General features: G+C 42.2%; 50 protein-coding genes (2 of these 50 cut by a window edge). 22 read left to right on the forward strand and 28 right to left on the reverse strand.

Going from position 1 to position 57,671, the window contains the following annotated elements; all coding sequences use genetic code 11:
* Together uvrA and PHU20_RS15960 are read left to right on the forward strand one after the other, a co-directional pair.
* Window positions 1-1,816, forward strand: partial view of an excinuclease ABC subunit UvrA gene (gene uvrA, locus PHU20_RS15955; RefSeq protein WP_274826664.1) — the 3' portion only. 971 nt of this gene lie to the left of the window's left edge; only the last 1,816 of its 2,787 coding nucleotides appear in the window; its start codon lies off the left edge, out of view; the stop codon is at window positions 1,814-1,816.
* Window positions 1,817-2,047: 231 nt separating this feature from the next.
* Window positions 2,048-3,205, forward strand: a complete 1,158-nt coding sequence (locus PHU20_RS15960; protein ID WP_274826403.1) for a hypothetical protein — start codon at window positions 2,048-2,050, stop codon at window positions 3,203-3,205.
* A 141-nt stretch (window positions 3,206-3,346) separates the two neighbouring features.
* Here PHU20_RS15960 and PHU20_RS15965 read toward each other — a convergent pair whose 3' ends face one another.
* From PHU20_RS15965 to PHU20_RS15980, 4 genes are read right to left on the reverse strand one after another with little or no spacing between them, the layout of a single operon-like run.
* On the reverse strand, window positions 3,347-4,807 hold the full coding sequence (locus PHU20_RS15965; protein ID WP_274826404.1) for a lipopolysaccharide biosynthesis protein: 1,461 nt from the start codon (window positions 4,805-4,807) through the stop codon (window positions 3,347-3,349).
* A complete protein-coding gene (locus tag PHU20_RS15970) occupies window positions 4,807-6,078 on the reverse strand; it encodes a glycosyltransferase family 4 protein (RefSeq protein WP_274826405.1) in 1,272 nt (423 codons plus the stop codon). The genes PHU20_RS15965 and PHU20_RS15970 overlap by 1 nt, the downstream gene beginning before the upstream one ends.
* Complete coding sequence (locus PHU20_RS15975; RefSeq protein WP_274826406.1) at window positions 6,075-8,513, reverse strand: YfhO family protein; 2,439 nt, start codon at window positions 8,511-8,513, stop codon at window positions 6,075-6,077. The genes PHU20_RS15970 and PHU20_RS15975 overlap by 4 nt, the downstream gene beginning before the upstream one ends.
* A gap of 34 nt (window positions 8,514-8,547) precedes the next feature.
* Window positions 8,548-8,811 (reverse strand): DUF4834 family protein, encoded by a 264-nt coding sequence (locus PHU20_RS15980; protein ID WP_274826407.1) that lies wholly within the window; start codon window positions 8,809-8,811, stop codon window positions 8,548-8,550.
* Window positions 8,812-8,898: 87 nt separating this feature from the next.
* Here PHU20_RS15980 and PHU20_RS15985 point away from each other — a divergent pair, with 87 nt between their 5' ends.
* Both PHU20_RS15985 and PHU20_RS15990 read left to right on the forward strand, forming a co-directional pair.
* Window positions 8,899-9,957, forward strand: coding sequence for a transporter (locus PHU20_RS15985; RefSeq protein WP_274826408.1), 1,059 nt, complete (start codon window positions 8,899-8,901; stop codon window positions 9,955-9,957).
* A gap of 105 nt (window positions 9,958-10,062) precedes the next feature.
* Complete coding sequence (locus PHU20_RS15990) at window positions 10,063-11,181, forward strand: GTP cyclohydrolase (RefSeq protein ID WP_274826409.1); 1,119 nt, start codon at window positions 10,063-10,065, stop codon at window positions 11,179-11,181.
* Between the two features lie 56 nt (window positions 11,182-11,237).
* Here the strand turns inward: PHU20_RS15990 and capB are convergent, their stop codons facing one another.
* The 3 genes from capB to PHU20_RS16005 all read right to left on the reverse strand — a co-directional run bounded on the left by capB (window position 11,238) and on the right by PHU20_RS16005 (window position 15,865).
* The gene (capB, locus tag PHU20_RS15995; protein ID WP_274826410.1) at window positions 11,238-12,497 is read right to left on the reverse strand and encodes a cysteate-C-fatty acyltransferase; all 1,260 of its coding nucleotides are present in this window, start codon (window positions 12,495-12,497) and stop codon (window positions 11,238-11,240) included.
* Window positions 12,498-12,620: 123 nt separating this feature from the next.
* Window positions 12,621-13,664 carry a cysteate synthase gene (gene capA / locus PHU20_RS16000; protein WP_274826411.1) on the reverse strand — a complete coding sequence of 348 codons (1,044 nt, stop codon included), beginning with the start codon at window positions 13,662-13,664 and terminating at the stop codon, window positions 12,621-12,623.
* An 80-nt stretch (window positions 13,665-13,744) separates the two neighbouring features.
* Entirely contained in the window at window positions 13,745-15,865 is a 2,121-nt protein-coding gene (locus tag PHU20_RS16005) for a S9 family peptidase (protein ID WP_274826412.1), read from the reverse strand.
* An 80-nt stretch (window positions 15,866-15,945) separates the two neighbouring features.
* Between PHU20_RS16005 and PHU20_RS16010 the strand changes: the two genes are divergently transcribed.
* Both PHU20_RS16010 and PHU20_RS16015 read left to right on the forward strand, forming a co-directional pair.
* Complete coding sequence (locus PHU20_RS16010) at window positions 15,946-16,272, forward strand: YbaB/EbfC family nucleoid-associated protein (protein WP_274826413.1); 327 nt, start codon at window positions 15,946-15,948, stop codon at window positions 16,270-16,272.
* A gap of 682 nt (window positions 16,273-16,954) precedes the next feature.
* The gene (locus tag PHU20_RS16015) at window positions 16,955-17,278 is read left to right on the forward strand and encodes a YegP family protein (protein WP_274826414.1); all 324 of its coding nucleotides are present in this window, start codon (window positions 16,955-16,957) and stop codon (window positions 17,276-17,278) included.
* Here PHU20_RS16015 and PHU20_RS16020 read toward each other — a convergent pair.
* Both PHU20_RS16020 and PHU20_RS16025 read right to left on the reverse strand, forming a co-directional pair.
* Entirely contained in the window at window positions 17,273-18,295 is a 1,023-nt protein-coding gene (locus tag PHU20_RS16020; protein WP_274826415.1) for a threonine aldolase family protein, read from the reverse strand. The two genes, PHU20_RS16015 and PHU20_RS16020, sit on opposite strands and share 6 nt — an antisense overlap.
* A 52-nt stretch (window positions 18,296-18,347) precedes the next feature.
* Complete coding sequence (locus PHU20_RS16025; RefSeq protein ID WP_274826416.1) at window positions 18,348-20,747, reverse strand: zinc-dependent metalloprotease; 2,400 nt, start codon at window positions 20,745-20,747, stop codon at window positions 18,348-18,350.
* A gap of 207 nt (window positions 20,748-20,954) precedes the next feature.
* Between PHU20_RS16025 and PHU20_RS16030 the strand changes: the two genes are divergently transcribed.
* From PHU20_RS16030 to PHU20_RS16065, 8 genes are all read left to right on the forward strand, one after another.
* A complete protein-coding gene (locus PHU20_RS16030) occupies window positions 20,955-22,418 on the forward strand; it encodes a circularly permuted type 2 ATP-grasp protein (RefSeq protein ID WP_274826417.1) in 1,464 nt (487 codons plus the stop codon).
* A 3-nt stretch (window positions 22,419-22,421) separates the two neighbouring features.
* Entirely contained in the window at window positions 22,422-23,369 is a 948-nt protein-coding gene (locus PHU20_RS16035) for an alpha-E domain-containing protein (protein WP_274826418.1), read from the forward strand.
* 45 nt (window positions 23,370-23,414) lie between these two features.
* Window positions 23,415-24,269: a transglutaminase-like domain-containing protein gene (locus PHU20_RS16040; protein ID WP_274826419.1), complete on the forward strand. Its 855-nt coding sequence runs from the start codon at window positions 23,415-23,417 to the stop codon at window positions 24,267-24,269.
* Between the two features lie 69 nt (window positions 24,270-24,338).
* Window positions 24,339-25,437, forward strand: a protein-coding gene (gene prfB / locus PHU20_RS16045; RefSeq protein WP_274826420.1) for a peptide chain release factor 2 whose coding sequence is annotated in 2 segments (ribosomal slippage) — window positions 24,339-24,401 and window positions 24,403-25,437 — 1,098 coding nt in all. Because the reading frame shifts where the segments join, the coding sequence is not laid out codon by codon here.
* A gap of 17 nt (window positions 25,438-25,454) precedes the next feature.
* The gene (locus PHU20_RS16050) at window positions 25,455-26,072 is read left to right on the forward strand and encodes an HAD family hydrolase (protein WP_274826421.1); all 618 of its coding nucleotides are present in this window, start codon (window positions 25,455-25,457) and stop codon (window positions 26,070-26,072) included.
* A gap of 19 nt (window positions 26,073-26,091) precedes the next feature.
* Window positions 26,092-26,439 (forward strand): arsenate reductase (glutaredoxin), encoded by a 348-nt coding sequence (arsC, locus tag PHU20_RS16055; protein ID WP_274826422.1) that lies wholly within the window; start codon window positions 26,092-26,094, stop codon window positions 26,437-26,439.
* A 139-nt stretch (window positions 26,440-26,578) separates the two neighbouring features.
* Window positions 26,579-27,094, forward strand: a complete 516-nt coding sequence (locus PHU20_RS16060; protein ID WP_274826423.1) for a hypothetical protein — start codon at window positions 26,579-26,581, stop codon at window positions 27,092-27,094.
* Window positions 27,095-27,127: 33 nt separating this feature from the next.
* Complete coding sequence (locus PHU20_RS16065) at window positions 27,128-29,644, forward strand: TonB-dependent receptor (protein ID WP_274826424.1); 2,517 nt, start codon at window positions 27,128-27,130, stop codon at window positions 29,642-29,644.
* A 244-nt stretch (window positions 29,645-29,888) separates the two neighbouring features.
* Here the strand turns inward: PHU20_RS16065 and PHU20_RS16070 are convergent, their stop codons facing one another.
* Window positions 29,889-30,065 carry a hypothetical protein gene (locus PHU20_RS16070; protein WP_274826425.1) on the reverse strand — a complete coding sequence of 59 codons (177 nt, stop codon included), beginning with the start codon at window positions 30,063-30,065 and terminating at the stop codon, window positions 29,889-29,891.
* Window positions 30,066-30,219: 154 nt separating this feature from the next.
* Here PHU20_RS16070 and fumC point away from each other — a divergent pair, with 154 nt between their 5' ends.
* On the forward strand, window positions 30,220-31,617 hold the full coding sequence (gene fumC, locus PHU20_RS16075) for a class II fumarate hydratase (protein WP_274826426.1): 1,398 nt from the start codon (window positions 30,220-30,222) through the stop codon (window positions 31,615-31,617).
* 80 nt (window positions 31,618-31,697) lie between these two features.
* Here fumC and PHU20_RS16080 read toward each other — a convergent pair whose 3' ends face one another.
* Window positions 31,698-32,585, reverse strand: coding sequence for a hypothetical protein (locus tag PHU20_RS16080; RefSeq protein ID WP_274826427.1), 888 nt, complete (start codon window positions 32,583-32,585; stop codon window positions 31,698-31,700).
* A 622-nt stretch (window positions 32,586-33,207) separates the two neighbouring features.
* Between PHU20_RS16080 and PHU20_RS16085 the strand changes: the two genes are divergently transcribed.
* Window positions 33,208-34,032, forward strand: coding sequence for an MBL fold metallo-hydrolase (locus PHU20_RS16085; RefSeq protein ID WP_274826428.1), 825 nt, complete (start codon window positions 33,208-33,210; stop codon window positions 34,030-34,032).
* 54 nt (window positions 34,033-34,086) lie between these two features.
* Here PHU20_RS16085 and ettA read toward each other — a convergent pair whose 3' ends face one another.
* From ettA to PHU20_RS16100, 3 genes are all read right to left on the reverse strand, one after another.
* Complete coding sequence (gene ettA / locus PHU20_RS16090) at window positions 34,087-35,778, reverse strand: energy-dependent translational throttle protein EttA (protein WP_274826429.1); 1,692 nt, start codon at window positions 35,776-35,778, stop codon at window positions 34,087-34,089.
* Between the two features lie 38 nt (window positions 35,779-35,816).
* Entirely contained in the window at window positions 35,817-35,999 is a 183-nt protein-coding gene (locus PHU20_RS16095; protein ID WP_013995358.1) for a CAL67264 family membrane protein, read from the reverse strand.
* A gap of 74 nt (window positions 36,000-36,073) precedes the next feature.
* Window positions 36,074-37,057 (reverse strand): Gfo/Idh/MocA family protein, encoded by a 984-nt coding sequence (locus tag PHU20_RS16100; RefSeq protein WP_274826430.1) that lies wholly within the window; start codon window positions 37,055-37,057, stop codon window positions 36,074-36,076.
* A 78-nt stretch (window positions 37,058-37,135) separates the two neighbouring features.
* Between PHU20_RS16100 and PHU20_RS16105 the strand changes: the two genes are divergently transcribed.
* Window positions 37,136-38,764: an acyl-CoA carboxylase subunit beta gene (locus PHU20_RS16105; RefSeq protein WP_274826431.1), complete on the forward strand. Its 1,629-nt coding sequence runs from the start codon at window positions 37,136-37,138 to the stop codon at window positions 38,762-38,764.
* Here PHU20_RS16105 and PHU20_RS16110 read toward each other — a convergent pair.
* The 14 genes from PHU20_RS16110 to PHU20_RS16175 all read right to left on the reverse strand — a co-directional run bounded on the left by PHU20_RS16110 (window position 38,761) and on the right by PHU20_RS16175 (window position 54,062).
* Complete coding sequence (locus tag PHU20_RS16110; RefSeq protein WP_274826432.1) at window positions 38,761-40,107, reverse strand: M24 family metallopeptidase; 1,347 nt, start codon at window positions 40,105-40,107, stop codon at window positions 38,761-38,763. The genes PHU20_RS16105 and PHU20_RS16110 overlap by 4 nt on opposite strands.
* Before the next feature lie 52 nt (window positions 40,108-40,159).
* Window positions 40,160-41,221: an AMP-binding protein gene (locus PHU20_RS16115; protein ID WP_274826433.1), complete on the reverse strand. Its 1,062-nt coding sequence runs from the start codon at window positions 41,219-41,221 to the stop codon at window positions 40,160-40,162.
* On the reverse strand, window positions 41,214-42,149 hold the full coding sequence (locus PHU20_RS16120; protein ID WP_274826434.1) for a CPBP family intramembrane glutamic endopeptidase: 936 nt from the start codon (window positions 42,147-42,149) through the stop codon (window positions 41,214-41,216). Before PHU20_RS16120 ends, PHU20_RS16115 begins: the two co-directional genes overlap by 8 nt.
* The gene (locus PHU20_RS16125; RefSeq protein WP_274826435.1) at window positions 42,140-43,192 is read right to left on the reverse strand and encodes an o-succinylbenzoate synthase; all 1,053 of its coding nucleotides are present in this window, start codon (window positions 43,190-43,192) and stop codon (window positions 42,140-42,142) included. Before PHU20_RS16125 ends, PHU20_RS16120 begins: the two co-directional genes overlap by 10 nt.
* A 122-nt stretch (window positions 43,193-43,314) precedes the next feature.
* Window positions 43,315-43,995 (reverse strand): metal-dependent hydrolase, encoded by a 681-nt coding sequence (locus tag PHU20_RS16130; protein WP_274826436.1) that lies wholly within the window; start codon window positions 43,993-43,995, stop codon window positions 43,315-43,317.
* 39 nt (window positions 43,996-44,034) lie between these two features.
* On the reverse strand, window positions 44,035-46,002 hold the full coding sequence (locus PHU20_RS16135; protein ID WP_274826437.1) for a sensor histidine kinase: 1,968 nt from the start codon (window positions 46,000-46,002) through the stop codon (window positions 44,035-44,037).
* Between the two features lie 941 nt (window positions 46,003-46,943).
* Complete coding sequence (locus PHU20_RS16140) at window positions 46,944-47,699, reverse strand: LytR/AlgR family response regulator transcription factor (protein ID WP_274826438.1); 756 nt, start codon at window positions 47,697-47,699, stop codon at window positions 46,944-46,946.
* Window positions 47,700-47,722: 23 nt separating this feature from the next.
* Window positions 47,723-48,640 (reverse strand): 1,4-dihydroxy-2-naphthoate octaprenyltransferase, encoded by a 918-nt coding sequence (gene menA, locus PHU20_RS16145; RefSeq protein WP_274826439.1) that lies wholly within the window; start codon window positions 48,638-48,640, stop codon window positions 47,723-47,725.
* 1 nt (window position 48,641) lies between these two features.
* Complete coding sequence (locus PHU20_RS16150; protein ID WP_274826440.1) at window positions 48,642-49,241, reverse strand: SPOR domain-containing protein; 600 nt, start codon at window positions 49,239-49,241, stop codon at window positions 48,642-48,644.
* Window positions 49,242-49,429: 188 nt separating this feature from the next.
* On the reverse strand, window positions 49,430-50,266 hold the full coding sequence (locus PHU20_RS16155) for a CvfB family protein (RefSeq protein ID WP_274826441.1): 837 nt from the start codon (window positions 50,264-50,266) through the stop codon (window positions 49,430-49,432).
* Window positions 50,267-50,352: 86 nt separating this feature from the next.
* Window positions 50,353-50,691: a DUF2853 family protein gene (locus tag PHU20_RS16160; RefSeq protein WP_274826442.1), complete on the reverse strand. Its 339-nt coding sequence runs from the start codon at window positions 50,689-50,691 to the stop codon at window positions 50,353-50,355.
* 37 nt (window positions 50,692-50,728) lie between these two features.
* Window positions 50,729-52,477, reverse strand: coding sequence for a 2-succinyl-5-enolpyruvyl-6-hydroxy-3-cyclohexene-1-carboxylic-acid synthase (gene menD / locus PHU20_RS16165; RefSeq protein ID WP_274826443.1), 1,749 nt, complete (start codon window positions 52,475-52,477; stop codon window positions 50,729-50,731).
* Between the two features lie 54 nt (window positions 52,478-52,531).
* On the reverse strand, window positions 52,532-53,638 hold the full coding sequence (locus PHU20_RS16170; RefSeq protein ID WP_274826444.1) for a chorismate-binding protein: 1,107 nt from the start codon (window positions 53,636-53,638) through the stop codon (window positions 52,532-52,534).
* A 1-nt stretch (window position 53,639) separates the two neighbouring features.
* The gene (locus PHU20_RS16175) at window positions 53,640-54,062 is read right to left on the reverse strand and encodes a PaaI family thioesterase (RefSeq protein WP_274826445.1); all 423 of its coding nucleotides are present in this window, start codon (window positions 54,060-54,062) and stop codon (window positions 53,640-53,642) included.
* A 331-nt stretch (window positions 54,063-54,393) separates the two neighbouring features.
* Here PHU20_RS16175 and PHU20_RS16180 point away from each other — a divergent pair, with 331 nt between their 5' ends.
* The 5 genes from PHU20_RS16180 to PHU20_RS16200 form a co-directional block, all read left to right on the forward strand.
* Complete coding sequence (locus tag PHU20_RS16180; protein ID WP_274826446.1) at window positions 54,394-55,098, forward strand: Crp/Fnr family transcriptional regulator; 705 nt, start codon at window positions 54,394-54,396, stop codon at window positions 55,096-55,098.
* A gap of 230 nt (window positions 55,099-55,328) precedes the next feature.
* On the forward strand, window positions 55,329-55,841 hold the full coding sequence (locus PHU20_RS16185; protein WP_274826447.1) for a hypothetical protein: 513 nt from the start codon (window positions 55,329-55,331) through the stop codon (window positions 55,839-55,841).
* Window positions 55,842-55,966: 125 nt separating this feature from the next.
* A complete protein-coding gene (locus tag PHU20_RS16190) occupies window positions 55,967-56,491 on the forward strand; it encodes a hypothetical protein (protein WP_274826448.1) in 525 nt (174 codons plus the stop codon).
* 108 nt (window positions 56,492-56,599) lie between these two features.
* Window positions 56,600-57,244, forward strand: coding sequence for an alpha/beta hydrolase (locus PHU20_RS16195; RefSeq protein WP_274826449.1), 645 nt, complete (start codon window positions 56,600-56,602; stop codon window positions 57,242-57,244).
* Between the two features lie 82 nt (window positions 57,245-57,326).
* Window positions 57,327-57,671, forward strand: the 5' portion of a protein-coding gene (locus PHU20_RS16200; RefSeq protein ID WP_274826450.1) for a GNAT family N-acetyltransferase. The gene runs 207 nt beyond the window's last position; only the first 345 of its 552 coding nucleotides appear in the window; the start codon lies at window positions 57,327-57,329; its stop codon lies beyond the right edge, outside the window.

The following is a 57,671-nucleotide window of genomic DNA, read 5'->3' on the forward strand; positions in this document are numbered from 1 at the left end:
CGAATTGGTGAACAGCGCCTATAAATTCGATTTCCCCATACATAAACCATGGTTTGAACTTACCGAAGAACAAAAGCAATTGGTTTGGGACGGTAATTCCCACTTTACCGGACTACATAAATTCTTTGCTTTTTTGGAGGAGAAGAGCTATAAGATCCAAAATAGGGTAATGCTCTCGAGGTATCGTGGTAAAACCAGATGTAGCGAATGTAAGGGCAAACGTCTCCGTAAAGAGACCGAATACGTAAAGATCGACGGGAAATCGATAACCGACTTGGTTGAATTGCCCATTGATCGATTATCGGAATTCTTCAATCATCTCTCCCTAACCGATCACGATGCGCAAATTGCCGACAGATTGTTGAAGGAAATCAATACCCGATTGGGTTTCTTGGAAAAAGTGGGACTAAAGTACCTTACCTTAAACCGTAAATCAAATTCCCTTTCGGGAGGCGAAAGCCAACGGATCAACTTAGCGACTTCGTTGGGCAGTAGCCTGGTGGGGTCAATGTATATTCTTGATGAGCCCAGTATCGGTTTACATCCCAAGGATACTGAAAACCTGATAGCGGTACTGAAATCGCTGCGTGATCTCGGCAATACCGTGATTGTGGTTGAGCATGATGAGGATATCATGAATGCTGCGGATGAAGTCATCGACATAGGTCCTGAAGCCGGAAGTAAAGGGGGCGAGGTGGTCGCCCACGGAACATTGAGCGAAATCCTTACGTCTTCTTCCCTAACCGCAAGTTACTTGAATGGCACATTGGAAATAGAAGTACCTAAAAAAAGACGGACATCCCAGAATTTCATTACGATCAAAGGAGCCCGGGAAAACAATCTAAAAAATATAGATGCGACTTTTCCCTTGAACATGCTAACCGTCGTAACCGGGGTTTCCGGTAGTGGCAAAAGTACCTTGGTCAAGAAATTGCTCTACCCCATCCTATTGAAGGAAATAGGGGGTTATGGTCAAAAAGCCGGACAGTTTACGGCTGTCGAAGGCAAATACAAATCCATTAAACACGTAGAGTTCGTCGACCAGAATCCGATAGGAAGATCCTCCCGTTCCAACCCGGTGACCTATATCAAAGCCTATGATGATATAAGGGCCCTGTTTGCCGCCCAAAAATTAAGCAAGATCAGAGGGTACCAACCAAAACACTTCTCATTCAATGTAGATGGGGGGCGTTGTGAAAAATGTAAGGGAGAAGGGGAAATAACCGTTGAGATGCAGTTTATGGCCGATGTACATTTAGAATGCGATACCTGCGGGGGCAAACGTTTCAAGAAGGAGGTGTTGGAAGTCACCTTTGAAGGGGCCAGCATTGCCGATATCCTTGATATGACCCTGGATGATGCCATAGACTTTTTCCAAAAACATGGACAGAACAAGATCGTGGGTAAGTTGGGTCCCCTCCGCGATGTAGGATTGGGGTATGTTACCTTGGGCCAGTCTTCCTCTACCTTATCCGGGGGTGAGGCCCAACGGATAAAGCTTGCATCCTTTTTGGTAAAGGGGACCACAAAAGACAAGGCCCTTTTCATTTTTGATGAACCTACTACAGGGCTGCATTTCCACGACATCAAAAAATTATTGAAATCCTTTGATGCCTTGATTTCTAAAGGACATTCGGTCGTCGTGATCGAACATAATATTGAGCTGATCAAATGTGCCGACCATATTCTTGACCTAGGCCCTGAGGGGGGTGAGAATGGCGGGAATATTCTAGCCCAAGGTACCCCTGAGGAAATGATCAAGAGTACGGCATCATTCACTGCAAATTACCTAAAAGAGAAACTGGTTTCCCGTTGATCGATGTATGGATACCAACCCCCAAAAGGGGTGGTATTCCGATCAAAAAAACTTGTTGAAGGCCCCCTTTTTTATTCCCAAAACAATTACCCGGCTTATTTCCATAAACCTGTAATCATTATATTATATTGATTACCAATGTATTATGTTGATGTGTTGATTTTTGGCACGCTGTTTGGTATTACCTAATCGAATGTAAATAGTTGCATTCGGGAATTTAAACCTTATATCATGAAAAAATTAGTACTCCTTTTTACAGCCCTTATTTTAGGCACCACAGGTACCCAGGCCAGTACAACTGAAGGTAAGGTTGCAACCAGCAATGCTTATAACAATAACAACGCTTTCATATTCGTGGAACAAGGCATCACATTTGCGGTATACCCCGATGGGGAATTTGATTTCTATATCGAGAATTATGTGTCTGGCCGTAAAAACGGAGTCACCATGAACTCAGGGTACGATTACAGTCCGTATGCCCAATACGACGATTACGGGGCGGTCATACAAGTCGAGAACGTACCTATTTATTATGACTATTACGGTCGTGTTACCCAAATCGGGGATGTTGATATCCGATATAGGAACAATAGGGTGCAACGCGTGGGAGGTATGTATGTATATTACAACCGAAATGGTTTTTATGATTACCATGTAGGATACATCAATGTGTATAACAGACATTATGTGTATAGACCTTTCCATAGGTTCTTTTTAAGACCTGCCATCGGATTTTCATTGGTGTTCAATAGCCCATATAGAAGATATTACAGACCGTTTCGTTATACCTATTACAAACCTTACCGTTTTAATACCCGAAGAGCTTACGCTAAAGTAGGTCGGGAACATAGATACAACCAGGTTCGTAGGGATAGGGCAACGATTTACCGGAACGACAGAAGGGTTGCACAACGCATGAACAACCCAAAAACGAAAAATAATGCCGTTCGAAGCAATAGAACCGTGACCAGGAATACTAAGGGTGTGTATAAAACATCCAATAACAACAGGGGTGCCGTACAAACAAAGTCGGTGCGTAGCACCAATACTAGGGCGGTTCGCAATACGAACACAAGGGCGATTGCCGATCGTGCCATTACCCAACGTACGACGACCACAAGGTCTCCACAGCGAAATACGGTCACAAAAAGAACGGTGACCCAAACGCCCAGAAGAACCACGGTTTCGAAAAGTACCACAACGTACAAGAAGCCCGTAAGCAGGACCTCGAACAAAAATGTCCGCAGTACCACTACCCGGACACAAAGAACGGTAGCCAAAAGGCCTTCGACACGTAGCTCCAGTAAGGCAACGGTAAAAAGGTCTACTTCTTCAAGAAAAAATGTTGCCTCCAGAAGTAATTCAAGAAGTAACACCAGAAGATATTAAATGTGAATGACAAATGCCCAAAGCTACGGCAAGGGCAGTGAGACCAACGTATTTTAAAAAGCCAAGGGCTTTTGGAAATCGGGTCCGATAAAAATAGTTTTTAGGTTGGTTAGTTGTTTAAACCCTGATACGATACTTCGGTCAGGGTTTGATCTTTAGATACTTGTTAAGCAATCGATAAACATCTTCCGATATTTTGAACCGATATAGGATACCCACATAAAGAAGAATGGTTACGACACTCTTGATTCCTATATTGACCAAGGCGTGGAATGGCAATCGAACAACATAAAAAACACCGCCAATAACCAGTAAGAGTCCGAACACTTTCAAGGTTTCCAAACTAAATGGTATCATGTTGAATTTCGCCCGAACATAGAATAATTTGATCGTATTGTAAATCGCCACGGCTATAAAGCTGGCCCATGCCGCACCATTGAGTCCGTATTTAGGGATAAAGAGCAAATTGAGTAGAATAACCAAGACAGCGAGCAGTACCCCCATGGCCAACAACGTCTTATAATAATCGGAATTATACATAATCGCATTGTTATTGCCCAAGACCGAATCGTAGACCCTGGTCAGGCCAATGAGAAAAACGATAACGAACCCTCCCCGATACTCTACGGGAAGAATGAGGAAAAGATCGTTCAAATTGGTGACGATCAAAACGAACAATATCCCCGAGGCGATGAACAAGGTAAGGGATGATTTTTTATAGAGTGATTCCAATCCGTCATGGTCTCCATGATTCAATAATTCCGCTGTTAAGGGATAGGTAATTTGGTGCATGGCCCTTGAGGGAACGATGATCGTCGTGGCGATATAGGTAGCCACCCCATAATAAGCCACATTTTCGATCAATATGAATTGATTGATCATTACCTTATCGATCTCTAAAATGATCACGGCTGCAGATCCTCCAAGGATGATCAAAGCGCTATAGTTAAGAATGGCCCTTGTATTGGCCGGAAAATCGAAATTCAACTTCGGCATCTTTAGACCATAGGTATATATTTTCATGATCAGTGTTCTCAAAAGATGCAGGCCTACCAAGGCCTTCAAGAAAAAATCCACTGAAATGACATCAAAATATATCAAAAACAAAAGGAGCATGACCCCTACCCTATTAAAGACCTCTTTCATGAAATTACCGAAAACGGATTTCATTTGCACTTTGGACCAAGCGTAAAAGACTTCAAAATAGGCCAAGGACATCCCAATGAGAAAAATATACCAGACATAGTCTTTTACAATATGGTTTTCCTTGGCAATGAATTCCCCTATGGTATCGGTAAAACCAAAGGTCACCAAAGCCAGCGGGAGAATGAGTAAAAGTGGCAACAAGAGCATAAGGGTCTCAAATGCGGCAATGTTGTTTTCTTTCTTAAAACTGCTGTAAAACTTTACCAAGGTATTGGGAACGCCAAAGGCCAATAGTGGCATTAATACGGCCGATGTGGACAGGATAACGGTTACCAAGCCGTAATATTCATCGGTCAAAAAGTTGGTGTACAGAAAAAGTGTGTTTATCGCGGCAACCCCAAAACCCAGATAGGTGATTATGGTATTGTTCAAGGCTTGTTTAGTGACTATTCCCATTAAATAAGTTTGGCTAATTCCCTGGTGAGTTCCCTTCTACTGTATTTTTCCAAGTCCTGGGCATTAACGTACAACCCTCCATTCTTGTAGGCTGAGAACCACTTTAAAAGTACATCTTTTAATTTATTTTCATCGGAGTACCCAAAACTAGACCCCGAACGGGTTTCCGTAATTATCCGGGCCGCATCCCACTTTTTGGGGCCAATGGCCAAAATGGGCCGTTTCGCAGCCATATATTCATATAACTTACCGGGTAAGATTCCCTGGGTTTCCTTAGCATCTATCTCTACCAACAAAAGCACTTGGGACTGCTGTTGTATCCTTAATGCCTCATTATGGGAAACATAGCCCAATATTTCGGTATGATCCTTTAGCCCGGAATCATTTATTCGCTGTAAAACGTCATCACTTATGACCCCCGCCAAACGTAATTTAAAACACGCCTTAAAATCCTTGTTATCCCTCACCAAACTTCCTAAAACCTTCCACAAAACCTCGGGGTTTCTACCCGATAACAGGGATCCCACATGGGAGATGGTAAAATCCTCGGTTAATGGCATTTGCCCTTGATCATCGGTATCGTATCCATTGGTGATTACGGTAATGGGCTTTTTGCTAATGGCCGCAAACTCTTCCTTGGTGGTATTGCTGGTCACCACGATACTATCGGCGGTATTGAGGACCAAATGCTCCAAACGCTTATGTTTCCGCTGTGAATTTAAAGTAAGCCTTAATTTTTTATGATACCCGATAGACGTCCATGGATCCCTAAAATCGGTTACCCATCGAACCCCTTTCAATGCTTTTAAACGATATCCTATCAAATGGATACTATGGGGTGGCCCAGTGGTGATCACGGTGTCGATTTGCTCCTTATCGATTACGTTTTCCAAAATCCTTACCGATGGTTTTACCCAATTTTTACGTGCATCGGGAATGAAAAAATTTCCCCTTACCCATAACATCGCCTTTTCCAGAAAAGATTGGTCCTTGGTAGCAATGATTCCCGAACTGATCCGTTGGGCATCTTTTTTAGAAAAAAATCTTGCCAATTTGTACGGTTCCCGAATCGGATGCTTGTAAATTAGGAGGTCTTTTGGCACCTCTTTTACGAAAGATGCATCCAAAATGGGATAATCGGGATTTTCGGGGATGTAGACTATTGGTGTTATGCCGAAATCGGGCAGGTATTTTACGAATTTCAACCATCGTTGTACCCCAGGTCCACCCGCTGGCGGCCAATAGTACGTAATGATCAAAACTTTTTTCATTGATCACCTTCTTTTTTCGAGGAACCCCGTAGGGAAAATACAATGCCCCCTATAACGATCAATCCGAGTAAAATTGAACTTCCCAAGGTAATCAAACTCCCCTTATGTACAATTTCAGGTTCAAACTTAAAGACAATGGTATGGTCGCCTGCCGGGACTTCCAAGGCACGAAGCACATAATCGACCCTAAAATGATCTTTTGGTGTCCCATCGATATACGCATTCCAACCATTTTTATAGTACATTTCGGAAAATACCACAATGCCGTCATTCGCATTCGATGATCGATAGGTCAACGAATTGGGTTCATAATCCGTCAAGGTGACGGTAGCCAATGAATCGGTTTGAAATTCAAATCGATGTATATTGGGAAATTCAACGGTATTGACCACAGCTTCTTGCTTATTGTCCAGGGTTTCCAAAGCCTTGATTTCTTCATTGGCGGACTTGACCTCTTTCAAACTTTCAACGAACCAAGCATTCCCATTGGCATTGGGATTCATGGTCGGGACATCCTGACCTTCTTCATTTTGTTGAATCACATACTTAACGTTCAACATATCCAGGATTTCGATTTTCCCCTGATAGATATAGAAATCGAATATATCCTGCAATCGGGCCGGTTTCGCGGCATGGTAACCCCCAATGGACTTATGGTAGAAGGAAGTACGGGCCCCATTTAAACCCTCTTGGGGACTATATACCCGATACACGCTTTCATCTTGTAAAATCTGTTGATCGGCCGTAGTTATGGGAAAAGGTTCGGCCATTTTTCGTTTTGAAACAAAGTCTTCCTTATTAACATATCGCAGGTCTACACCGACCAAATCAATGACGATCAACACCCCTAGGGCAAGGATAAGCAAATTCGATTTTACTTTTCCCTTCACATACAACCAGATGGCCAATGCCGCCAAGACAACAAATAAAAGGGTCCTTAAAAGATCATTGGTATAAACGGCCTGTCTATCCAACCTGATCAAGGAAAGGATCTCATCACCATAATATCGTTGGAGGGTTTCATCGGAAGCACCTTCAAAACTAAAAGTCCCTTTTAGGACGAACAAGGCCACACCAATCCCCAAAATGGACAAAAAGGCAACCTTCAAGGCTTTCAATTTTTCACTTTTATCCACATCCGGATCCAAAAGGGCCCTTACCCCTAACACCGCCAATATAGGAACACAAAGTTCCACGATCACCTGGATCGAGGATACGGCCCTAAATTTGTTATAGAGTGGAAAATAATCGATCATAAAATCGGTCAATAGACCAAAATTCTTACCCCAAGATAAGAGCAAGGCCATGATCACCCCGCCCAATAACCACCATTTTGCCTTGTTTTTCACCAAGAGCAACCCCAATAAAAACAGGAAGAGTATTATGGCCCCGATATAGGCGGGAGCGGCAACAATGGGCTGATCGCCCCAATAAAGCGGTAGGTGTTTTGAAAAATCCAAGGCCTGACTCCTTGATATTCCTTGATCGATCAAAAAATCATAGGTTTTTGAATTGGACCCCAGATCTTCGGCATTGGAACCGCCAAAAAGGCGAGGCACCAATAAATTCAGGGTTTCCGAAATTCCATAGCTATACTGAGTGATATAGGCCTTATCGAGCCCTTTAGTGTTGGTCTTGGCAGATCCATCGGGATTAATGGTCAATTCGGTTTTGCCCCTGGTACTCCAATCGGCATATTCCTTGGTGGCCAACAGGCTGGTCGCATTTGCCGCTATCCCGAGTAAAACGGCCAGTACCAACAAACCTACCGAGGCAAAGAAATTTCGCCATGTCTTTTTACGTAGGGCATCTACGAGGTAAACCACACCCAAGATCAATACCAAAAGCATAAAATAATAGGTCATTTGATAGTGGTTGGCACCGACTTCCAGGGCCATGGCAATTGCGGTCAGTACGAATCCCCACAAATACTTGCCCCGAAACGTAAGTATGATCCCCCCAAGAAGCATAGGCATATACGCCAGGGCATGCGCTTTGGCATTATGTCCGACCCCAAGGATGATAATCAAATAGGTAGAAAAACCGAAGGCCAGTGCCCCCAAAGCTGCCAATCTATAATCGACCTTTAAGCAGCATAATAAAATATAAAATCCCAGAAAGTATAAAAACAGATAATCGGCGGGTCTTGGTAAAAAGCGGATCAAACGATCCAATTTTTTTACATAGTCATGGGGATAGTAGGCCCCCAATTGATAGGTGGGCATGCCTCCAAAAGCACTGTTTGTCCAATAGGGTTCTTCCCCATTTTTCTTTCGAAAATCGTTTTGTTCCTTGGCCATACCCGTATACTGGCGTATATCGGATTGCTCAATGACTTTCCCCCGTAACACAGGGTTGAAATAGGCCACGGCAGCGATTACAAAAAAAACAAGGACAAAAAAATGGGTATAAAAAGCTTGTATACCTGACTTCATTGGTTTATTGATGTGGTTGGAAATGCTAAATTAATCAATCTAATTCCTCAAACTCGATGTATTCACCAACTTTTTTAGAAGATGAAGTTTTTTTGGGCGGTTTCTTGTCGATAATGACCTCACCCACTTTTTCTTCGCTGGATTCGGGCCGTTCGGGAAATCCACCGAAGCTTTCGCGAAATCGCTCTTCGGTCTTCTTGGCCGCATAACTGAAGATTTTGGGTGCAAACCATCTTGCCAAAATCTTTAGCAGGTAATACACCAATAGGATTATTAAAATCGTTTTCAGAAATGCCATATTAATTTTCGATAATTTATATCAAAAATACAATTCTAACGTTGTATTAGTAGCGCAAAAGTCTTAAAATAATAATAAAATCAAACTATGAGCGGTTGTTTTGAGTTAAAAAAACCTATTTATCCAATACTTTTTTTGGCTTTAATAATTCCTTTTTTCGGGATTTCCCAATATACGGATGTCATCAACTCCAACCGACCAGGGCTATCGGTAAGTGCCTATGCCATAGGCAAAAACGTACTACAATTGGAATCGGGCATTTTCTACGAACAACAAGACCATAATTTGTTGAACACCCATAGTACCCTTTTCGGCACCGATATCGCACTGCGGTACGGACTACTGTTCGAACGACTGGAATTGATTTGGGAAGGCACCTACCAGAACCAGGATATCACTTTTGATAATTTTGGTATCAGTGAATCGAGAACGGACTTTTACAAAAATAGGATCGGACTTAAATTTTTGATCTATGACCGCTACAAAGAGGACAAACCCAATTTATATAGCTGGAAGGCCAACAATGTCTTTCGGTTAAAAAATCTGATACCGTCGGTATCCCTTTATGCAGGGGCGAATTTTGTCTTAGGGGATAATCCTTTCTATCTGGGCGACCCAACCATATCCCCAAGGGTAATGGTCGCAACCCAAAGTAGGTTATCGCCAAGGTTCGTACTTATCTCCAATATTTCCTATGATCGCATAGGTACCGATTTTCCCGAATTGGGTTATACGATTTCGTTATCCCATGCCTTTAGGAATCCGAAATGGAGTGTATTTGTCGAAAACCAAGCTTTTGAAAGCGACCGTTATGCCGATGTCCTATTACGAAGTGGGGTTGCCTACCTGTTCAATGAGAACCTACAAACGGATATACATATGGGGGCCAGTTTTAAAAACACCCCATCGCGGATCTTTATAAGTGCCGGCGTATCGTACCGATTCGATTTCCATAAAGACACCTTTAAGGCCATCGAAGACCAAAATGCCAATGAAAATGGGGGTGCGATCAAGAAAAGCAACATGAAAAAGAAAAGTAAAAAGAAGAAAAACAAGGGTAAAGGTGCCGAAGACATCGATTTAGGCCCTTCAAAAAAACAGCTTAGAAAACTCAAGAAAGAACAAGAAAAGGATAATGGCCTGTAAACCTAAAAGGTACGGGGACAATGGCAAAACCTACCGCTAAAAAAGGTTCCCTTAATTTCCTGATATTGATTTATATTGTTAATATTGGCCTTACAAAAAATACGTATGGTCACCTTAAAAGAAGCGACAACCAAAGCTGAATTAAAGAAATTCGTAAAATTCCCTTTTTCAATATACGGGGATTCACCTTATTGGATCCCTCCGATCATCAATGATGAGCTAGCCTCCTTTGATAAAACGAAAAACCCCGCATTTAAAAATGCGGATGCCCGTTTTTTCCTCGCCCTAAAGAACGACAAGATCGTAGGACGGATCGCTGCCATTGTCAACTGGATCGAGATCAATGAGCAAAAAGTAAAGAAAATGCGTTTCGGCTGGTTCGATTTCATCGACGACCCCGAAGTTTCGGAGACCTTATTGAAAAAAGTCGAAGAGATAGGCAAAGAACATCAATTGGATTATATGGAAGGACCTGTAGGTTTTTCCAATTTGGACAAGGTGGGGGTTCTCGTAGAGGGGTTTGATGAAATAGGCTCCATGGTCACTTGGTACAATCACCCGTATTACCCCGGGCATTATGAACGGTTGGGTTTCGTAACGGAAAAGGAATATGTGGAAAACAGATTTCCATTCTCCAATGCCCATCCCAAATTTTATGATAAGGTCGGGGATTTGGTCAAAAGAAGGTATGGTGTCAAAGCCCTAAGTTATACCAAAACAAAGGATGTCATGGCCATGGCCGACACCATGTTCGATCTCTTTAATGAGACCTATGCTTCCCTGTCCTCCTTTGTCCCGATTACGGATGTACAAAAAGCCTATTTCAAGAAGAAATACATCAGTTTCATCAATCCTGAATACATCAAATTCGTTCTTGATAAAGATGACAAACTTATTGCTTTCGGTATTGTGATGCCATCATTTTCCAAGGCCCTTCAAAAAGCAAATGGTAAATTGTTCCCGTTCGGCATCTTTCATATGTTACGGGCAAAAAAGTATAGTAAAGATGTCCTATTTTATCTGATCGGCGTGCATCCCGAATACCAAAACAAAGGGGTTACCGCAGTAATGTTCCAAGAGTACTATAAGACGATGTCTTCAAAAAACATAGAGAATTGCATCCGTACCCCGGAATTGGCGGATAATATTGCCATCAAACAAATCTGGAAACATTTCAATCCGGAAATCTATAAGCGTCGAAGAACGTATCGGAAAGATCTATAAAAAAAGACCCCGGTATTTAAATACCGGGGTCTTTTATATTAAATAGGTAGGTTGACTTACTCTCCCATTGCAGCCGCAACGGCAGCTGACAATCTTTTATAGGTACCGTTTTCCAAACGTTCCCGGATTGCGGAGAATGCTTCCAATGTTTCTTCGATGTCCGCCATCGTATGTGTGGCCGTAGGGATCAAACGCAATAATATCATTCCTTTGGGAATTACCGGATAAACCACAATAGAGCAGAAAATTCCGTAATTCTCCCTTAAGTCCTTGACCAAAGCCATGGCTTCCGGAATACTACCGCTTAAATATACCGGTGTTACACAACTCGTTGTGGTACCGATATCAAAACCCCTTTCTTTAAGTCCGTTTTGAAGTGCATTCACATTTTCCCATAGTTTAGCCTTAAGTTCGGGCATCGTACGTAGCATGTCCAAACGTTTTAAAGCTCCTTTGACATAAATCATGGGAAGCGATTTAGCGAACATTTGGGAACGGAGGTTATATTTTAAGTAATCTATGATTTCCTTGTCTGCCGCCAAGAATGCGCCGATACCGGCCATTGATTTGGCAAAGGTGGCGAAATAGACATCAATGTCATCCTGAACACCTTGTTCCTGACCTGTTCCACCTCCGGATTTTCCCAGCGTACCAAAACCGTGGGCATCATCTACGAACAGTCTGAAATTATATTTTTTCTTAAGCGCTACGATTTCTTTCAGTTTACCTTGTTCACCCCGCATACCGAAAACCCCCTCGGAAATAACCAAAATACCACCTCCGGTCTGTTCGGCCATTTTCTTGGCACGTTCCAGGTTTTTCTCAAGACTTTCGATATCATTGTGCTTAAAGGTAAAACGCTTACCCATATGCAAACGAACACCATCAATGATACAGGCATGTGAATCCACATCATATACGATAATATCATCCTTGGCCACCAAAGCATCTATGGCCGATACCATTCCTTGATAACCGAAATTCAATAAATAAGCGGATTCCTTATCAACGAAGGCTGCCAATTCCCGTTCCAATTGCTCATGAAAATCGGTATGGCCACTCATCATCCTCGCACCCATAGGGTATGCCGCACCATGTTCAGCTGCAGCGTCGGCATCCACTTTCTTGATTTCGGGTAAATTTGAAAGCCCCAAGTAATCATTGATACTCCACGTAATCACCTCTTTTCCCTGAAATTTCATCCTATTGGTAATAGGACCCTCTAATTTCGGAAAAACAAAATATCCTTCTGCTTGGGAGGCCCATTTTCCCAATGGACCCTTGTTTTCGATTATTCTTTCAAATATGTCTCTCATTTTACCTAGTTGGTTTACCTGCTAAAATATTAATTTTTAAGCAGCATTCATAACTCATTTTCACGCAAAAAAAGCAACGATCCTATCATCATTGCTTTCCTTTGGTCAATATTTCACCAAAACCTATTTTATATATTGTACATTTTGTATTTCCTGTTCCACCTCGTTGGATTCAAGGAACCCTTGATTTTCCATCCATTCATCACTATAGATTTTACTCATATAACGAGAACCGTGATCTGGGAAAACGACAACGACATTACTGTCCTTATCAAATTTGCCCATGGCATTATATTGTTTTAGGGCTTGCATGACCGCTCCACTGGTATACCCCGCGAAAATACCTTCGGTCCTTGCCAATTCCCTAGCGGAATGCGCACTTTCTTCATCCGTAACTTTGACAAACTCATCAATAACCCCAAAATCGGTGGATGTTGGAATCAGATTTTTCCCAAGCCCTTCGATCCTATACGGGTAAATCTCATCTTGATCGAATTCCTGGGTTTCGTGATACTTCTTAAGTACGGAGCCAAAAGCATCTACCGCAAATATCTTAATATTGGAATTCTTTTCCTTTAAAAACCTGGAAATTCCGGAAATCGTTCCCCCGGTACCACTACAGGCCACCAAATGGGTGATGTGCCCATTGGTCTGTTCCCATATCTCCGGACCCGTTGATTGGTAATGGGCATCAATATTCAGTTCATTGAAATATTGGTTGATATATACCGAACCTTTGGTTTCTTTATGCAAACGTTTGGCCACTTCGTAATAGGACCTGGGATCATCGGCATTTACATGTGCCGGACACACGTAAACCTGGGCCCCCATTGTCCTAAGCATATCGATCTTATCTTTCGAAGATTTGGAACTAACTGCCAAAATACATTTATATCCTTTTATGATACTGACCATCGCAAGGCTAAAACCCGTATTACCGGATGTCGTCTCGATAATGGTACTGCCTTTTGTCAATATCCCTTTCTTTTCCGCTTGATCTATGATATAAGAAGCGATTCTGTCTTTGGTGGAATGTCCTGGATTAAAAGCCTCTACCTTAGCATAAAAGTTACCTTGAAGATCTGCTGTGGATTTTGATAGTTTGATCAGGGGGGTGTTTCCTATTAAGTCAAGGACACTATCGTAGGCATTAATCTTATGTTCCATAAAGACAATCTAAATTTTGAATCCTGGCAATCATCGGGTGATTTGTCAAAATTTGTGTACAAAACTAATATTTTTTTTTATTATTGGTCAATTTTTCCTTCCAAATCTAATATAAAGGCATATTCCTTAGCTACTTCCTTAAGCGATTCGAATCGCCCTGAAGCCCCGCCATGACCTGCTTCCATATTGATATCCAACAATAATAAATTCGTATCCGATTTCAATTCCCTTAATCTGGCGACCCATTTCGCAGGTTCGAAATACTGCACTTGAGAATCATGTAAACCCGTAGTTACCAGTAAGTTTGGGTAATTTTGGGGTTTGCAATTATCATAAGGGGAATATGATTTCATATACTCATAGTATTTTTGTTCATTGGGGTTCCCCCATTCGTCATATTCTCCCGTAGTCAGGGGAATGGAATCGTCTAACATCGTCGTGACCACATCCACAAAGGGCACCGCGGCGATTACCCCATTGTAAAGTTCCGGGGCCATATTTACGATCGCCCCCATTAACAGTCCACCTGCAGACCCCCCCATGGCATATAAATGCCCCGGACTGGTATAGCCCTTGTCGATCAAGTGTTTAGAGCAATCGATAAAATCGGTAAAGGTGTTTTTCTTTTTAAGAAGTTTACCGTCGTCATACCATTTCCTACCTAAATATTGCCCCCCTCGAACATGTGCGATGGCATAGACGAACCCACGATCGAGCAAACTCAACCGAATCGTCGAAAAATAAGGGTCTATGGTAGAACCATAGGAACCATAGGCATATTGAAGGAGGGGCGTATGTGCACCGAGTTCGGTATCCTTATGATAAACGATCGACATCGGGATCTTGACCCCGTCCCTTGCCGTGGCCCATATCCGTTCTGACCTATAATTCTCCTTTTTGAACTTGCCCCCCAATACTTCCTGTTCTTTCATCACGACCTTTTCCTTCGTCCGCATGTTGAAATCGATAACCGAACTGGGTGTGGTCATCGAGTTATAGGCATAACGCAGGATCTCGGTATCGAACTCGGGATTGGCACTCACATAGGCCGTATAGGTTTCGCTATCGAACGGTAAGTAGTAACTCCCGGTTTTGTCCCATCGACAGATTTTTAAATTCGTCAAGCCGTTTTCACGTTCGGAAAGCACATAGTAGTCTTTGAAAATATCAATATCCTCCAATAGCACATCGTCACGATGCGGAATGAATTCTTTCCAATTTTTGGATGAAGTATCCTTCTCCCCTACTACCATCAGCTTAAAATTCCTGGCCTCATCCTTGTTGGTCAATATGTAAAAGGAATCTTGGTAATGTGCTATGGAATATTCCAAACCCCTTTCCCTTGGTGAGAAGATCTTGAAATCTTCGTAAGGGGTATCGGCATTCAAGATCCTGAATTCCGAAGTCAATGTGCTATAGCTCCCGATAATCAGGTATTTTTTTGATTTTGATTTATAGACATAAGTACCAAAAGTGTCGTCCTCTTCGTGAAAGACCAATTGATCGTCTTCTACCTTAGTGCCGAAGGTATGCCGGTAAATCTTATCCGATCGAAGTGTTACCGGGTCTTTTAAGGTATAGAACATGGTCTTATTGTCATTCGCCCATACCGCTCCACCGGTAGTATTCTCGATTTTATCGGCATAAATCTCCCCGGTTTCCAAATTCTTGATTTGAATCGTATACTGTCGCCGGGATACCGTATCTACCCCAAAAACGGCAAGTTTATTGTCGGGGCTTATCGCGATTCCCCCTAGATTGAAAAAATCATGGCCATCGGCCATTTCATTACAATCGAACATAATTTCCTCGGGGGCCTCCAAAGTGTCCTTATGTCGGCTGTAAATAGGGTATTCCTTACCCTTCTCATAGCGGGTAACGTACCAATATCCGTTTTTCTTATAAGGCACCGAAGCATCGTCTTCCTTAATACGGCCCTTCATTTCCTCGAACAACTGATTTTGAAAATCCATTGTGTGTGCGGTCAACGCTTCGTAATAGGCATTCTCTTTTTTAAGATGGGCGATCACTTCCGGGTCTTCCCTGTCATTCATCCAGTAATACTCATCAATTCGAACATCATTATGGATTGACAGCTCTTTTTTAATCTTTTTGGCAATGGGGGCCTTTTTATTCGTCATCGTATGCATTTCATTATGGCAAGCGACGGCAAAAGTAACACTTACCAAAGAAACTTGCATTCTTTATAGCTTCAGTATCTTAAAATTGTAGGATCGATCCAATTTAGTAATTTTGACCGGTAACGATTAAAACAAATACTATGTTCGGAGATATGATGGGAATGATGGGGAAACTCAAAGCGACCCAAGAAAAAATAGAAGCCACGAAAAAAAGATTGGATACCATTTACATCCAAGAGAAATCAGCCGACGGATTGATATCGGTTTCGATGTCGGCGAATAGGGCCATAAAGGAAATTACCATAGATGATAGCTTGTTGGAGGATAAAGAACAATTGGAAGATTACCTGATCCTTACATTGAACAAGGCCATCGAAAACGCCACAAAGGTGAACGAATCGGAACTTGCCGCGGTTGCCAAAGAAGGAATGCCCAATATTCCGGGAATGGATTCGTTATTCAAATAATCCCTTGTCATGTGTTTTGAAAAGGTGTTCATAATGGCCGTATGACCGCATCCCATTGCTTTTTGACAGTATCCAAAATTCCTTAACACGAAACCCTTAAAAAGAAGGAATAGGCTTGGGTCCTGTAAGTTGTTCGCTTTTAGCAATTGCTTAAAACAAATCCATGGGATTTTGTCTATTTAAAGGGATATGTGTTTTCATAGATCGGTTATACGACATAAGAAGCGCCTCTGCCCCCATTTATTGCAACACCCCCGAGATTTCAAAAGAAAAAAAAGGTAGGTGCACTTTAAAAACCAAATGAATGATAAAGGGCTTCCTTTTCAAGAAGCCCATTAAACAGGTTAGTGTTTATGCTATAAGTGATTTTTATTCCATCCAATTTTTTCAGTCTTAAAACATACGCTCTTTCCGTACAGGATAACGCCTAATGACATCCATTCCTGACTTTTCCTCCCCAACCAAAAACTGCCATGTTCGGTATTCTATCGCTTACCGGGTGCTAAAATAATGGATGGCCTACATACAACATGGCTTTGGTTTTTATCGGACATTATCGTTCGATAAAAAGCATATTTCACCGACAAACCACCTTTTTGTAATCTTATTCCTACTACTTTTAACCTAATAGCCCTTTAGCAAATGGATAAAAAGCCTTAATTTTAAAAGAAAAAAGTTTACCATGTTGGAGATTAAAAAGAAAGGGGCCCACAGGTACAGTTTTAAATTAAAGACCGAAAGTGGCCGTACGCTATTGAAAAGTGTCGAGTTCCCGAAAAAAGAAGATATTGAAGTAACGGTACGTACCATGAAGCAGGCCACAAAAAATAGCCTGCGTTTTGAACGTAGGACGAACTATGAAGGTTTTTTCAGGTTCGATATAAAAAATTCCCAAGGCCAATTAATTGGCCATAGCCTAAATTATAGGTCCGAGGCCGGTATGGAAAACGGGATGAAAAATCTAATGAAGAATATGAAATCCCTTCTTAAACTGGGTAAACTATAACCTTGTTAGGGCCTTCAGAAACACTTCATGCATCTTATCGGTATAATCCATATGGGTAACCATCCTCAATTTACCCTGCCCCATACCTATGATGGATATACCATTTTCAGCAAGTCGCTTTAAAAACCCCTCCTCGGATAGCTTATCTTCATCTATCTCGAAAATAATAATATTGGTCTCAATAGGTTCTACTTTTTTTATGAACGGCAAGCGCTCCAATGCCTTTCCGATTTCCATGGCCTTTTGGTGGTCCTCTGCCAACCTATCGATATGGTGATCTAAAGCATAAAGGGCCGCTGCTGCCAAGTAACCCGCTTGACGCATACCCCCTCCCAAAATCTTCCGTATTCTCAAAGCCTTATCCATCATGGCTTTACTCCCCAATAGAACGGAGCCCACCGGACAGCCCAAACCTTTACTGAAGCAAACACTGATCGTATCGAACAACTCCCCATACTGTTCAGGAGTCTCATTTTTGGATACCAATGCATTCCACAATCGGGCTCCATCCAGATGATAGGCCAAATGATGGTCGGTACAGACCTGCTTTATCTTTTTCAACATTTCAATATCCCAACAGGCCCCGCCTCCTTTATTGGTCGTATTCTCAATACAGACCAAGGTCGTTAACGGACTATGATAAAAATTGGGTGGATTAATGGCTGCCTCGACCTGCCCAGCGTTCATCATTCCGCGATGACCATCGATCAATTTACAGGAAACCCCACTATTGAAACTGATGCCCCCACCCTCATAATTATAAACATGGGCATATTTGTCGCAGATCAGTTGTTCCCCAGGTTGGGTATGTACTTTGATGGCCGTTTGGTTGGCCATGGTACCACTGGGGAAAAACAAGGCAGCTTCCATTCCGAAAAGTGCTGCCACCCTAGCTTCCAGGGCATTTACCGTGGCATCGGTCTTAAAAACATCGTCACCCACCTCTGCATTCATCATGGCCTCCAACATTCCCTTGGAAGGTTGGGTAACCGTATCACTTATTAAATTGATATTCACGTATTTAATTTTTTATTGATAGTCTAAACCTATGTATATTTTAATGGGATTTTCAGTGCATACAATCCATTCCAATGGGCGAACCATCCGGAATCTTCGGCACTTCGATCAACTCAAATTTTTCAGGTGCTTTTTGGAAAGCTTCAATACGTCTGACCATTTCCAGGGCATAAACAGTGCCCATCGAACGCAATTGCTTATCCAATGCCTTGAGTATTTCATGGGCAATGGCATTTACCTGTGGATGCACTTCATTATGGGCGGCAAGATTCATGATATGATACAAGACCCTATAGTTAACACTCCATTGTACCTCCGAAATATAGGCATCCTTATACTGTTTGCCTATGGTATTCCCCACAACGAAATCGAGCACATCGGACAACCCCAGGTTATTCGGTTGCAAAGCCTTTTGTTGGATCAATCGAGAAGCTTTTTCAGGGTGTAAAAGATATTTCAAAGTCATATCCGCGGCGGTTTCGGGTGCGGATAAGGCATCAAAGGAAACCCCGGTTTTCCCTTTAAAGGACTCCCTGCTTTTTCGATAGCCAAAAGCCCGCGGTGGAAAAAGTGCTAATTTTTCCCGTGGAATTGCGATATATTCCGCATCCAAGGTCTTGACTATTGCCGAAAGGGCTTTTTGCTGTGTCTTTTTGTCCGCAATGGTCACGACCGATTGGCCACTGCCTTTGACCGCATAATTATAATCCATTCCCCCTACAATCTTCGCTACGGCTTCGGTTTGATACCTGTGGAAGAAATAAAGTGGCACAAAAACATCCTCCAAAACCGTATTGGGTTCCCCGGTCCTGATGTTATCCATTGAAAAGTTATCAATGGCCTTGGCACGCAGTTCCAACATATCGTCCAATTCTTTTTCCACATCATTTCCATTGTCCCAAAGATGCGCCAATACATGGGCACTTCCCGAAGGTCTTGCGTCCTGATCGGTAATGAATCGCAATCCCCTTTGATGGGCCCCATCCAAAATTTCAGAAAGCACCTCGCTTTCATCACGGTTTTCAGGAATATCGGTATAGGAATAGGCTACGGCCACCTTATCCCACTCCCCTATTCCGGTGGCATACGCCCTTGAAAAGTCGATTTCATCATTGACCAATTCAAATTGGGGATGGGGATAATCCATAACAGAGGCCCTGTCATTGGTAGAGGCCGCATAATTATGGGCAAAACCAAGGGTATGCCCGATCTCATGGGCCGAAAGTTGCCGAATACGGGCCAAGGCCATATCCAACATAGGTTGGTAATTATCGTCGCGCTCAGCGAAAGGTTTGTTCATCAAAGCTTGGGCTATTAAAAAATCCTGTCGAATCCGTAAACTACCAAGACTTACATGACCTTTTATGATTTCCCCCGTTCTTGGGTCTTTTATACTACTCCCGTAGCTCCACCCCCTTGTAGATCGGTGCACCCATTGAATAACATTGTAACGCACATCCAAAGGATCGGCATCATCGGGCAACATCACCAACTGAAAGGCATTTTTATATCCAATAGTTTCAAAGGCTTGGTTCCACCATCTACCCCCTTCCAAAAGTGCAGAACGAATGGGCTCCGGTGTACCGTTGTCCAAATAATAGATAATAGGTTCCACAGCCTCACTTAGAGCGGCACTAGGATCTTTTTTTTGCAACCGATGCCTGCTAATGAATCTTTTTACTATCGGTTCCTGTACCGGTGTGGAGTAGTCGTAATAACTGAACGCATTTGAGCCCGAACGGGGATCGAAAACCCTTTTCTCGAACTTATCATCGGGCAATTCTATAAAGGAATGGTGTTGTGCCACCGTAACCAAATTTGAGTTGGGTGCGACCGATTTAATATATGCCCCTTTTGCCTCACCTTTAAACGTAAGGGTGACATCAAATTCGATATTCTTGGGAAATGCCTTGGTCCTATCCATAGCAAAAGCACTTTTGGAAGTATCCAAGGAATAGGATCCCTGCTGGGTCCGTTTCAACCGGGCAGCAACCCCGTGGGTATCCTGCATTAAAAAATCGGTGATATCAATGATATATGTACCGTTCTTTTCTTCCACGATCTTAAACCCATACAGGATCGATTTGGCAAACGCCTGTTCGACCGATTTACGTTCCAATTCATTATCGGTCAAGGCCCGGTAGGTAAGATTGGGTTGGATCAATAATAATTTACCCCCGGCTTTCCTGAAAAAGACCACTTGTTCATCACCCAGTTGACCGCGGTCCAACCCTATGTCATTACTTCCTATACCACTACTAAGGGAGTATACGTACAAAAACTCTTTTTCGAGTTCTTCGACCTCAAGGAAGATTTTATCGTGGGTATCATCATGATAAAAATCGAAAAGGCCGTTAAATTCCTTAAAATCCTTTTTTTGCGCCGCAAACTGGGAAAATCCCATATTCAGGACAGACAGAAGTAATACAAAAGTAATTCGGGTGTGTCTCATTTGGTTGATTTTTAAGCACTAAATTTAGATAAAAGATTTGACTTGAAATCCCGCAGATTAAGGCCTATTTAAAAATAGATTTCTTAAAAATATCCATGGTATTTTAACAACCCGACAAAAGATGCTGGCGATACACTGGTTAATCTGTATTGAATATGACCGTAAGGTTTAAAAATCGTACATTAGGTATTAAACTAATTAAGGTATATGTCAAATATTGAAAATGGTACATTCTCCTCCTATCTCCGAAATCCCAGTTTGTTCGATGAGATATATGATGAAAACGGTTCTATTAAAATGGTCTATCAAAAGCTGTTCGATCATTTCGGGTCACATACGGTAAAAGACTTTGTACAACTGAACAACAAGGCAAAAGCCTCTTTTTTTAATCAGGGCATCACTTTCCAGGTATATGGAGAAAATGAGACCAAGGAAAAAATATTCCCTTTCGATCTTTTCCCTAGGATAATCGATGCCAAGGAATGGGACATTATCGAACGGGGTTCCATTCAACGGAGCAAGGCCTTGAATCTTTTTCTATGGGATATATATCATGAAAAGAAAATAATAAAACAAGGTATCGTTCCTATGGAGCTCATCAGCTCATCGAACAATTACCTTCATCAAATGATCGACCTGGATCCACCCGGTGGTATTTACAACCATATTTCGGGAACCGATATCATCAAGCATTCCGATGGTAAATTCTATGTACTTGAGGACAATATCCGGTGTCCTTCGGGGGTAAGTTATGTCATAAGTAACCGCACCGCTTTGAAAAGAGCTTTGTTTGGTGTTTTCAACCACTATCTTACCTATACCGTTACTGATTATGCGGAAAACCTTCTAGACCTTTTGGAGTCTGTAAAACCAAAGGGGGTAGATAATCCGGTATGTGTCGTCATTACCCCGGGCATGTACAATTCCGCCTTTTTCGAACATTCGTACCTGGCCAAATCAATGGGAATAGAATTGGTTCAAGGCAGTGACCTCTTCGTCGAAAATGATTTTGTCTATATGAAGACCATTCGTGGCCCCATTAAGGTTGATGTCATTTATAGGCGTATCGATGATCTATTTTTAGACCCCTTGGAATTCAAACCCGATTCGGCCTTGGGGGTCCCTGGACTTTTTGCCGCATACCTAAAAGGCAATGTTACCTTGGCCAATGCTCCGGGTACGGGGGTTGCTGATGATAAGGCCGTTTATACCTATATGCCCGAAATCATAAAATACTACCTTGACGAAGAACCCATATTGAACAACGTGAAAACGTACCATTGCAGCAGGCCCGAAGAATTAAAGTATGTTTTGGACCATATTGAGGAACTGGTGATCAAGCCGGTGGACGAAGCGGGAGGATATGGTATTTCCATCGGAAATACTTTAACAGCTTCCGAAATAGAAAAGGTTAAAGCACAAATAAAGGAAACCCCCCGGAAATATGTAGCCCAACCTATATTGTCGCTTTCCGTACATCCCACCTATATCGAACAAAGTGAATCTTTTGAACAACGCCATATAGACCTTAGAACCTTTACGGTTTTAGGAAAGGACAAGGAGTTTGTGTTAAAAGGAGGACTTACCCGGGTGGCCTTGAAAAAAGGAAATTTAATTGTTAACTCATCCCAAGGAGGTGGTTCGAAAGACACTTGGGTATTAAAAAACTAATGGATGCTAGCAAGAGTAGCGAATAATTTATTTTGGATGGGCCGTTATATCGAAAGGTCCGAACATATTGCCCGATATTTAAACGTCAATTATTTTTCTTCCTTGGATGCATCGAACACCTTGTCACAATCCCGTCAATTTGTGCTGCGTTCCATGCTTTTTTTGGTGGGTGAAAAAATTGAAGACCCCAATACCATACTCAATGAGGAAGAGGTATTATATAAAATCGGTTTAAATCCGGATTCTCCCCATTCAATCCTCAACAACATAAAAAATGCCAGGGAAAACGCCAATAGTGCCCGAGACCTTATCTCTACCGAGCTCTATGAATCCCTGAACAAATTCTATCACTTTAGTCTAAATTACCCGGTCGACACTTTTGTGAAAAACGGACTCTATGACTTTACCACGAATATTACCGAAATGTCCTCGGTACTCCGTGGAAAAATACGTGACACTTTATTACATGACGAAGTGTATGCGATAATCATGATGGGCATGAATATCGAAAGGGCTACCCAAATTACCCGAATCATCAATTCCAAATACAATGATGCCTTAAAAGCCCAAATGGATTGTGGACAGGAGTTGGGAAAAAGTTTTGAATGGACCACGCTTTTAAAGTGTACCGAATCCTATGATATGATGCGCCGTTTTTACAAAAAGACCCCAACAAGCATATCAACCTTGGAGTTTTTGATCTTGAACCCGAAATGTCCAAGATCGGTCATGAGCAGTTTAAACCAAGTATACCATCATATTTTATTATTGGACACGAATAAATATTACAATAAAAGCTCTACGGCTTTCTTGGTGGGGAAGGTAAGATGCGAATACCAATATAAACATATTGAGGAAATCGAAGGGGATATCAAAGCGTTTATAGAAAACATACTCGAAAGCTTGAACCAGGTGAGTATCAAGATGGAAAAAGAGTTTTTTAACTATTAATTCGCTTAGATTCACTTATTTTAGCCGTTCTATATTTCTCAAACCATGTCCCAAGAATACGAAATCACCTATAAGGCTAAAAACGACTATGAAAGTCCTGTCAACAATGCACATTGGCAATTTTTGATCATTCCTGAGCAAAATCTGACCCAAGAATTGATCAGTGTCGATTTTACAAATTCGATCAATGCCTATAACGAATACTCGGTCAATGGCCAAGGTTTCAATACCATTAGGGTACAGCCGAAAACAGCGTTCGAGAACATTGTCTTTACGGGGTCCTTTAAGGTACGAAAGCATGTGGTCAACCCTTTTGACCAACTTAACGATATGTCGCCGGTAGCGGAATATGACCTGATAAAAACTTTGGATTTCAAAGTGGATCACGAACCGTTTTTACGCTTTACACCATTGACAACCTTACCTGTCGATCATGAACCAAGCTACGTGTTCAATTTCGGAAAATCCATTTTCGAGAATCTCCAGGAATTGAATACATGGATCTTCGATTCCTTCGAATATGTCCCGGCCGTAACCAATGTAAAAACCACATTAAAAGAAATTATCGCCCTAAAACAAGGGGTTTGCCAAGATTTTGCCCATTTGTTCTGTGCCTTATGCAGAAGAAATTCAATCCCTGCAAGGTATGTTTCCGGTTATTTACATCAAGGAAACGGTTATATCGGTGATACCCAAATGCACGCTTGGGCAGAGGCATTTATCCCTACTATGGGTTGGGTGGGATTCGACCCCACGAACAATATCCTCGCAAGTGGCGATCATATTAAAGTTGCCCATGGTAAGGATTATTCAGATTGTCCCCCATTACGGGGTGTTGTTTATTCCATGGGTAAAAACGAAACCACACACTCCGTTGAAGTATTGAGCCAACAACAGTAATAAATCTTTTATAAATGCATCGGTAAGTACAACCAAAGTATATTACTTTTGTGCAAAAACCTGAATTATATGATAACCGTAGATCAATCTAAAGATCTTATTGAGCGCCTTGGTGCGTTAAGGAGGTATCTTTGACATAGATGCCAAACTTATTGAGATAGAAAACGAAGAAGAAAAAACACTGGCCCCTGATTTTTGGGATGACCCCAAGAAAGCACAGGAACAAATGCGATTCATCCAATCCAAAAAACATTGGGTCGATGATTACAATACGGCCAAGACCCTGTTAGACGACTTAGAGGTTTTGATCGAGTTCCAAAAGGAAGGGGAAGTACCTGAAACTGAGGTTACCGATTTATATGAAAAAGTCACCGATCATATCGAAAAGTTAGAGTTCAAGAACATGCTTTCCGAGGAAGGTGATGAACTGACCGCAGTATTACAGATAACCGCAGGTGCCGGAGGTACCGAAAGTTGTGACTGGGCTTCCATGCTCATGCGTATGTACATGATGTGGAGCGAAAAAAACGGGTACAAGGTCAAAGAGCTCAATTACCAAGAAGGGGATGTTGCCGGTATCAAAACGGTTACCTTGGAAATCGAAGGTGAATTTGCCTTTGGATGGTTAAAAGGGGAAAACGGAGTACACCGACTGGTGCGCATTTCCCCTTTCGACAGTAATGCCAAAAGACATACCTCATTCGCCTCGGTCTATGTATACCCCTTGGTAGACGATAGTATTGAAATCGAAGTGAACCCTGCCGATATCGAGATAACCACCGCCCGATCAAGTGGTGCCGGTGGGCAAAATGTGAATAAGGTAGAGACCAAAGTGCAATTGGTGCATAAACCTACGGGAATACAGATCCAATGTTCCGATTCGCGCTCCCAACACGACAACAGGGCCACCGCCATGAAAATGCTGAAATCCCAATTGTATGAAATCGAGCTCCGTAAAAAGTTGGAAGCCCGGGAAGAAATCGAATCCACTAAAATGAAGATCGAATGGGGTTCACAAATACGGAATTACGTCATGCATCCCTATAAATTGGTAAAGGATGTGAGGACCGGTGAAGAAACGGGGAACGTAGATGCCGTAATGGACGGTAACATCGATCAATTTTTAAAAGCCTTTTTAATGATGATGGGACAAAAAGAGGAGGAATAATCCGATAAACAACGATAATGAAAGCAATTGATACGATCATTTTCGACCTTGGTGGCGTTTTGATAGATTGGAATCCGAAATACCTTTATCGGGATGTTTTCGAAGGGGATGAAAAAAAAGTGGATTGGTTCCTTAATACGATTTGCACCTATGAGTGGAATATGGAGCACGATGCCGGAAGACCCTTACAGGAGGGTACCGAGCTATTGGTTCGGAACTTCCCTGAGTATGAATCGTGGATAAGACTATATTACGATCAATGGCCCAAAATGTTGGGTGGACCCATTACGGGAACGGTCGATATCCTGAAAAGGTTAAAGCAAAGGGAAAACTATAAGCTTTTTGCATTGACCAATTGGAGCAATGAAACCTTCCCAATCGCTAAAGAGCGGTACGATTTTTTAAATGATTTCGAGGGTATCGTGGTTTCCGGTGATGAAAAAACCAGAAAACCCTACCCTAAAATCTATGAGATCATTTTAGACCGATATAAAATCTCACCGGAAAAAGCTGTTTTTATCGATGATAGCCATGACAACATCATAGCTGCGGCCAAATTGGGTATTCAGGGCATCCACTTTAAAAACGCCGGACAATTACAACAAGAATTAAAAACTTTCAATGTTAACATCTAACCCGAAAAAATAAACCTTCATGATTAAAATATATCATAATCCCAGATGTACCAAATCGCGCCAAGGGTTAAAGGCTCTTGAAGATTCAGGAGAACAATTCGAAATCATCAAGTATCTGGAAGATGTTCCCACTAAAGACGAATTGAAACAACTACTAGGGTATTTAAACCTACCTGCCGAAAAATTGGTTCGTACGAACGAGGCCATATGGAAAGAAAACTACAAGGGTAAAAATATGACTGAGGACGATATCATCACGGCGATGACCGAACACCCTAAACTTATTGAACGCCCCATCGTAATTAAAGACCGTAAAGCCGTTATCGGCAGACCTACGGAACAAATTCTCGATCTTTTACAAAAATAGCCTTTTCATTTCCGCTATGGCCCCAACCTAAGAGGGTACCTTACTCGTTCTTAGGAGGAAACACTATTTTTGAATTAACAAAGTTTTAACCTTCAAGGGTTAAACCTTGGACTATTTTTATAATCTAACACATCAAATAATGAAAATCAAAAACGGATTTTTTGTTGTTCTGTTTATACTATTATTGACAGGATTGGAAGTACAGGCGCAATATGGTTATGGCAACGGCTATGGCTATGGAAGGTATGGAGGTGGGTATGGTTATGGTAATAGAGGTAGCTCGATCCCCCAGGTCGAAACACCTCAAAAAGAACCGGAACCATTGACCGCAGATGAAATTGTGGACAATGAGATGCCCGATATTGCCTTGGCCTTGGAATTGAATGAATTTGAAACCGCTGTTTTGAGCAGTATCCTAAAAAAATACGTTCAGCAACGTATAGAAATGCGGATACTGAAGTTGGAGCCGGATCAGATGCGGGAGCAAATGGAGAAAATCACGAAGGAACAAACGGAGGAACTCAAAGCCGGACTGCCGTTGGAAAAATATGAGGCTTTTGTAGCACTCCAGAAAAAAGGGGTCTCAAAAACCATCAAGGAAAAAAAGAGAAAGAAGAAAAAGAAAAATAAATCAACCCAAGACGACACAAACTAAGACAAAACAAACTAAACTAAACAATCCAAATTAATGAAGCACACATTCCTAGTAGTTCTACTATGTACATCATTTACCCTATTTGCCCAAAATAGGCAAGAACAACGTCCCAATCTTATAAATATAACAGGAACGGTATTGGACGAGGATACCGGAGAACCTTTGGAATACGCTACGTTAATCGTACAAAGCCTTCAAAATCCCGATAAGGTTACCGGAGGCATCACCGATGCTTCAGGTAAATTCAATGTCGAGATCGTACCGGGAAAATATACTGCCAAGATCGAATACATGTCTTACAAGTCCCATAACTTCGGCAACCAGGACTTTACTTCCCCCACGGATCTAGGAACCGTAAGATTGGCCTTAGACGTGGAACAACTACAGGAAGTGGAAGTAGTTGCGGAACGAACCACCGTTGAACTCCGCTTGGATAAAAAAATATATAATGTAGGGTCCGATCTTACCGTCAAAGGTGGCTCCGTTACCGATGTGTTGGACAATGTGCCCTCAGTGTCCGTTGATGTGGAAGGTACCATCAGCCTTCGAGGAAACGAGAGTGTGCGCATACTGATCAATGGTAAACCCTCAGCCCTATCAGGGTTAAGTACCGATGCCCTGCAACAATTACCGGCCGAAGCCATTGAGAAAGTAGAGGTCATCACCAATCCCTCGGCCCGTTATGATGCGGAAGGAACCGCTGGGATACTCAATATCGTCCTAAAACAAAGTAAGACGGCCGGTATCAACGGATCGGTAAGTCTGAATGCCGGCTATCCAGAATCCTATGGAGGAAATGTCAGCTTAAACCTTAGAAGGGACAAGTTCAATATTTTTACGAACACCTCCTATCGGTACCGAAATAGCCCCGGAAACGCCCTTTTTGAACAGGAATATTTTAACGACGATGGTTCTACGGCAAGTTTTCAGGATGAAATAAGGGACTACGAAAGACAAAGTGATGGATTCAATACGAATGTTGGTTTCGAACTCTTTATCGATGAAACCAGTAGCATCACAAATTCTTTCGTTTACAGGACCTCTGGTGGGGATGACAATACCGATGTCGATTTCTACAACTACGATGCATTGATGAACCCTACCATACAAAGAAAAAGATACTCTGTTCAAAGTGATGAGGATTCAGACGTGCAGTATTCCTTGAACTACAAGAAAAATTTTGAAAAGGATGGGCATGAGCTTACTATGGATTACCAATATTCCTCGGGAAATGAGTTGGAAAACACCATCATAGACGAATATATCATTGGAGGTGAAGAGCTCCCCACAGAGCAGACCATCAGTGATGAAAAACAAGTAAGCCAATTACTTCAAATGGATTACGTTTTGCCCTTGGGTAAAGACAGCAACTCCCAATTCGAATTAGGGTATAGGGGTACTTTCAACAATTACAATACCGATTTTGACTACGGGATCCTCACCAACGGCGTCCTCGCAAGTGACCCCGATTACAGTAATGAACTGAATTATAAGGAATATGTCAATTCTGCCTATACACAATTCGGCTCCAAAATAAATAAATTCAATATTTTGGGTGGACTGCGTATGGAAGCCTCTGATATTGGGGTGGAATTGGTGAATACCAACGAGACAAGCAACAAGACCTATGTAGATTGGTTTCCTTCCTTATTCGTTGGTTATGAATTTACTGAAAATGAGCAGTTCACGATAAGCTATAGCCGAAGGTTACGTAGGCCCAGATCCAGATATATCAATCCGTTCCCCTCCCGGGAAAGTAATACCAACCTATTCCAAGGAAATCCTGATTTGGATCCAACGTATACCAATGCCTTCGATTTAGGATATTTAAAAAGATGGAATAAAGTTACGTTCAATACTTCGGCCTATTACAACCATTCAACCGGAGCATTTGAGTTTATCACAGAGGAAACCGGGGATTTCGTGGAAATAGAAAATTCCGATGATCCCGATAATCCTATCGTGGTTCCCGTACAGGTACGAACACCGGTGAATCTGGCCGATGAAAGGCGTTTCGGAATGGAAGTAACCACTTCCTATGTTCCCAAAAAAAATTGGAGACTTAGCTGGAACTTAAATATATACCAACAACAAACAAGAGGTGATTATGTATATACCAATTACCTAAATGAGGAAGTCGTACAAAATTTTGATGTGGACAATTTCACCTATTTCTCACGATTAAGTGCCAAAATACCCTTGCCAGGCGCTATTGATTTCCAATCCAATATCTTCTACAAGGGACCTTCAAAGAGTGCACAAACCAAATACAAAAGCCTATTGATGGCCAACTTGGCCTTCAGTAAGGATGTGGTTAAGGACAAGGCTACGGTCTCAGTGAATGTGAGCGATTTGTTCAATACCCGTAAACGAAGAAGTGAAACCGTAACCGACAATGTTTTTACCTACAGTGAATTTCAACGTAGGGAACGGCAAATAACCCTTTCGTTCCTTTATAGGTTCAACCAACCCCAAAACCATAAAGGGGAAAGAAACGGCCAAAGAATCGATGGGGATGATGAAGACCTCGAATTTCAAGGACAAGGATAACGGAAACGCATTGAAACAAAAAAGAAGCCCACTGGGCTTCTTTTTTTTATTCCTATACGCGCAGCCTGTTTGGCCTTGCGTTTTTCTTTCTACGATTCCCTTAAAGGTTCGGTCAACCCCAAAATCAAAAAAGGGCAAAAAAACAGCCAAAATCCCCACGGGGATAAAGAAGGCCCTGAATCTTAAGGATAAGGATAAACGGAAACCCATTGAAACAAAAAAGAAGCCCAATGGGCTTCTTTTTTTATTCCTGTAGACGCGCTGCCTGTTTGGCTTTGCGTTTTTCTTTCAATAATTCCCTGATATTCCCAAACAACCAGTACGGTACCACAAAGGTCAATAAGAAAATCATTAACCAAAAACCGATGGTCAAAATGGTCAGAAACGCTAAAAATCCTAAATATTGGTCAAAATCGAACATCTGTACTTGTTTATTATAACAAATATAGTTTTAAAAGATTCAAAAGAACAAATCAAATAGAAAAAAAATGTTCATTTTCCTGAAATTTAGGTTTCCCAGCGAGCCTTAAAATTTCATAATGAAGTACCTTTGTAAGGAACCAAAACACCTTATTATGAGTTTCAGAATTGAAAAAGACACAATGGGAAAAGTTGAGGTGCCATCCGATAAATATTGGGGTGCACAGACAGAGCGTTCCCGCAATAATTTTAAGATCGGACCTTCGGCCTCCATGCCATTGGACATCGTATACGGATTTGCCTATTTGAAAAAAGCCGCCGCCTACGCCAACCACGATTTAGGCGTACTCGAGAAGAAAAAAAGGGATTTGATCGCTGCTGTATGTGATGAGATATTGGAAGGAAAGCATGATGATCAATTTCCATTGGTCATTTGGCAAACCGGTTCCGGTACGCAGAGTAATATGAATGTCAATGAGGTTATTGCCAACCGGGCCCATGAAATTGCAGGTAACGTCATCGGGGAAGGTGAAAAGACCATACAACCCAACGATGATGTGAACAAATCACAATCTTCCAATGATACTTTTCCAACAGGGATGCATATCGCTGCCTATAAAAAGATCATAGAAGTTACGATTCCTGGCGTTACCCAATTGAAAGACACTTTGGTCAAGAAGTCAAAAGAGTTCAAAAATGTCGTTAAAATTGGGCGTACCCATTTAATGGATGCCACTCCCCTAACCTTAGGACAAGAGTTCTCCGGTTATGCCTCACAATTGGAACATGGCATAAAGGCCTTATACAATACCTTGGATCATTTAAGTGAATTGGCACTCGGGGGTACCGCCGTAGGTACAGGTTTAAACACGCCTAAAGGATACGACGTACTGGTTGCCCAATATATTTCACAATTCACCGGTTTACCTTTTAAAACCGCTGTTAATAAGTTTGAGGCCTTAGCCGCCCATGATGCCATTGTGGAAACCCATGGTGCCTTGAAACAATTGGCGGTCTCGTTGAACAAGATTGCCAACGACGTACGTATGATGGCATCCGGTCCAAGATCCGGAATCGGAGAAATCATCATTCCTGCCAATGAGCCCGGTAGTTCCATTATGCCCGGAAAAGTAAACCCTACCCAATGCGAGGCCCTTACCATGGTCTGTGCACAAGTATTGGGTAACGATGTGGCCATTTCCGTTGGTGGATTACAAGGACACTACGAATTGAACGTCTTTAAGCCCGTGATGGCTTCAAACTTCCTACAATCGGCCCAATTATTAGGGGATGCTTGTGTAAGTTTTGAAGTTAATTGTGTTACGGGTATTGAACCAAACCATGAGATAATCAACAAGTTGTTGAACAACTCCTTAATGTTGGTTACTGCGCTAAATCCTAAAATCGGATATTACAAGGCAGCAGAGATTGCCAATACGGCCCATAAAAACGGTACGACCTTGAAAGAGGAAGCGGTAAATCTAGGTTATGTTACGGCTGAGGAATATGACGAATGGGTAAGACCGGAGGATATGGTAGGTACCTTAAAGTAAGTACCCGAACCCAAATAATAATGAAAAAGGGGCAATCTTAATTGATTGCCCCTTCTTTTTATATGAATGGATAGTGTGTTTTATTTTAAAGTGAACTTTGAAGTTCCCAACAATTTCAATTTGTCATCATACACATTCACCATATAATTTCCTTTTTGGAAATCACCGGTTGGTTTATTGATATAATCACAAACATCCAAGGACTTGTTTTCATAATAGAAATTCGTTCCCTTACTGTAGGTTACGGAAGCTCCACCTTCATTGGTTTTGGAAAAGCTCTCACCAAGTACGTTTCCTTGGGGATCAAGAACCTCTAAATAGAATTCCCTATCTCCTGCTTCAGCAATGATATTATCGGCAACGGTAAAACAGATCTTGAACTTATCGGTTCTTCCCGCCCTGGACGTAGAAACCAATTTTCCGCTAGTACGTTCCCTAACCGCATCAACATTGAATTTTGATAGATTCAAGGCAGAACCTTTTTCAACCGCATCGGCCAATTGGGTATTTTGAACCACCAATGAATCGTTGAAAACGGTTTGTTTCTCCAATTCAACATAGGTACTATCGCGCTGCATGGCGATCAAAGTATTGGATCGTGTCAAGGAATCCACTTGCTTAAGCAATTGTTCCCTTTCCGCCTTAAGTACACTGACCTGTCTTCTGTATCTGGACAAGGAAGCGATATCCGCCTTCATTGTTTTGACAGAATCAAGGTATTTTGCAATGTTGTCCCTGGCGGTAACCAATTCCTCATTGGTAGCATTGCTTTCCAAAATCGCTTTGTCATACTCAGACTTCAAGCTATTAAGATCTTCGACCACCAATTCTTTTTCCTGGGTAAGTACAGACTCGGTCTTTTTCTTGTCTTGGTAAAGACTTACCGTGTAAATGATCACACCTAAAAGCACAACACCCAATAAACCAGCCAGTACTTTTAATCCATTGTTATTTTTCGTTTCAGCCATAATTTAAAAATTAATTACCTTTTTACTTTTCAAAAAGTGTTTGTTTGTGTGTTATATACGGTTCAATTTTCCACTTGGATTTTTTTGGATGAAAAAAATTTAACATTTTGATGATCTTAAACCCAAAAAATCATCGATCCCTCAGGGGATATTCTAAAATACCATGAATTTAAAAACCACTGAAAAACCTGTTAACAAAGCGTATATCAATTGATTATGACTTAGCAGAACGTATTGGCATAAAGTCGTTTTACCTGTACGATCCAAAGATATATTCGGTCCAAAAAAAAATAAAAAAAATCGATACTCGACCAAGGTATCAACCTTTTTTACGGTGTTTGACCATCAACCAACCGGTCGTTCAGCCTATTTTATGCCCTAATCGTTAGCGCTACGATGATGTTGACCTACCCTGATATTGGCATCTATCCGGGAATTCTTAAAAAATACCGTTGAATTCCCAAAAAAAGTGCTAAAGGCTCAAAGTTGTATTATATTCAAGTCCCTTATGGGATCCGCCCCTAAGACAGGTGTATCCCATGAAAGTTTTTTCAGATAAAAATCTTTCCTACATTAGGGGCGATATTAAAATGGAATTGTCGTTCACTTAAAATAACAGAAAATGAAGAGATTTGTATTTACATTGGCCGTTATCGGCTTGATCCTGGTTTCATGTAAGGAAGAAAAAAAATCGACCGAGGCAAAGGATTCGGATACCGGCTCAAAAGCTACGATGGAGGAACTACTTTTGACCCCGACCCATACCTCGAAGGCGGAAACGGTAAAGATCGTTCCTATAGAACACGCAACGGCAATCTTGGAATGGAAGGATATTACCATTTACATTGACCCCATTGGAGGTGCCGATATGTTCAAAGGGCAAAAACAACCCGATTTGATCTTGATTACCGATATCCATGGGGACCATTTGAGTGTAGAGACCCTAAAGGCACTTAAAACCGATAAGTCAAAAATAATCGCCCCCCAAGCGGTTGCCGATAAACTGCCCGAGGAATTCACCCCCCAGGTCGATGTACTTGATAATGGGGAGAGCAAGGAACGCTATGGCATAAAAATCGAGGCCATCCCCATGTATAACCTCAGGGAGGAAGCCAAAAAATTCCATGAAATCGGTCGTGGCAACGGTTATGTCCTGAATATCGGAGATCAACGTATTTATTTTTCAGGAGATACCGAGGACATCCCCGAGATGCGGGCCTTACAAAACATAGACAAAGCTTTTGTATGTATGAACCTACCCTATACGATGACTGAAGAGCGTGCTGCCGATGCCGTATTGGAGTTTAAACCCAAACAAGTATATCCCTACCATTACAGGGGCAAACCTGATGTGAGTGATGTGAACGAATTCAAACAATTGGTTGAGAAGGGAACTTCCGATATCGAAGTGGTCCTATGGGATTGGTACCCCAACGACCCCTATTAACGGTAAAAAAAAGCCCCTTGAAGAAATCGTACTTAAGGGGCTTTTTTTTATTCGTTATCGTATGAGTTTCTTATACTTTATACGTTTCGGGATCAAATCCCCTCCCAAACGTTTTTTCTTGTTCTCCTCATAATCGGAGAACGAACCTTCAAAGAAATAAACTTGGGAATCCCCTTCAAAGGACAAAATATGGGTGCAAATACGGTCTAGGAACCATCTGTCGTGGGAAATGACCACCGCACAGCCCGCGAAGTTCTCCAGACCTTCTTCCAAAGCCCTTAGGGTATTCACATCCAAATCGTTGGTGGGCTCATCCAAAAGCAATACGTTCCCCTCTTCCTTTAGTGTCATGGCCAAATGCAGCCGGTTACGTTCCCCACCGGAGAGCATACTCACCTTTTTATTCTGTTCACTACCGGAAAAATTAAATCGACTTAAATAGGCCCTGGAGTTCACTTGCCTCCCTCCCATCATGACCAACTCCTGTTCATCACTGAAGTTTTGCCAAATGGTTTTGTCCGGATCGATATTGGAATGACTTTGGTCCACATAGGCGATTTTTGCAGTATCCCCGACAATGAACTCCCCTTTATCGGGGGTTTCTTCACCCATTATCATACGGAATATGGTGGTCTTACCCGCTCCATTAGGTCCTATGACCCCAACAATACCGGCTTGGGGCAATTTAAAATTCAAATCCTCATATAACAATTTGTCCCCATAAGCTTTACTCACCCCTATGGCTTCAATGACATTGGTACCCAAACGGGGACCATTGGGAATGTATATTTCCAATTTCTCATCGAGCTGTTTTTGGTCTTGGCTCATGAGCTTGTCATAGTTCTTAAGACGTGCCTTTTGTTTCGTCTGCCGTCCTTTGACCCCTTGACGCACCCATTCAAGCTCACGTTCCAAGGTCTTTTGCCGTTTCGAGGCCGTTTTGCTCTCTTGGGCCATGCGCTTCGCTTTTTGATCCAACCAACTGGAATAGTTTCCTTTCCAAGGAATACCTTCCCCTCGATCCAATTCCAAAATCCATCCTGCGACATTATCCAGGAAATACCGGTCATGGGTCACGGCTATGACCGTACCCTTGTATTGTGCCAAATGATGTTCCAACCAATGCACCGATTCGGCATCCAAATGGTTGGTAGGCTCATCGAGCAACAATATTTCCGGTTCTTGCAACAGTAATCGGCAAAGGGCAACCCTTCTTCTTTCCCCTCCGGACAAAACCCCGATTTTCTTGTCGGGATCCGGGGTGCGTAACGCATCCATGGCAATCTCTAATTTTGTATCGAGTTCCCACGCATTTGATGCATCGATCTGATCTTGTAAAGCGGCTTGCCGATCCATGAGTTTCTGCATCTTATCGGCATCCTCATAAACCTCAGGGAGACCGAACATATCATTGATCTTGTTGTACTCATCCAAAATCGCAACCGTTTCGGCAGCACCTTCCTTCACAACCTCCAAGACCGTTTTATCTTCATCCAATTTGGGCTCCTGCTCCAGGTATCCCACCTTGTATCCCGGGGAAAAGACAACATCACCCTGATAATTCTTATCAACACCCGCTATAATTCGCAATAAGGTTGATTTACCCGAACCGTTAAGTCCCAGGATGCCGATTTTGGCACCATAGAAAAAACTTAAATAGATATTTTTTAAAACCGGGGTATTCGCATTTTTATACGTTTTCGTCACCCCGGACATTGAGAAAATGACCTTCTTATCGTCAGACATTATTTTTTGGATATTAAATTTATGTGGCTACTATTTGATCAGACCCTTCCTTTAAGGGCATTGAAAACCCAGGCTATAGCGAAAAAACCAATTCCTACCGATGCAAATCCCCATCCGGCTACTTCATCATATCGAAAGGCTCCTAAAGCGATAAGTGCAAGACCCACGAAAATCATTATAAAGGTAGCCCACGCCAGTACGGTATTCTTATTCATTCCCATTTTCAGTTAGTTAAATTTTTGGTAACCCCAAATATCGTAATTTTTAGGTGAAAAATATCCTTAGCACCCTGATTTTATTGCTCAAAAGGAAACTTGACCCCGTTTAGGACCCTGATTTCCTCCAATAATCCCGCTAAATCCAAACTATTTTGATGGCTCCATAAATCGCTTTGCAACCTTCCTTTTTGCAAGCAGGAATGCACCTCCTCTATCTCATAGGTGTAGCCGTATCCTGGGGTGGGCAATTCAACAGCCTCGATCACATCCCCGATTTTCAAGGAATAACCCTGTGCGATATGCCATTGCCGATTTAGGAACAGAGCGCCTTTACTACCCGATAGTTCAGCTTCCATCTTGGATTCGGAGGTCAACCCACTGTACAAAATGGCTTGGGCCTTAGGATAATCGAAAATCATGGAGGTCTGTATCTCTACCCCGGTCTTATGGAACTTCGATGTTGATTTTATGTTCGCTGGCATCCCCAAAAACAGGTAGGCAAGAAAAACAGGATATATGCCGATATCCAATAAGGAACCACCGCCAAGATCGGGATTCAACAAACGGCCTTCCTCTGGCCTATCCAAGGCATAAAAGGCAAAATCGGCATGCAAATACCCCATATCCCCTATGGTTCCGTCATCGACCAAGGCCTTGGCTTTTCTAATCGATGGATTAAAACGAGACCAAAGGGCTTCCATAAGAAAGACATTGTTCTTTTTGGCCACCGATACCATTTCTTCGATATCCTGGCGATCGATACCCATGGGTTTCTCACATAGTACATGTTTGCCATGGTCCATGGCTTTTATACTCCATTCCTTATGCCCCGTATGTGGGGTGGCGATATAAACGACATCCACTTCCTCGCATGCCAACAAGGCTTCATAGGATCCATAGGCATTTTTAGCATGGTGCTGTTCGGCAAATACTTCGGCCTTCTCCAAGGTTCTGGAAGCGACGGCCGAAATTACCGCCCCTTCGACCAAATTAAGATCATTGGCGAATTTTTGGGCAATTCCTCCCAAGCCTATAATTCCCCACCGTATCTTTTGTTCCATATTCAATTTAGATTATACCCAAAAGTAATCAATTTTACTCCTTATCTTTATCCGAACATTTAACAAATACGATAGTTTATGGACCTTAAGTTCAACAAAAACGAAGATCATAATAAATTACTATTGTCCGAGTTGAAAAAACGTTTGGGGCAGGTAAGTTTAGGTGGAGGCAAATCCCGGATCGAAAAACAGCACAAACAAGGAAAGATGACGGCCCGGGAACGTATCGCTTTTTTGTTGGATGATGATGCAGACAGCATTGAGATCGGGGCATTGGCCGGTGATGGCATGTATGCCGAACATGGGGGCTGTCCGTCAGGGGGCGTCGTGGTGAAAATAGGCCATATCAAGGGTAAACAGTGTATCGTAGTGGCCAATGATGCCACGGTAAAAGCCGGGGCTTGGTTTCCGATTACAGGAAAGAAAAACCTTCGTGCCCAAGAAATTGCCATTGAAAATAGGATACCTATCATCTATTTGGTCGATAGCGCCGGGGTTTTTCTGCCCATGCAGGATGAAATTTTCCCGGACAAAGAACATTTTGGCCGCATCTTTAGAAACAACGCCATTATGAGCAGTATGGGAATCACCCAAATTGCTGCCGTAATGGGAAGTTGCGTTGCGGGTGGGGCCTACTTGCCGATCATGAGCGATGAAGCCCTGATCGTTGACAAAACGGGCAGTATCTTCCTGGCCGGAAGCTATTTGGTAAAGGCCGCCATCGGGGAACAGATCGACAATGAATCCCTTGGTGGTGCGACGACACATAGTGAAATCAGTGGCGTAACGGACTATAAAGCATCGGATGATAAGGATGCCCTAACCAAAATCAAAAATATTGTCGATAAAATCGGGGATTTTGATACATCGGGTTTCAATCGCAAACCGGCCCAAGAACCAAAGGAAAATGCAGCCGATATCTACGGAATCCTACCTGCTTCCCGAACAGATCAATACGATATGCGGGAAATCATTGACCGCTTGGTAGATGGTTCGGAGTTTGAAGAATACAAGAAAGGTTATGGCAAAACCATCCTAACCGGGTATTCCCGTATAGATGGATGGGCGGTTGGTATTGTCGCCAACCAACGTAAGGTGGTAAAAACGGCCAAAGGTGAAATGCAGTTCGGAGGGGTCATCTATTCCGATTCCGCGGATAAAGCCACCCGTTTTATCGCCAATTGCAACCAGAAAAAAATTCCCTTGGTCTTTTTACAGGACGTTACCGGATTCATGGTGGGTAGCAAAAGTGAACAAGGGGGCATCATCAAGGATGGTGCAAAAATGGTGAATGCCGTAAGCAACTCCGTGGTACCGAAATTCACGGTGGTCATCGGCAACAGTTATGGGGCCGGTAATTACGCCATGTGCGGTAAAGCCTATGACCCAAGATTGATCGTGGCATGGCCAAGCGCCGAACTTGCGGTAATGAGCGGTAATTCGGCAGCCAAGGTGTTGCTACAGATAGAAAAAGCCTCATTAAAGAAAAAGGGCGTAAAGATAACCCAAGAAAAGGAGGAGGCCCTTTTCAATACAATAAAGGAGCGTTATGACGATCAGGTTTCCCCGTATTATGCGGCGGCCCGCTTATGGACCGACGCCATCATCGATCCTTTGGACACCCGAAAATGGATATCGCTGGGCATCGAGGCCGCTAACCATGCCCCTATCCAAAAACAATTCAATATGGGCGTATTGCAGGTTTAATTCCCCTGATGGGGTTGTAGCCGTGGAATCAAAAGTAATTCGGTCTGCCTGCCATTCACATAGCGAAAGCCATTTTCACCGTAAAAACCGGCTTCTTCCAACATGATCCGTATATCGCGCTTCCATTCCGGAATGGTTATGGTCGTATTCAATTCTATGGCATATACCGTATTCGGGTTTAAAGGATAACTCTCCCCATCATCTTTCATCACCCCACCTTGGGCGTCCCACATACCAATGGTGGTCCCTGCCGAATGACCATAAAGTCCTAGTGGATGGGTATAGATCGCGGGGCGTAAACCGGCCGCTTTCGCATCCTTGAGTGCCTTGGCCAATATCGCATTCCCGGTACGGCCTTCGATCATATTGGTCGTTAAGTAATCCTGGACCCTATTCCCTGATTTTAAGCCTTCGACAAGGAATTTGGGCGCTTGCTTTTCGCCGGGTTTCAAAACGTAGGCCAATTCCTGGCAATCGGTATTCAAACGCAGGTAAGTGATCCCAAAATCACAATGCAACAAATCCCCCGGAAGAATGACCATGTCATCAGGTCGCCCCGAAAAGGAATACAGGTGACCCACCAATGCCTCACTCGATCGTTGAACGTCTACTGTGGGGTGGAACCAAGTCTCCAATCCCATATCGGTCACTTTTTGCCGCATCCACCATTCCACCTCCGTGGTGGTGGTAACCCCCGGGGTGATGACCGCTTCAGAAAATGCTTCGGCAATTATAGTATGGGTAATGGACACCAATTGATCGTAAATGACCATTTCCCTTTCGGTGCGGGTCTCGATCCAACGAACCGCCAATTGTTCTGCGGAAACCACTTTTTTATGATAGGCTTTGGGTAGGTATTCCATAAACATATCATAATCGGTCTTATCCAAACCATCGGCGATGTTGTGGTCTTTTGAAAAGTTGAGTCCGATTTTAGCCGGATCCCTTTCCGTTATCAATTGCATCAAACGCTTCCATTGGTCCGGTTCTTTTTCCTTATCCCAAGCCGAGATTATGCTTTCCCCGACATTGTAACGCGCAACGGCCAATTTTTCTATCGTATTATCGGCCTTATTTCGATAGAAAAGCAGCATAGTGCGTCTTCTCGCATTCAACCAGGTCGCCGGCAACATGGTCTTAAGTACGGGGTCCTCATTGTATTCCCTTGAAATAACCACCCACATATCAATATCCGATCGATCCATGAGTTCCGGTAATAGATTATTGAACCTATCGGCCAGGATTTCGTCGACCACCCTTGCCCGTTCACTTTCCGGAAGGACCTGTTGGGCATACGTGGTAATGGAAAATACGGCGGTCAAAAAGAATACGATTATTTTCATAGGGGTGGTTTAAGTTTGCAAAATACTATTCCACACGGCTATCAAGCGGGGATCAAATCCCGGCTTTTTCAAGGGTCTTTTGCCTTGATACTTTACCGTTGACGGTTTCGACGAACTTTTCAACAAATAGGACCTCCTTGGGAACCTCGTGTTTTTCCAAGGTCTTCAAGGATTTTATTTTTTCCGGAAGATTTGTTCCGTCTTGCTTTCCTTCAACCAAGAGAATCAATTTTTGACCCAATAAGGTATCTGGAACACCCGTAACAAAGAGTCTGTTCTCCAAAATAGAATGAAGCTTTTTTTCTATCTGTTCCGGGATTAACTTAATACCTCCGGAATTAATGACGTTATCGAACCTACCAAGCCATTTAAATCCTTTATCCGAAACAAGTTCCACGATATCATTGGTTACGATCCGCTCATTATTCAGGGTCGGTGCATTGATGATAAGACAATTTCTTTCGTCTTTTTCAATTTTAATGTTCGGTAGTGTCTCAAAACAATCCTTTGCCCCATTATTGATTTTCTTTACGGCCACATGGGTTATGGTCTCGGTCATCCCATAGGTTTCATAAATAGCGGTTGTCTTATCCTGGATCTTGGCTTTGAGGTCTGCTGAAACCGGGGCACCACCTACGATCAATGTTTTGATCTGGTTTATTTTATCCAAGGAATTTTCCAATTGCATGGGCACCATGGCGCAGAAATGGTAAGAACGGCCCAAGTCTTTCAAAGGGGTCGAGGAAGGGGGTACCCAATCCAAATCCAAACCAAGGACCATTGACCTAATGAACATCATTTTACCGGCAATATAATCTCCCGGAAGACAAAGTAAGGCATTCTGCCCTGGCCAAATATCAAAATAATCCCCAGTGATTTTGGCCGAATTGACCATATGTTCCTTTTTCAACAATATCACTTTAGGTGCTCCTGTCGAACCCGATGTTTTTACAGGGATATAGTCCTTATCATCGATCCAATCCAATAAAAACTCGCCCATAGCCTTTTGGTAAGGTTCCCCTTCCTTGATCAAACTATAGCTAATCTCCCCTAAATCATCGTACGTAATGGACACACCGTTCCATTTAAACTTATAATGAATCTCCTTATACATGTGTTTCTTTTATATTTTGTGCTAAAAAAACCTCTTTGTCCATCACGCTCCCCGTAAGTCGTTCTTTCCAATTGGTCCAACCATATTTTTTTGCGAAAATCAATAATAATATCGGATAAATCACAAGGACCGGAATAAAAATATCCCAGCCCAAGGTTGGGGCCGAAACATCCTTATAAATGGAATTGGTCTGAAAGGCCGTCCAATCCGCCGTTACCAATAGAGCCGCCGTAAGGTTGTTCGCCGCATGAAAACCCAAGGCCAATTCCAGTCCTTCGTCCATAAGGGTCAAAATCCCTAGAAAAATCCCTGTCCCTATATAAAATACCATAATGCCATAACCGATTTTCCCCACTTCGGGATTTGCTGCATGCATGACACCGAATAGAACCGAGGTCACCAATAAAGGCACCCACCTATTCTTCGCCAAAATCCCCAATCCTTGCATCAAATGCCCGCGAAACATATATTCTTCAAAACTGGTCTGCAGGGGTATCAAGACGATGGCCATCACTAAGAGTATCAAGAAAGGGACCGGTTTAAAATTGAAAACATAATCATCCGGTGACAACATAATATCGGCCAACATCATTAGCAGGGTAATCCCTCCCCATAATGAAAAGGAAAACAACATACGTTTCCAATCCACCTTTTTCCTGGAAGTGGTCAAAGAGGTAATCGACTGCCCGTGCACCAAATACACCCACCCGAGAAGGATAAAGAATCCGGCGACCAAAGGTCCTATGGCCATAATAAAAAAGAGATTAAGACCGATCTTATCGATAACGCTCTTCATCATGACATCCACATCTACAGGGGAATTGATGGTCATGATGTAGTTGACCAACATCATGGCAGAAAACCCTAAAATGGGAATCCAATATTTCCACAATCCGATGTTGCCTTTGTATCCTTGTTCTATAAACATAACTCTTCTATTAAATTTGGTTGCCAATCGCTGTTTTTACGGCTATAAATATATCCTTTTTTGACACAAAGCGGACTTTCGAAATTATTGGTATAAAGTCCGCCCGTCCCCAAACCTTGGGGCATGGTATTATTTAAGGTAAATGTCCATTGCGCAATGGCATTCAATCCTATATTACTTTCAAGGGCACTGGTGATCCACCATCCGATTTGCAGTCGCTCGGCAATTTCGATCCACTCTTCACTTCCTCGGTACCCTCCCACTAAAGTAGGTTTCAATATGATATATTGGGGTCTTATGGTCTGTAGCAATGCCTCCTTCTTCCCGAGGTCGACCACCCCGATCAATTCCTCGTCCAAGGCAATGGGAAGGGGCGTATTTTGGCACAACTTTTTCATTTCCCCGATATTCCCCTGCTTTATGGGCTGTTCTATGGAATGCAATCCGAAACGGGACAATGCCGTGAGTTTATGTAAAGCCTCTGCAGGTTGGAAGGCTCCATTCGCATCGACCCGTATTTCTATCCGATCTTGGGGGTAATCGTTACGTATGGCTTCCAAAAGGGAGATTTCAGACTCAAAATCAATGGCCCCTATCTTTAATTTAATACAGTGGAAACCCATTTCCAATTTCTGCTGGATCTGGTCCAACATATAAGCCTTATCCCCCATCCAAATGAGTCCGTTTATGGGTATCTGGGCTTCATTTTCGGTAAACCGGGATGGAAATAACACAAAGGGATTTCTGGACGCCAAGGACAAAAATGCCTGTTCCACGCCAAATTGGATACTGGGAAATTCCCGTAATCCATTCCATAAAAAAGACAACCCCTTTTGAATATGCCTGCAGGTCCAACGCAGCTTCTCCTCAAATTGGGGCACATCATCGAAACTGAGCCCTTTGAACATACCACATTCCCCGATCCCATAGCGCCCCCCTTCTTCCAATATCAGGAACCAAGTCTCCTTTTGGGTGAGCACTCCCCGTGAAGTACCACTGGGCCTTTTAAAATTTAACGTATATTTTTTTACTGAAGCCTGCATTCGAACTGCCAAAATTAACTATATTTTGGATGCGATAGGCAATGAAATACAAAGTATCGCAGCCAAAATACCATGGATTACGTGTGTCATCCCCGATTTGGCAAAGGCCCTAAAAAGCCAGGTCAGATCGTTAAGGTTGCGCCGATGTCCAATAGATGTAACTTCTTTCCGGCTTTTTCGAATGCATTGATCGCTGCGGCATGATCTATTTCGATATACCCAAAGGTATCGTAATGATAGCCCAAAATGTTATCGCAGCCGATAAAGTCAGCAGCCAATACGGCATCATTTATCCCCATGGTAAAGTTGTCCCCGATGGGTAAAACGGCTAGGTCCAAATCAGCACTTAGCGGAATTAGTTTCATATCCATCGTTAGGGCCGTATCACCGGCTATATAGATAGTTTTATCCTGGGTGGTAAGGATAAATCCACCGGGTTGTCCGCCATAGGAGCCATCGGGAAATGAAGAAGTATGGATGGCATGCACATATTTAAGCGTGCCGAAATCGAACTGCCATTGACCGCCATGGTTCATGGGGTGTGCTTTTATCCCCTTTGCCTCATAATGTGTGGCTATTTCGAAATTACTGACTACGATTGCCCCGGCAGCCTTTGCAATGGCTTCAACATCCAAAATATGATCTTGATGGGCATGGGTAACCAGAATATAATCGGGATTCAACCCCTTAATATCGATTTTTCCGGAAGCTTTTTCATTTCCGGAAATAAAGGGGTCAACTAAAATGGTGGCCTTTTCCACTTCTATCAATAATGAAGCGTGACCAAGGAACGTAATTTTCATTTTTTTGAAGTTTTTGGTGTACTTCAAAGTTAAAGAACTCTATTTAAAATTAAACCAGAAACGGACACCTTGGGAAAGTTTGTCCACATTTAAATTCGTCTGAAGCTGATTGGCCAATCGATTCATTAATCGAATGCCCATTGAAGATTGGGCACGTTCATCGGTATCTTCGGGCAGCCCTACCCCATTGTCGGTATATTCAAAAAAGCCTTCCTGTCCGTTTTGCTTTCTAATATGGATATAGATCTTGCCGTTTTCCTCATCGTGCGGAAATGCATATTTAAAGGAATTTGAAACCAGCTCGTTCAACATCAATCCAAAAGGAATCGCCCTATCGATATCCAATTCTACGCCTTCGGCGTCTATGGTAATATTTATATTATGGCCTCCTTTTTTATACACCGATTGCACGCTATTGATCAGACTCTCTATATAGCCCTGCATTTCTATGACCGAAAGATCATCGTTCTGATATAGTTTTTGATGGATGAGTGCCATGGCCTTCACCCTGCTCTTACCTTCTTCAAGGGCCTCAATGGCCGCTTTGCTGCGGGTGTTTTTTGTTTGCAGGCTCAATAAACTCGAAACCATTTGAAGGTTGTTCTTTACCCTATGGTGTATTTCCTTTAAAAGGGAGTCTTTCTCAATGAGGGAATTTTCGATAATATGTTTTTGCTCTGCGATCAAGCGTTGGTTCTTGATACTTTTCAAATAGGCATAAACCAGACCGGCAAACCCCATGAGCGTGAAAACCAACGAGATGAAAACCATATTTATCTTTTCATCCTGGGCCGTCATCTCGAGCCGTTGAAGTTCCAAATTCTTTTTCTGCTCTTCGAACATCGCTTGGGTATTGGCCAGATCCCTACCCATTACAGTAGCCAGTTGTTGGGTTCTAAGTTCCGATTCATTGATATCTATGGAATCCCTGATACGCATGTTGCGCTTTAGGTAGGTCACCGAATTCTGATAATCCCCGGTCCTGTCATAATAAGACGACAACAAACGATTCCTTTTAAGGATATGCGTCGTTTTGGTCAACCCCAGATCCGAACTCAAATATTCCACGGCCTTTTCAAAATTCTCCAATCGAAGATAACAATTGGCAATTTCCAAGGTATTCTCCACGATATCCGAAGAATACAGGCCTTTACTGTGCTCGGAGATTTGTTGTATACTGGATTCAAGGTACGGAATGGCTTGCTCATACTGCCCCAACATGGAATAACACTTCCCGATATTGCCGTCAATGACCCCCATAAGGCTTTTTGCAGCGATCAGTTCCTTTTCGGTCTTCACCACCGTAATATTGTTCAGGTAGACCGTTAAATGCCCCTTAGCCTCCTTGTACTTATTCAATGCCACGGAAGGGGAATTATCCAAACGCAGGTAATTGCCGATATTGTTGTGGTATTTGGCCTGACTGAATTCATCATCATCGGGAAAAGTCTTCCGAACTTCTATGATGTAGTCTTTCATGGCCTTTCGGTGCAGTCCCAAATTCGAATAGATATCGTAAAAGGCGATATCCTCTGTTAAGCCAAGGTCTTTCTTTTCCTTTCGAATATCGATCTGCTCCGTATAGAGGGCCAATTGGGAATAGGTACTGTCCATCAACCCCAATAACTTGGCCATAAAATCAAGATCCAATGCATCCTTTTCGTCATAGAGCTCACTGGAAATGGCCAAACTCTTGTCATAATCACCAAGATCGTAATATACCTGGGACTGTATCAGCATATAATGCCTGATGGCCATCGAATCTTTTTCCTTTAGGGCATCGTTCAAATATTGGTTTACGGAATCCAACCAATCATAAGCGGAATTCTGTTTATACCTGTTCGGGGCATTGAAAAAATAAGAAAACCGATCCTCATGTTTATCTTGGTTCTTAAAGTTAAGATATACGTTATCGACCAATTGAACGGAATCCTGGGATAGGATTCCAGGTGATATCAATAAGCTAAGTATACTTATGATCAATGATTTTCCAAGCAGCTTTCTCATATGTCTTAAAAACAAAACCGATTCAAATAAAAGGTTTCATTATATTTTTGTTGTAATTGAAATCCCTAACGATCAATTACATATATCGTTAGAACGAAATTTTACAACTGTGATTGTCCTCGTTTTCATTATTCGCACCAAATGGTGCCAGAAAGATATCCTTTCTGTCACATAGCAGCAAGTTTTCCTATGCCGAAAACCATAAAAACCATAGCTTGTACAAGCTATAGTTTTTAGGTTAAGTAGTATGGTAAGTTTTGGGAACTTAATTATAGCAACAAAAATAGGATATCAATACGGCAGATGTACAATTATGTTGTGAAATGCCCCCTTTATGTTGCGAAACCCCATAAACACCTTTAATAGTGTATTTCATCGGGTTTTTTATACGCTTTATGGATAATCCGAAGGTCGAAAGCTTCTTAATCGAAATGAAAAGGAGGTTCAATCCTTTAGGTGGGGTGTGAATTGGAAAAAAGTAAGAACACCATCCCGCAGTTCGTATTTTAATTCTTTGGACAAGCAAATAAATCGCAACCGTACCATTCCCATGGATAACCTTGGTAACCACATGGTGAAATTACCGGAGATTCCCCACCTAGGTTATATTCGTTCATTCCCCCTAAATGAAACTAACAATCAAAATAAACATTGAGGTATGATCCAAAAACGATCTAGGCTAGCATGGGCTTTGTACCAACCAAAAAGAGCCTTGTTTACCACAAAGCCCTTTTTCGAGAACACTATATGAAAATGAAAAAATTATTTACTTTAATCGCAGTTCCTTCTATTGAACCACATGGCAATATAGCCCCACTTTCGGCGGGATGAAACTAATTGTTGTCAAGTGGGGTTTTTTAGTGGTGTAGCGAGCTAATGGGTATACCACAAAAAAAAAGAGGCGCTATCCGCACCTCTTTTTCCTTAGTTATAATTGTATTCTAGGAGTTCATTGCTGAAATAATAAACTCCTTAAAATCCTTCGATATGGGAATAAGATTGTTATTGATCATAATATCCTTTGAATTGATGGCATCTATATGATCCACATTCACGATGTATGACTTATGCGCTCTGTAAAATTTATTCTTAGGCAACTTCTCCAAATAATCCTTTAAAGGGGAACGTACCAAGAACTTTTTATCAACCGTATTCACTTCCAGATAAACATTATCGGCCTTTATGAATTGGATATCCCCAAATTGTATCCTATAATACAAATGCTGCTTTTTTACAAAAATGGAATCCTTAAGCACGGAATTCGACATGGGCACATCATCGTTCTCCACATTTTCAGGGGCCGCCGATTTATTGGTGCCATAGGTAAAATTGGAAAGTGCAATTTCTATTGATGTATAGAGATCCTGTTGCTCAAAAGGTTTTACCAAATACCCGTTGGGTTTAACGGTCTTGGCATTCTCAACGGTCGCCCTATCGGAGTTTGAGGTAACGAAAATAAACGGTATATCATAGTTCTCACGTATGTGTTTACCCAAATCTATACCGGTTTTGTCAGAGGCCAAAATAATATCGATTAGCACCAAATCGACCTGTTCCGTTTTCAATACTTTTTCGGCTTGTTCATAAACTATGACATTGTCCACAATCTCATAGCCTATTTCTTCAAGCATCGATTGCATATCGTCGGCGATAATAACATTATCCTCAACGATCAATATTCTAATAGGTTTTTCCAAGACATTTGTGGTTTAGAAAGTTATTATTCAAATTTACAAAAAATATCGTTACCCAAATAAAACAAGAGGGCCAGCAAAAAAATACTGATGGCCAATTTCTTCAATTCGGGATCTAATTCCGAGGGTATTCGTATTCCACATACCCGCTTAAGTTGGATTAAAATCGGGATACCCGCAAGCAATGGGAGCAATTGGGAATAACATTTGAACTCCAAAACCACAAAGGCCAACATACTCAGGAGCCCTATGACAATCAATGCCGTATGGTACATAAGCCCATTTTTATAGCCCATTTTCACCACCAAGGTATTCTTGTTCGATACCCTGTCGGATTCATGGTCCCTTAGGTTGTTCAGATTGAGTACACCTGTACTCAATGCCCCGATCGATATGGCCGGCAGTACGCTGGTCCATGGAATATTTTTTGTAAAAAGAAACAGGGTGCCCAATACGGCCAGTAGTCCAAAGAATATAAAAACAAATAAATCGCCCAGTCCGCGATAGCCATAGGCCGAAGCCCCAACGGTATATTTGATTGCCGCCCAAATACTGAAAGCCCCCAAGGCCATAAAAAGAAAAACATATCCCAAATTCCCAGGTCCGAATGCCAGATAAACCACGGCGACCACCAAAATCACATTAATGATGATAGAGACGATAATACCCCTTTTAAGAACCTTACGGGTCAATAAACCACTTTGGAGTACCCGTTTAGGCCCAATACGGTCCTCATTATCGGTACCCTTTACCCCATCGCCATAATCATTGGCGAAATTGGATGTAATCTGAAATCCGATGGCCGTACAAAGTGCCAAGATAAAAATAGTGGTATTACCGGCCCCTTGGAAGTTTGCCAAGGCCGCACCTACTAAAATCCCCGATATTGAGAGCGGGAGTGTTCGCAATCGGGCCGCATTGACCCAGGTAGAAAATTTAGACAATCTAGTAAGGGTCTTCTATTTGTAATCGTTTCCCTTCCTTGTAGGAAGCGACAAATGCATCATTAAATCCTAATTCGACCAATTGTTTCCGAAACTTTTGGGCCTCTTGCAAGGTTTCGAAAGTCCCCAAGGAGTAGGAATAAAATGGATTGGTCTTTACAAAAAGCGTATTGGTCAGTGCTTCCGAAGCCAAGGTGACATTGTTATCCACAAATGATTTTATCTGAACCGAATAAATCTTTTCCTTGTCCAAAAAACTTTTGGCCAGATAAAATTCCTTTACCAAGCTCAATTCCTCATTTTGACGTCTTAGATTATCAATACGGGCTTTATGGGCTTCAAGACTATCTATGGAAACCAAAAGGTTGTTCCTGTTCTCCAGACTATTCGAAGAACTCAATCCCGCCGTGTAGGTGGTGATCCCAAACGTACCCACCAAAAAAAGACCGGTGATGGCCGCAAATATATTTCGTTGGATCTTACTCCTTTTTACCTCTTTGCTCTTAAGTTTAATTTGATCTAGAAGACGTTCGTTTATGATTTGCGCCTTGTCTATATCCTTATGCAATTCCAATAAATCGCTTTCTTCTATAAATGGCATGTATTAAGATGTTTTTAAAAGCTTTATCGATTAAAGGTAACCAAAAAAATCAATCAATTTAACTTAATGGACCCCGAAGTCCATAAAGTTATGATTTTTGATGGTTCCAACAATATTTTAGGCGTTTTTTTTGATAGCGAACTGACAGCCATACTTTTAAACCAATAGGGACGTCACTATCGATAAGATTACGAACCGATGGCATATATGCCGTCATTCTTGATCTCTATCTTTCGGGCCTTGTATAGTGTGCCGATCCCTTTTTTGAATACCTTCTTACTCATCTGCAGCTCTTCTTTGATCAACTCGGGATCGGACTTGTCGTGCAATCCCAAAAATCCGCCATGCGCCATAAGCTGTTCATAGATCTTGTTCGCAGCCGGTTCCAATATCTTTTCGCCCAAAGGCTGCAAGGAAACATCTATTTTATGATCGGGACGTATTTTCTTGATCACCCCTTTGGTGTTGTCACCGATGGATATGGACTTGAATATTTCATTATTATAGACCAATCCCTTATGAAGATTGTTGATGATGACCTCATAGCCCAATTCGGTTTTTCTCGATACCAACAAATCGACGACGTCATCTTCTTTGACCGATAAGGTATCATTGCTCAAAAACCGATCAATTTTGTTGGAGCCTACCAAACGGTTACTCTGTTGATCCAGGTAACAATAAACCACATACCAATGACCTTCCTGCATTTTGTCGCGTTGCTCCCTAAAGGGCACCAACAGGTGTTTTTCGAGGCCCCAATCCATAAAGGCTCCAAATTCATTTACCTCAACGACCTTTAGCAATTGAAACTCATTCACTAAAATATCGGGTTCCAAAGAAGTGGCGACCGGTCTTTCCGAATGGTCCAAATAACAAAAGACCGTTAATTCCTCCCCGATTTCATAGTTTTCGGGAACGTACTTATTGGGCAATAGAATATCATTCCCTTCACCATCCCCTAAAAAAAGCCCTACACTCGTATCCCGCAGGATCTCAAGTGTATTGTATGTTCCCAATGTTATCATAGTGCAAAAATAAGGTTTAAAAGCGTGGACATAAAAAAACCGCCCTTAAAAAGAGCGGTTTGATCTGTTTTATTTATCAGCCTCTACTAATAGACCGATTGTTTGCCGAAATGCTTACAAAGCATATAATACACTACGGCCCTATGTTTGTTCCTGTTGGAGGAACCATACTTTTCCATCACCGTTTTGATACCTTCCATCAATTTGGGGCTATCGCTCATTCCCAATTTCTTCATCAAATAGTTTTTCTTTACGGTTTCCAATTCCTTTTCATCCGAACCCGAAACTTTAGAGGCATCTATATTGTAAATGGAAGGACCCAATCCAATCGTTACTTTGGTCAAAAGGTCCATGTCCGCAGGTTCACCGAATTTATCCTTAATATCTTCGGCATACTTCTCAATCAAATCGTCTCTTTTACTCATAATAGTTAGTGTCTTATAGAATATGATTAATAATACCCTAAGATATGAAATCAAAATATTCCAACAAAATTTTATTGTTCAATAATCTCGGGGTTTTGACCTCTATAAGCTTGGGTCCGACGGCATTTTCAAAGAACCCGTCAAGTGCATTTCGCAGCGTATTTTCCTCATCGACAGCGCAATATTCCAAACCGTACATCTTGCATAAATGTTCGGCATTCAAATGATGTGCGGTCTCAAAATAGGTAGCATAGGTTTCGGATTCTTCCTGTCCGGGTAGGATCCTGAAAATCCCCCCCCCTTCATTGTTGATCAGGATGATCCTGAAATCGGATCTAAGGTAGTTGTTCCACAACCCATTGCTGTCATAGAAAAAACTCAGGTCCCCTGTAATCAATACCGTTGGCTTACCGTTGGCCATGGCCGCTCCTACCGCTGTGGAAACACTCCCATCTATACCACTGGTACCTCGATTGCAAAAGACCTCCACGGTTGGCTTTATATCGAACAATTGGGCATAACGGATGGTAGAACTGTTCGCCATCTGCAATTGTACCCCATCCGGAATACGGTCAAAAATATACTTGAACGCCTTAAAATCGGAAAACGGGATACTTTGAAGGTATTCCGCCCTTTTGAATCCATAATTCGATTTTTTTTGGTTCCAAAACTCAAAATAACCACTCTCGACAAGATTTACCTTGGGCAGAAAACGTTTAAGAAAATCATTGGCGGGTTCCTTAAAATGATGGTTCAAAGCGAAAAAAGTATCATTTGCCCTAAGCGGGTCGATATGCCAATGTTGCCCGGGTTTATACTTACGCAAAAACGCCTTTATTTTCTTGGAAACGATCAAGCCCCCGAACGTAAGGAGGATATCGGGTTGCAGGGCCTTGAATAGTTCCTCCCTTTGACCGGATTTTTCGATTGGTGCGATAATACTATCTATACTCGGAAAAAAACGGGGATGGTGCAGGTTCGATGTCGTCTCGGTCAAAACGATGACCGATGGGTCATTGCCCAAACCATCCAAGAAATCCCCTTCGATGGAGTTCGGACCGTTAACCCCTACAAGCACCATTTTTCGCTTGGCTGCATTCCATTGTTGTAAAAAGCCATCCAAAGAATCTAAAGTCGCTACCGATTCCTCTTTTTTGGACAATGGGGGATGTACAAAGGGGTGTGCAACTTTGTCGTACAAAGGCTCCTCCATAGGCACGTTGATATGTACGGGCAATCGCTGTCCATAGGCCAAGGCAATAGCCTTCTCTAACTCCTTATCATTGAATGCCTGTATCTCATTTTGAAGCCCTTCGACATCTTTATCTATATAGTGGGGCGCATATTTCCTGACTTTCCCCGTGGCGTGGGACACATCTTGTTTTAGATGGGCCGAATACCCGATATGCCGGTGAAAGACATGATCTTGGCGTATGGTTTGCCCATCCCCCACATCAATCTTATAAAAAGGTCGGTCCGCAGATAGGACCACAATGGGAATGGTACTATAGAAAGCTTCGGCCACGGCCGGATAATAATTGAGTAAGGCACTGCCCGAGGTACAGAGCACGGCAACGGGCCGCTTTAGCTGCTGTGCCATGCCCAAGGCAAAAAAAGCCGCACTACGTTCATCGACGATACTAAAACAATTAAAATAGGGATCCTCTGTAAATCCTATGGTCAAAGGGGCGTTTCTAGAGCCCGGGGATATAACGATATCCCGTATTTCTTTGGCCTTACAATGCATGACCACGGTTTGGGCCAACGGTATACTCGAATACTTCATTGGCGCAAAAATACAACGTCCGTAGCACTAAACCCAACGTTCATTTAAATACTCTCAATCGGTAATTACCTGAAGCATGGTCTTACTTTTCGCAACGGTTTCTTGCCACTCTTTGGCAGGGTCGGAAACCTTGGTGATCCCACCTCCCACATATAATGTGGCCTTGGTATCCGAAAATTTCATACAGCGTAGATTCACAAACAGTTCCGATGTTGTTTTGATCGCCCGATACGATTTATTCTCTTGGTTCCTTTCACTTTTGGTCCGGTGAATTTCCTGTTTCAAATTCAGTTCACCCAAGAAACCCGTATAGAATTCCCGTTTATAATTTTCGTTTTCCAGAATGAAATCCCGCGCCGGTTCCAAAGGCATTCCGCAAACTGCCGGAGTGGGATGAAGGGCCTGAATGATTTCGGAAAGGTTCTTATTGTACCCTGCGGTAATTTTCGTGCGCAAGTGCCATAGATTCCCCGCCCGGATAGACGCCACTTCCGATTGCTTTAAATGGGACACCTTCCCCTGAAGGGTTTCCCGTATATAGTCGGTAACCATTTGTTGTTCTTCCAATTCCTTATGGCCCCAAATGGGTCGTTCGTCTTCAACTACGGTCTGTGTACCGGCCAATGACATGGTCGTTAGGCTTTGGTTGGAGGTTCGAAGCAAAATCTCCGGGGTAGCTCCCATCCACATTCCGACCTTGGGATGGTACCACAAATAACAGAAGGCCGATTCGTAAGTAGCCAATAATCGCATCAATATTTGCAAAGGAGGTTTGGTACACCTTACCTCCAGTTTCCTGGAAAGAACCACCTTATCGAACTTTCCATTTGCAATTTCCCGTATACCTTGCTTCACCAAACGTAAATGTCCCTCTTTTTCTTGTGCACTCCCCCCATCGATATCCAATGCCCTTCCCAAAGAGGTCTTTTCCTGTGAACTATGGGCGGTCAATTGTTCATGCAAGGGCAACAGTATAGGGGGATGGTCCCCTTGAAAAGGGGCAATGACAAAACCCTGCTCACTAAAATCATGGGTATGGTACACCGTATCATCCTTTTGCAGAATGGCTTTTACTTCCTTGTCATTCGGTTTTCGATAGATCACAAAAGGCAAGCCTTGTGACAGCTGTCCTTCTACCCGTTTCAAAACTTCTTGCAACATTTTATTCTTTGGGTATGGCTATCGTAGTTAATTTGCAGATCGATATCAATTGCCCTTCGGCATCGGTTATCTTGATATCCCAAAGTTGGGTGGTGCGCCCCTTGTGCAAGATGATGGCTTTTGCGAATACTTCACCTGACTTGATACTTTTGACATGGTTGGCCGAAATCTCGATGCCCCGTACAAAGTACTTCTGGGCATCCATAAAAATATACGATGCCATACTCCCAACACTTTCGGCCAAAGCAACCATGGCCCCACCGTGAAGCACACCATCGGGTTGATGTACCTTTGGGGTTACGGGCATTTTGCCCACCAAAAAATTTTCCCCGATCTCTACATATTCTATATCCAACGTTTGCATCAAGGTGTTTTTGGATGACGCATTGCAAACCTTTAAGATTTTATCCCTGTATTCGTCCATCGAAATATTTTTTGTAAAATTAAGCATTCCGACAACAAGAGTCCTCCGCAGTCCTGTTTTCTATCAGCGTTAGCGTAATTTTATTGCCCTTCAACAAAACCAATCCATTGAAAATCAAGCCCTATACTTTGTTAAAATAAATTGGCCTTTTCTATTATCCATAATAAATTTTGTATTTTCAAAACCAAATTCATCGCCCCCTCACCTGTTGTAATACGAGTTTTTACAAAAAATTCCGGTTCTTCCTATAAAGGATATTCCGTATTGTAAAAGTCCGTACATATGTCAACGCTGAAATTTTTGAGTCATCAATCTAAAACTGTTTTTGATCATGAATATAGGTTTGGAAAAGTACCGATATTACATCGAGGTATTGAATGGGAATGCATTATTCAAGGATCTGCCCTACAGCTCCCTTACGGCCCTTCTAAAAATTGCGACGGGAAAGACTTGGGCCAAAAAATCATGTATCCTGGATACCCAAGAAACCTGTTATAAATTCTATATCATAATTTCCGGAAGGATCAAGGTCTATAATTTCGACATGGAAAAAGATCGCAATTTGACCCTGTTCATGTTGAAAACCAATGATGTCTTCGACATTTTTTCATTGATCGACTGCGCACGGCACGAAGTGTATTATGAAACCTTAGATAAGACGGAATTGCTTTGTATTCCCCTAGCGGATATGAAACAATGGATTGCGGACCATCCCGAATTCAATCAAAACTTCTTGGTATATGTCATCGATAAGATGTGCCATCTGCAAAAATACGTGTCGGATATGGTATTCAAGGATGCCCCGACCCGATTGGCCCATCTCATTTATAATTACCTGAACTTAAATTCACATGAACTCGAAGTGATCAATGATCTTACCCATGAAGAATTGGCAGCCATGATCGGGACGACCAGGGCGGTCCTGAACAGGCATTTGCAAAACTTCAAAGAAGAGGGTATTATCTGTCTGGGTAGAAAGGAGATCATTGTCACGGATCTTCCCGCATTGCTGTCAAAGTTCGGTAACAACAACTAGCCATTCGCGAACTACTTGGGGTTGTTAATTTTATCCTAATTATCTGGAATTATTCTTAATATGATACCTAGGTAGCAATCATTTCTTATAAAGTATCTTAATTTTAAGTAATCGCAAAATGATCGATGCTTAGGACATTGATCGACCAAAACTTCCCCCCTTTATTTGTTTCATGCCTGAATACATTCGGCATTTTAAAAATGTTTCATCAATCTTTAAAAACAATCATCATGAAAAAGCTGTTCATCAATCTAATCGCACTGAGCCTGGTCTCACTGGGTTATTCACAATTTAATTTGGAAGCCAAGGAAGTTGCCTTGGATGAAGTTACCGTTTCTTCCTTGAACGCCCCTTATCTAAGGACGGTCAAGGTTGAGGAAATGCCACCTTCGGTATATCAATTGGAAAATAAGGCCGCACGTTTCGACATCACCAAATCGGATCAATACAAATCCTATTTTGAGGCCTATGAGGTCATATTTTCCCAAGACAACGGTAAAATCGTCGCAACCTATGATAAGGAAGGGAAAATCATCTCTTCTTTCGAAAGATTCAATAATATTACGCTACCCTCGGCCGTACGCAATGCAATATGGAAGGAACATCCCGGATGGGCCATCAAAAAAGACGTGTATTTGGTCAACTATTTCGGTGACCAGGGAGTCACACGTACATGTAGGGTACAGCTCATCAAGGACGGGGAAAAGAAAAACATAAAATTGGATCTAGACGACATTCTTTAAACTGTTGCCAACAGATCATTGCAATTCATCAATCAAAAAACGCCCCCAATCCATTGTTCGTTCCAATACGATCAAGGTGGGGCGTTTATCACTAAGTATTCATTAATCATAAAACCATAATCATCATGAAAAAGCTGTTCATCAATCTAATCGCGCTGAGCCTGGTCTCACTGGGCTACTCACAACAATCCGTTTATACCGATACCGCCAATGAGGTTACCTTGGAAGGGGTTACGGTAAGTCCGTTGAATATTTCCTACCTAAGCATGGTCCAGGAAGAATCAATGCCCGATCATGTCACGGAGCTGGAAAACAAAGCCGCCCGTTACGACATTACCAAATCCGGAATCTATGATTACGAGATCGAGGATTATGAAATTACGTTCTCCCACGAGAACGGTACCATAATCGCCACTTACGACAAAAATGGGCGGATTTTGAATTCATACGAAAGGTTCAATAATATTACACTGCCCTTTGAACTAAGGAATAAGATCTATCAGGAATATCCCGGATGGACAATTCATAGGGACGCTTATATCGTTACTTATTTCGAAGATAGCGGGGTGACGAAAATATGTAAGTTACACCTTCGGAAAGATGGTAAAAAACTGAATATCAAAATTGATATGGATGGGAATATAATCTAATTTAGGATGTAAGTATTTCCGATAAATAGATCAATCGCAATACCAAAAAGTGCAAGTTGTTTTTCTTGCACTTTTTTTATGTCTTGGGTATTGTTTTATCTTTAAGAAATGAAAGTGATCGAAAACCAGGTCGAATACCGGGCAACCAATTCCTATGCCACCCTCAATACCCTAAGCGAAAACACCAGGAATGTTTGGTGGGTTTTTCATGGCCTCGGTCATTTGAGCAAATTTTTCCTAAGCTATTTCAAGGACCTGCCTGCAAATGAAAATTACATCATAGCACCACAGGCACCTTCCAAATACTATTTGAACGATCAATACCGCCATGTAGGTGCCAGTTGGCTCACCAAGGAGCAAACCGAAAATGAAACTGCCAATGTAATGGCCTATCTTGATGCCGTATTGGCCACCGAAAAAATCCCTTCCCATTGTAAGGTGATCGTATTCGGATATTCCCAAGGGGTATCCATAGCCACACGATGGGTCGTACACCGTCAGCTGAAATGCCATCGTCTTATTTTATATGCCGGCGGACTACCCAAGGAACTGAAACCCGAGGATTTTGATTTTTTGGATCTACACCTTACCCAAGTGAGTACCCTTGTCGGAGATCGGGATGAATACATCAACCCAGAACGGCTTGAAAAAGAATCCCGAAAAATCGATTGGCTTTTTAGGGAAAAGGCGAAACAAATCGTATTCAAGGGTACCCATGCACTAAAAAAAGAATTGCTGCACCAATTTCTATAACCGAACCCCATCGCTGTTGTTATGTTCATAAAACATCCCATTACAATAAGTTACACCATATCTTAATAAATAAAATCCGAAAATGAACAAGTTTTCAATTACCTTGGAAAATGAACGTGTACGACTTGAACCCTTGACTTTGGAAAATCATAAACACCTTATTCCCATTGCCTCCCAAGACAAGTTGATACGTTATTCCCCTTCCGATATCGAGACCCCGGCAGTATTAAAAGTGTATGTTGAAACCGCTTTGGAGCAGAAAAACGGAAATACCGGAATTCCATTTATCGTTTTCGACAAGAAAAACCGGACGTATGCGGGTTGTACCCGATTTATGAACATCGATTGGAAAAACAAGGTATTGCAAATTGGATCTACGTGGATCGGAAGGGAATTCCACGGTACGGGACTCAACACCCAAATGAAA

It is taken from the genome of Maribacter polysaccharolyticus, from assembly GCF_028882255.1.
Classification (GTDB): domain Bacteria; phylum Bacteroidota; class Bacteroidia; order Flavobacteriales; family Flavobacteriaceae; genus Maribacter_A; species Maribacter_A polysaccharolyticus.

Coding starts and splice junctions, on each gene's coding strand:
- PHU20_RS15970 (WP_274826405.1), bottom strand. CDS start 6,078: ATGAAAAAAGTTTTGATCATTACGTACTATTGGCCGCCAGCGGGTGGA.
- PHU20_RS16100 (WP_274826430.1), bottom strand. CDS start 37,057: ATGGAACAAAAGATACGGTGGGGAATTATAGGCTTGGGAGGAATTGCC.
- PHU20_RS16005 (WP_274826412.1), bottom strand. CDS start 15,865: ATGCAAGTTTCTTTGGTAAGTGTTACTTTTGCCGTCGCTTGCCATAAT.
- PHU20_RS16130 (WP_274826436.1), bottom strand. CDS start 43,995: ATGAAAATTACGTTCCTTGGTCACGCTTCATTATTGATAGAAGTGGAA.
- PHU20_RS16175 (WP_274826445.1), bottom strand. CDS start 54,062: ATGGACGAATACAGGGATAAAATCTTAAAGGTTTGCAATGCGTCATCC.
- PHU20_RS16105 (WP_274826431.1), top strand. CDS start 37,136: ATGGACCTTAAGTTCAACAAAAACGAAGATCATAATAAATTACTATTG.
- capA (WP_274826411.1), bottom strand. CDS start 13,664: ATGGAACATAAGATTAATGCCTACGATAGTGTCCTTGACTTAATAGGA.
- PHU20_RS16030 (WP_274826417.1), top strand. CDS start 20,955: ATGTCAAATATTGAAAATGGTACATTCTCCTCCTATCTCCGAAATCCC.
- PHU20_RS16150 (WP_274826440.1), bottom strand. CDS start 49,241: ATGCCATTTATAGAAGAAAGCGATTTATTGGAATTGCATAAGGATATA.
- PHU20_RS15960 (WP_274826403.1), top strand. CDS start 2,048: ATGAAAAAATTAGTACTCCTTTTTACAGCCCTTATTTTAGGCACCACA.
- PHU20_RS15975 (WP_274826406.1), bottom strand. CDS start 8,513: ATGAAGTCAGGTATACAAGCTTTTTATACCCATTTTTTTGTCCTTGTT.
- PHU20_RS16095 (WP_013995358.1), bottom strand. CDS start 35,999: ATGGGAATGAATAAGAATACCGTACTGGCGTGGGCTACCTTTATAATG.
- PHU20_RS16025 (WP_274826416.1), bottom strand. CDS start 20,747: ATGAGACACACCCGAATTACTTTTGTATTACTTCTGTCTGTCCTGAAT.
- ettA (WP_274826429.1), bottom strand. CDS start 35,778: ATGTCTGACGATAAGAAGGTCATTTTCTCAATGTCCGGGGTGACGAAA.
- PHU20_RS16160 (WP_274826442.1), bottom strand. CDS start 50,691: ATGAGTAAAAGAGACGATTTGATTGAGAAGTATGCCGAAGATATTAAG.
- PHU20_RS16040 (WP_274826419.1), top strand. CDS start 23,415: ATGTCCCAAGAATACGAAATCACCTATAAGGCTAAAAACGACTATGAA.
- PHU20_RS16120 (WP_274826434.1), bottom strand. CDS start 42,149: ATGTTTATAGAACAAGGATACAAAGGCAACATCGGATTGTGGAAATAT.
- PHU20_RS16015 (WP_274826414.1), top strand. CDS start 16,955: ATGTTGGAGATTAAAAAGAAAGGGGCCCACAGGTACAGTTTTAAATTA.
- PHU20_RS16185 (WP_274826447.1), top strand. CDS start 55,329: ATGAAAAAGCTGTTCATCAATCTAATCGCACTGAGCCTGGTCTCACTG.
- arsC (WP_274826422.1), top strand. CDS start 26,092: ATGATTAAAATATATCATAATCCCAGATGTACCAAATCGCGCCAAGGG.
- capB (WP_274826410.1), bottom strand. CDS start 12,497: ATGAGAGACATATTTGAAAGAATAATCGAAAACAAGGGTCCATTGGGA.
- PHU20_RS16050 (WP_274826421.1), top strand. CDS start 25,455: ATGAAAGCAATTGATACGATCATTTTCGACCTTGGTGGCGTTTTGATA.
- PHU20_RS16155 (WP_274826441.1), bottom strand. CDS start 50,266: ATGATAACATTGGGAACATACAATACACTTGAGATCCTGCGGGATACG.
- PHU20_RS16125 (WP_274826435.1), bottom strand. CDS start 43,192: ATGCAGGCTTCAGTAAAAAAATATACGTTAAATTTTAAAAGGCCCAGT.
- PHU20_RS16070 (WP_274826425.1), bottom strand. CDS start 30,065: ATGTTCGATTTTGACCAATATTTAGGATTTTTAGCGTTTCTGACCATT.
- PHU20_RS15990 (WP_274826409.1), top strand. CDS start 10,063: ATGGTCACCTTAAAAGAAGCGACAACCAAAGCTGAATTAAAGAAATTC.
- PHU20_RS16065 (WP_274826424.1), top strand. CDS start 27,128: ATGAAGCACACATTCCTAGTAGTTCTACTATGTACATCATTTACCCTA.
- PHU20_RS16180 (WP_274826446.1), top strand. CDS start 54,394: ATGAATATAGGTTTGGAAAAGTACCGATATTACATCGAGGTATTGAAT.
- PHU20_RS15965 (WP_274826404.1), bottom strand. CDS start 4,807: ATGGGAATAGTCACTAAACAAGCCTTGAACAATACCATAATCACCTAT.
- PHU20_RS16195 (WP_274826449.1), top strand. CDS start 56,600: ATGAAAGTGATCGAAAACCAGGTCGAATACCGGGCAACCAATTCCTAT.
- PHU20_RS16085 (WP_274826428.1), top strand. CDS start 33,208: ATGAAGAGATTTGTATTTACATTGGCCGTTATCGGCTTGATCCTGGTT.
- PHU20_RS16190 (WP_274826448.1), top strand. CDS start 55,967: ATGAAAAAGCTGTTCATCAATCTAATCGCGCTGAGCCTGGTCTCACTG.
- PHU20_RS16060 (WP_274826423.1), top strand. CDS start 26,579: ATGAAAATCAAAAACGGATTTTTTGTTGTTCTGTTTATACTATTATTG.
- PHU20_RS16115 (WP_274826433.1), bottom strand. CDS start 41,221: ATGTATAAGGAGATTCATTATAAGTTTAAATGGAACGGTGTGTCCATT.
- PHU20_RS15980 (WP_274826407.1), bottom strand. CDS start 8,811: ATGGCATTTCTGAAAACGATTTTAATAATCCTATTGGTGTATTACCTG.
- menD (WP_274826443.1), bottom strand. CDS start 52,477: ATGAAGTATTCGAGTATACCGTTGGCCCAAACCGTGGTCATGCATTGT.
- PHU20_RS16170 (WP_274826444.1), bottom strand. CDS start 53,638: ATGTTGCAAGAAGTTTTGAAACGGGTAGAAGGACAGCTGTCACAAGGC.
- PHU20_RS15985 (WP_274826408.1), top strand. CDS start 8,899: ATGAGCGGTTGTTTTGAGTTAAAAAAACCTATTTATCCAATACTTTTT.
- PHU20_RS16135 (WP_274826437.1), bottom strand. CDS start 46,002: ATGAGAAAGCTGCTTGGAAAATCATTGATCATAAGTATACTTAGCTTA.
- PHU20_RS16080 (WP_274826427.1), bottom strand. CDS start 32,585: ATGGCTGAAACGAAAAATAACAATGGATTAAAAGTACTGGCTGGTTTA.
- PHU20_RS16010 (WP_274826413.1), top strand. CDS start 15,946: ATGTTCGGAGATATGATGGGAATGATGGGGAAACTCAAAGCGACCCAA.
- PHU20_RS16035 (WP_274826418.1), top strand. CDS start 22,422: ATGCTAGCAAGAGTAGCGAATAATTTATTTTGGATGGGCCGTTATATC.
- PHU20_RS16110 (WP_274826432.1), bottom strand. CDS start 40,107: ATGAAAATAATCGTATTCTTTTTGACCGCCGTATTTTCCATTACCACG.
- fumC (WP_274826426.1), top strand. CDS start 30,220: ATGAGTTTCAGAATTGAAAAAGACACAATGGGAAAAGTTGAGGTGCCA.